60 protein-coding genes and 2 other annotated features (2 of these 62 running past the window's edge) are annotated in these 55,882 nt (G+C 45.2%); of the genes, 34 read left to right on the top strand and 26 right to left on the bottom strand.

Translation table 11 applies throughout. The features are described 5' to 3' along the window. A protein-coding gene (locus T487_RS0105695; protein WP_031575147.1) for an aldo/keto reductase crosses the window boundary here: on the bottom strand, window positions 1–377 show its 5' end (the start). 460 nt of this gene lie to the left of the window's left edge; 377 of the gene's 837 nt are visible here — the first part of the coding sequence; it begins with the start codon at window positions 375–377; the stop codon falls past the left edge of the window. A 180-nt stretch (window positions 378–557) separates the two neighbouring features. Here T487_RS0105695 and mgsA point away from each other — a divergent pair, with 180 nt between their 5' ends. The 3 genes from mgsA to T487_RS0105680 all read left to right on the top strand — a co-directional run bounded on the left by mgsA (window position 558) and on the right by T487_RS0105680 (window position 3,966). Beyond that, on the top strand, window positions 558–947 hold the full coding sequence (mgsA, locus tag T487_RS0105690) for a methylglyoxal synthase (protein WP_031575144.1): 390 nt from the start codon (window positions 558–560) through the stop codon (window positions 945–947). A 272-nt stretch (window positions 948–1,219) separates the two neighbouring features. Then, window positions 1,220–2,326, top strand: a complete 1,107-nt coding sequence (locus tag T487_RS0105685) for an NAD/NADP-dependent octopine/nopaline dehydrogenase family protein (protein WP_031575141.1) — start codon at window positions 1,220–1,222, stop codon at window positions 2,324–2,326. Continuing rightward, on the top strand, window positions 2,323–3,966 hold the full coding sequence (locus T487_RS0105680; RefSeq protein ID WP_207638295.1) for a cobalamin-dependent protein: 1,644 nt from the start codon (window positions 2,323–2,325) through the stop codon (window positions 3,964–3,966). Before T487_RS0105685 ends, T487_RS0105680 begins: the two co-directional genes overlap by 4 nt. 90 nt (window positions 3,967–4,056) lie before the next feature. Here T487_RS0105680 and T487_RS0105675 read toward each other — a convergent pair whose 3' ends face one another. Next, window positions 4,057–4,260, bottom strand: coding sequence for a PspC domain-containing protein (locus T487_RS0105675; protein WP_031575136.1), 204 nt, complete (start codon window positions 4,258–4,260; stop codon window positions 4,057–4,059). Window positions 4,261–4,446: 186 nt separating this feature from the next. On the opposite strand from T487_RS0105675, the gene T487_RS0105670 reads away from it, so the two are divergent. After that, entirely contained in the window at window positions 4,447–6,192 is a 1,746-nt protein-coding gene (locus T487_RS0105670; RefSeq protein ID WP_031575134.1) for a phosphoenolpyruvate carboxykinase (ATP), read from the top strand. Window positions 6,193–6,246: 54 nt separating this feature from the next. Here T487_RS0105670 and T487_RS0105665 read toward each other — a convergent pair whose 3' ends face one another. Next, a complete protein-coding gene (locus T487_RS0105665) occupies window positions 6,247–6,498 on the bottom strand; it encodes a hypothetical protein (protein WP_031575131.1) in 252 nt (83 codons plus the stop codon). A gap of 233 nt (window positions 6,499–6,731) precedes the next feature. Between T487_RS0105665 and T487_RS0105660 the strand changes: the two genes are divergently transcribed. Together T487_RS0105660 and T487_RS0105655 are read left to right on the top strand one after the other, a co-directional pair. After that, window positions 6,732–7,634 carry an aldo/keto reductase gene (locus T487_RS0105660; protein ID WP_031575128.1) on the top strand — a complete coding sequence of 301 codons (903 nt, stop codon included), beginning with the start codon at window positions 6,732–6,734 and terminating at the stop codon, window positions 7,632–7,634. Between the two features lie 18 nt (window positions 7,635–7,652). Continuing rightward, window positions 7,653–8,474, top strand: a complete 822-nt coding sequence (locus T487_RS0105655) for a hypothetical protein (protein WP_031575125.1) — start codon at window positions 7,653–7,655, stop codon at window positions 8,472–8,474. Window positions 8,475–8,534: 60 nt separating this feature from the next. Here T487_RS0105655 and murI read toward each other — a convergent pair whose 3' ends face one another. Together murI and tyrS are read right to left on the bottom strand one after the other, a co-directional pair. Beyond that, a complete protein-coding gene (murI, locus tag T487_RS0105650) occupies window positions 8,535–9,314 on the bottom strand; it encodes a glutamate racemase (protein ID WP_031575122.1) in 780 nt (259 codons plus the stop codon). Window positions 9,315–9,390: 76 nt separating this feature from the next. Next, a complete protein-coding gene (tyrS, locus tag T487_RS0105645) occupies window positions 9,391–10,587 on the bottom strand; it encodes a tyrosine--tRNA ligase (RefSeq protein ID WP_031575120.1) in 1,197 nt (398 codons plus the stop codon). Between the two features lie 167 nt (window positions 10,588–10,754). Next, window positions 10,755–11,005 (bottom strand) — a binding site (T-box leader). Between the two features lie 315 nt (window positions 11,006–11,320). Here tyrS and T487_RS0105635 point away from each other — a divergent pair. The 9 genes from T487_RS0105635 (at window position 11,321) to T487_RS0105595 (ending at window position 18,955) form a co-directional block, all read left to right on the top strand. Further along, the gene (locus T487_RS0105635; protein WP_031575117.1) at window positions 11,321–11,833 is read left to right on the top strand and encodes a peptidylprolyl isomerase; all 513 of its coding nucleotides are present in this window, start codon (window positions 11,321–11,323) and stop codon (window positions 11,831–11,833) included. A gap of 41 nt (window positions 11,834–11,874) precedes the next feature. Continuing rightward, window positions 11,875–12,270, top strand: coding sequence for a DUF3783 domain-containing protein (locus tag T487_RS0105630; RefSeq protein ID WP_031575113.1), 396 nt, complete (start codon window positions 11,875–11,877; stop codon window positions 12,268–12,270). A 7-nt stretch (window positions 12,271–12,277) separates the two neighbouring features. After that, entirely contained in the window at window positions 12,278–12,967 is a 690-nt protein-coding gene (locus T487_RS0105625; RefSeq protein ID WP_031575111.1) for a helix-turn-helix domain-containing protein, read from the top strand. A gap of 26 nt (window positions 12,968–12,993) precedes the next feature. Continuing rightward, window positions 12,994–13,158 carry a hypothetical protein gene (locus tag T487_RS16395; RefSeq protein ID WP_155953244.1) on the top strand — a complete coding sequence of 55 codons (165 nt, stop codon included), beginning with the start codon at window positions 12,994–12,996 and terminating at the stop codon, window positions 13,156–13,158. Window positions 13,159–13,315: 157 nt separating this feature from the next. Next, window positions 13,316–14,263 carry a glycine betaine ABC transporter substrate-binding protein gene (locus T487_RS0105615; protein WP_031575108.1) on the top strand — a complete coding sequence of 316 codons (948 nt, stop codon included), beginning with the start codon at window positions 13,316–13,318 and terminating at the stop codon, window positions 14,261–14,263. Window positions 14,264–14,287: 24 nt separating this feature from the next. After that, the gene (locus T487_RS0105610) at window positions 14,288–15,436 is read left to right on the top strand and encodes an ABC transporter permease (protein ID WP_031575106.1); all 1,149 of its coding nucleotides are present in this window, start codon (window positions 14,288–14,290) and stop codon (window positions 15,434–15,436) included. After that, window positions 15,433–16,362 carry an ABC transporter ATP-binding protein gene (locus T487_RS0105605; protein ID WP_031575103.1) on the top strand — a complete coding sequence of 310 codons (930 nt, stop codon included), beginning with the start codon at window positions 15,433–15,435 and terminating at the stop codon, window positions 16,360–16,362. The genes T487_RS0105610 and T487_RS0105605 overlap by 4 nt, the downstream gene beginning before the upstream one ends. Beyond that, window positions 16,349–17,077: an ABC transporter permease gene (locus T487_RS0105600; RefSeq protein ID WP_031575101.1), complete on the top strand. Its 729-nt coding sequence runs from the start codon at window positions 16,349–16,351 to the stop codon at window positions 17,075–17,077. The genes T487_RS0105605 and T487_RS0105600 overlap by 14 nt, the downstream gene beginning before the upstream one ends. Window positions 17,078–17,185: 108 nt before the next feature. Further along, the gene (locus tag T487_RS0105595) at window positions 17,186–18,955 is read left to right on the top strand and encodes a M3 family oligoendopeptidase (protein ID WP_031575098.1); all 1,770 of its coding nucleotides are present in this window, start codon (window positions 17,186–17,188) and stop codon (window positions 18,953–18,955) included. Between the two features lie 110 nt (window positions 18,956–19,065). On the opposite strand, the gene T487_RS0105590 is transcribed toward T487_RS0105595, so the two are convergent. From T487_RS0105590 to T487_RS0105560, 7 genes are all read right to left on the bottom strand, one after another. Next, window positions 19,066–20,268, bottom strand: coding sequence for a cation:proton antiporter (locus T487_RS0105590; RefSeq protein ID WP_036909231.1), 1,203 nt, complete (start codon window positions 20,266–20,268; stop codon window positions 19,066–19,068). Between the two features lie 2 nt (window positions 20,269–20,270). Then, a complete protein-coding gene (locus tag T487_RS0105585) occupies window positions 20,271–20,609 on the bottom strand; it encodes a hypothetical protein (RefSeq protein ID WP_031575093.1) in 339 nt (112 codons plus the stop codon). A 270-nt stretch (window positions 20,610–20,879) separates the two neighbouring features. Continuing rightward, a complete protein-coding gene (locus T487_RS0105580; RefSeq protein WP_031575091.1) occupies window positions 20,880–21,701 on the bottom strand; it encodes an alpha/beta fold hydrolase in 822 nt (273 codons plus the stop codon). A gap of 95 nt (window positions 21,702–21,796) precedes the next feature. Next, entirely contained in the window at window positions 21,797–22,207 is a 411-nt protein-coding gene (locus tag T487_RS0105575) for a hypothetical protein (RefSeq protein WP_031575088.1), read from the bottom strand. Between the two features lie 13 nt (window positions 22,208–22,220). Then, entirely contained in the window at window positions 22,221–23,081 is an 861-nt protein-coding gene (locus T487_RS0105570; RefSeq protein ID WP_031575085.1) for a Cof-type HAD-IIB family hydrolase, read from the bottom strand. 117 nt (window positions 23,082–23,198) lie between these two features. Then, window positions 23,199–24,350 carry a baeRF3 domain-containing protein gene (locus T487_RS0105565; RefSeq protein ID WP_031575083.1) on the bottom strand — a complete coding sequence of 384 codons (1,152 nt, stop codon included), beginning with the start codon at window positions 24,348–24,350 and terminating at the stop codon, window positions 23,199–23,201. Between the two features lie 190 nt (window positions 24,351–24,540). Further along, complete coding sequence (locus T487_RS0105560) at window positions 24,541–25,161, bottom strand: 50S ribosomal protein L25 (RefSeq protein ID WP_031575082.1); 621 nt, start codon at window positions 25,159–25,161, stop codon at window positions 24,541–24,543. A gap of 270 nt (window positions 25,162–25,431) precedes the next feature. On the opposite strand from T487_RS0105560, the gene T487_RS0105555 reads away from it, so the two are divergent. The 6 genes from T487_RS0105555 (at window position 25,432) to T487_RS16195 (ending at window position 30,767) form a co-directional block, all read left to right on the top strand. After that, on the top strand, window positions 25,432–25,728 hold the full coding sequence (locus T487_RS0105555) for an ATP cone domain-containing protein (RefSeq protein ID WP_051651540.1): 297 nt from the start codon (window positions 25,432–25,434) through the stop codon (window positions 25,726–25,728). Window positions 25,729–25,775: 47 nt separating this feature from the next. Beyond that, window positions 25,776–26,636 carry an RNase adapter RapZ gene (gene rapZ, locus T487_RS0105550; RefSeq protein WP_031575078.1) on the top strand — a complete coding sequence of 287 codons (861 nt, stop codon included), beginning with the start codon at window positions 25,776–25,778 and terminating at the stop codon, window positions 26,634–26,636. Window positions 26,637–26,660: 24 nt separating this feature from the next. After that, entirely contained in the window at window positions 26,661–27,824 is a 1,164-nt protein-coding gene (locus T487_RS15810; protein ID WP_051651539.1) for an N-acetylmuramoyl-L-alanine amidase, read from the top strand. Between the two features lie 132 nt (window positions 27,825–27,956). Beyond that, a complete protein-coding gene (gene mnmL / locus T487_RS0105540; RefSeq protein ID WP_051651538.1) occupies window positions 27,957–28,934 on the top strand; it encodes a tRNA modification radical SAM protein MnmL/YtqA in 978 nt (325 codons plus the stop codon). Beyond that, on the top strand, window positions 28,924–29,643 hold the full coding sequence (locus T487_RS0105535) for a 2-phosphosulfolactate phosphatase (RefSeq protein WP_031575071.1): 720 nt from the start codon (window positions 28,924–28,926) through the stop codon (window positions 29,641–29,643). Before mnmL ends, T487_RS0105535 begins: the two co-directional genes overlap by 11 nt. A 23-nt stretch (window positions 29,644–29,666) precedes the next feature. Beyond that, entirely contained in the window at window positions 29,667–30,767 is a 1,101-nt protein-coding gene (locus T487_RS16195; RefSeq protein WP_081827557.1) for a histidine phosphatase family protein, read from the top strand. Between the two features lie 37 nt (window positions 30,768–30,804). Here T487_RS16195 and T487_RS0105520 read toward each other — a convergent pair whose 3' ends face one another. Continuing rightward, window positions 30,805–31,149: an SH3 domain-containing protein gene (locus T487_RS0105520; protein ID WP_143004611.1), complete on the bottom strand. Its 345-nt coding sequence runs from the start codon at window positions 31,147–31,149 to the stop codon at window positions 30,805–30,807. Between the two features lie 15 nt (window positions 31,150–31,164). Continuing rightward, window positions 31,165–31,641, bottom strand: a complete 477-nt coding sequence (locus T487_RS0105515; protein ID WP_031575064.1) for a hypothetical protein — start codon at window positions 31,639–31,641, stop codon at window positions 31,165–31,167. Between the two features lie 162 nt (window positions 31,642–31,803). Between T487_RS0105515 and T487_RS0105510 the strand changes: the two genes are divergently transcribed. The 8 genes from T487_RS0105510 to T487_RS0105475 all read left to right on the top strand — a co-directional run bounded on the left by T487_RS0105510 (window position 31,804) and on the right by T487_RS0105475 (window position 41,036). After that, window positions 31,804–32,028 carry a (2Fe-2S)-binding protein gene (locus T487_RS0105510; protein WP_031575059.1) on the top strand — a complete coding sequence of 75 codons (225 nt, stop codon included), beginning with the start codon at window positions 31,804–31,806 and terminating at the stop codon, window positions 32,026–32,028. Continuing rightward, window positions 32,028–32,588 carry a ribonuclease domain-containing protein gene (locus T487_RS15375; RefSeq protein ID WP_036909229.1) on the top strand — a complete coding sequence of 187 codons (561 nt, stop codon included), beginning with the start codon at window positions 32,028–32,030 and terminating at the stop codon, window positions 32,586–32,588. The genes T487_RS0105510 and T487_RS15375 overlap by 1 nt, the downstream gene beginning before the upstream one ends. Beyond that, window positions 32,585–32,854, top strand: a complete 270-nt coding sequence (locus T487_RS0105500) for a barstar family protein (protein ID WP_031575054.1) — start codon at window positions 32,585–32,587, stop codon at window positions 32,852–32,854. The genes T487_RS15375 and T487_RS0105500 overlap by 4 nt, the downstream gene beginning before the upstream one ends. Window positions 32,855–33,009: 155 nt before the next feature. Then, complete coding sequence (locus tag T487_RS0105495; protein WP_031575052.1) at window positions 33,010–34,104, top strand: hypothetical protein; 1,095 nt, start codon at window positions 33,010–33,012, stop codon at window positions 34,102–34,104. Window positions 34,105–34,179: 75 nt separating this feature from the next. Then, window positions 34,180–34,412: a binding site (T-box leader), on the top strand. 47 nt (window positions 34,413–34,459) lie between these two features. Further along, the gene (gene ileS, locus T487_RS0105490) at window positions 34,460–37,573 is read left to right on the top strand and encodes an isoleucine--tRNA ligase (protein ID WP_031575049.1); all 3,114 of its coding nucleotides are present in this window, start codon (window positions 34,460–34,462) and stop codon (window positions 37,571–37,573) included. Between the two features lie 300 nt (window positions 37,574–37,873). Beyond that, window positions 37,874–38,872 (top strand): LacI family DNA-binding transcriptional regulator, encoded by a 999-nt coding sequence (locus T487_RS0105485; protein ID WP_031575047.1) that lies wholly within the window; start codon window positions 37,874–37,876, stop codon window positions 38,870–38,872. Between the two features lie 13 nt (window positions 38,873–38,885). Further along, window positions 38,886–39,383 (top strand): phosphatidylglycerophosphatase A family protein, encoded by a 498-nt coding sequence (locus T487_RS0105480; RefSeq protein WP_036909228.1) that lies wholly within the window; start codon window positions 38,886–38,888, stop codon window positions 39,381–39,383. Between the two features lie 234 nt (window positions 39,384–39,617). Then, entirely contained in the window at window positions 39,618–41,036 is a 1,419-nt protein-coding gene (locus T487_RS0105475; protein WP_031575043.1) for an MATE family efflux transporter, read from the top strand. An 80-nt stretch (window positions 41,037–41,116) separates the two neighbouring features. Here T487_RS0105475 and T487_RS0105470 read toward each other — a convergent pair whose 3' ends face one another. The 5 genes from T487_RS0105470 to T487_RS0105450 all read right to left on the bottom strand — a co-directional run bounded on the left by T487_RS0105470 (window position 41,117) and on the right by T487_RS0105450 (window position 47,615). Continuing rightward, window positions 41,117–41,563 carry a DUF3021 family protein gene (locus T487_RS0105470; RefSeq protein WP_031575041.1) on the bottom strand — a complete coding sequence of 149 codons (447 nt, stop codon included), beginning with the start codon at window positions 41,561–41,563 and terminating at the stop codon, window positions 41,117–41,119. Beyond that, window positions 41,563–42,009: a LytTR family DNA-binding domain-containing protein gene (locus tag T487_RS0105465; protein WP_031575039.1), complete on the bottom strand. Its 447-nt coding sequence runs from the start codon at window positions 42,007–42,009 to the stop codon at window positions 41,563–41,565. Before T487_RS0105465 ends, T487_RS0105470 begins: the two co-directional genes overlap by 1 nt. After that, window positions 41,984–43,309: an alpha/beta hydrolase family protein gene (locus T487_RS0105460; RefSeq protein ID WP_051651537.1), complete on the bottom strand. Its 1,326-nt coding sequence runs from the start codon at window positions 43,307–43,309 to the stop codon at window positions 41,984–41,986. The genes T487_RS0105465 and T487_RS0105460 overlap by 26 nt, the downstream gene beginning before the upstream one ends. Window positions 43,310–43,557: 248 nt before the next feature. Then, entirely contained in the window at window positions 43,558–45,411 is a 1,854-nt protein-coding gene (locus T487_RS0105455) for an ABC transporter ATP-binding protein (protein ID WP_031575033.1), read from the bottom strand. After that, window positions 45,411–47,615, bottom strand: a complete 2,205-nt coding sequence (locus T487_RS0105450; RefSeq protein ID WP_031575030.1) for an ABC transporter ATP-binding protein — start codon at window positions 47,613–47,615, stop codon at window positions 45,411–45,413. The genes T487_RS0105455 and T487_RS0105450 overlap by 1 nt, the downstream gene beginning before the upstream one ends. 168 nt (window positions 47,616–47,783) lie before the next feature. Between T487_RS0105450 and T487_RS0105445 the strand changes: the two genes are divergently transcribed. Then, a complete protein-coding gene (locus T487_RS0105445) occupies window positions 47,784–48,227 on the top strand; it encodes a MarR family winged helix-turn-helix transcriptional regulator (RefSeq protein WP_031575027.1) in 444 nt (147 codons plus the stop codon). A gap of 61 nt (window positions 48,228–48,288) precedes the next feature. Here T487_RS0105445 and T487_RS16390 read toward each other — a convergent pair whose 3' ends face one another. Beyond that, window positions 48,289–48,462, bottom strand: a complete 174-nt coding sequence (locus tag T487_RS16390) for a hypothetical protein (protein WP_155953243.1) — start codon at window positions 48,460–48,462, stop codon at window positions 48,289–48,291. 119 nt (window positions 48,463–48,581) lie between these two features. On the opposite strand from T487_RS16390, the gene T487_RS0105435 reads away from it, so the two are divergent. After that, complete coding sequence (locus T487_RS0105435; protein ID WP_031575024.1) at window positions 48,582–49,280, top strand: response regulator transcription factor; 699 nt, start codon at window positions 48,582–48,584, stop codon at window positions 49,278–49,280. Then, window positions 49,261–50,520 (top strand): sensor histidine kinase, encoded by a 1,260-nt coding sequence (locus T487_RS0105430; RefSeq protein ID WP_051651536.1) that lies wholly within the window; start codon window positions 49,261–49,263, stop codon window positions 50,518–50,520. The genes T487_RS0105435 and T487_RS0105430 overlap by 20 nt, the downstream gene beginning before the upstream one ends. Before the next feature lie 89 nt (window positions 50,521–50,609). On the opposite strand, the gene T487_RS0105425 is transcribed toward T487_RS0105430, so the two are convergent. Together T487_RS0105425 and T487_RS0105420 are read right to left on the bottom strand one after the other, a co-directional pair. After that, window positions 50,610–51,179, bottom strand: coding sequence for a chromate transporter (locus tag T487_RS0105425; protein ID WP_341349276.1), 570 nt, complete (start codon window positions 51,177–51,179; stop codon window positions 50,610–50,612). After that, window positions 51,163–51,744, bottom strand: coding sequence for a chromate transporter (locus tag T487_RS0105420; RefSeq protein WP_036909225.1), 582 nt, complete (start codon window positions 51,742–51,744; stop codon window positions 51,163–51,165). The genes T487_RS0105425 and T487_RS0105420 overlap by 17 nt, the downstream gene beginning before the upstream one ends. Before the next feature lie 108 nt (window positions 51,745–51,852). On the opposite strand from T487_RS0105420, the gene T487_RS0105415 reads away from it, so the two are divergent. After that, window positions 51,853–52,740 carry a LysR family transcriptional regulator gene (locus T487_RS0105415; RefSeq protein WP_031575012.1) on the top strand — a complete coding sequence of 296 codons (888 nt, stop codon included), beginning with the start codon at window positions 51,853–51,855 and terminating at the stop codon, window positions 52,738–52,740. A gap of 139 nt (window positions 52,741–52,879) precedes the next feature. After that, complete coding sequence (gene rimO / locus T487_RS0105410; RefSeq protein ID WP_031575008.1) at window positions 52,880–54,205, top strand: 30S ribosomal protein S12 methylthiotransferase RimO; 1,326 nt, start codon at window positions 52,880–52,882, stop codon at window positions 54,203–54,205. A 99-nt stretch (window positions 54,206–54,304) separates the two neighbouring features. Here the strand turns inward: rimO and T487_RS0105405 are convergent, their stop codons facing one another. The 4 genes from T487_RS0105405 to T487_RS0105390 form a co-directional block, all read right to left on the bottom strand. Then, window positions 54,305–54,505, bottom strand: a complete 201-nt coding sequence (locus T487_RS0105405) for a DUF6199 family natural product biosynthesis protein (RefSeq protein WP_031575005.1) — start codon at window positions 54,503–54,505, stop codon at window positions 54,305–54,307. Window positions 54,506–54,711: 206 nt separating this feature from the next. After that, window positions 54,712–55,431, bottom strand: a complete 720-nt coding sequence (locus tag T487_RS0105400; RefSeq protein ID WP_051651535.1) for a Crp/Fnr family transcriptional regulator — start codon at window positions 55,429–55,431, stop codon at window positions 54,712–54,714. A 77-nt stretch (window positions 55,432–55,508) separates the two neighbouring features. Next, on the bottom strand, window positions 55,509–55,694 hold the full coding sequence (locus tag T487_RS0105395; protein WP_031574999.1) for a hypothetical protein: 186 nt from the start codon (window positions 55,692–55,694) through the stop codon (window positions 55,509–55,511). A 9-nt stretch (window positions 55,695–55,703) separates the two neighbouring features. Beyond that, window positions 55,704–55,882: the 3' portion of a hypothetical protein gene (locus tag T487_RS0105390; RefSeq protein ID WP_031574995.1), read on the bottom strand. The gene runs 61 nt beyond the window's last position; 179 of the gene's 240 nt are visible here — the last part of the coding sequence; the start codon falls outside the window, past its right edge — the gene reads right to left on this strand; the stop codon is at window positions 55,704–55,706.

Below are 55,882 nucleotides of genomic sequence, written 5' to 3'. Positions count from 1 at the left end.
TTCTCCAGGGCTCTATAGGACTCCACATATTTATCTTTTCCTGGCCAGTGCACAAGATAAAGATCCACATAGTCTGTGCCGAGCTTCTCCAGGCTCAGTTCAAATGCTTTGAATGCATTTTCATACCCCTGGTCGGAGTTCCAGAGCTTTGTGGTGAGAAAAATTTCTTCTCTTGGAATGCCGCTGTCTTTTAATGCTCTACCAACACCTTCTTCATTGCCGTAGATGGCAGCGGTGTCGATGAGACGGTAACCTGCTTTTAATGCTTCGAGTACAGAAGTGTAAACTTCGTCCCCTTCTTTTACTTTAAAAACACCATAGCCGACACTTGGGATCTCAATTCCGTTATTCAGTTTCCATAGTGGAATATTTGACATAAAATAGCCTCCTTACCTTTGTTTGTTCGATACTTCTATTATACCCAAATAGAAAAGAGATAGATGAAAATATTGTAAATCTTCCGAGGGACCAGAACAGTTTTTCCCTGAAAAGAACGGACTTCTCTGTGTTATAATCAGATTGATGAAGACATTTACAGTTTAAAGGAGAGAAATGAAATGAATGGAGCCCTCATAGCCCATGACAACATGAAAGACGATATGGTGCTTTTTGCCCAGAAGCACCGGGAGATTCTAAGCCAGTTTACGTTGTACGCCACAGGAACCACTGGGAAAAGACTCATCGATGAAACAGGTCTTCCGGTACACAGGCTGCAGTCCGGTCCCATTGGCGGAGACCAGCAGATTGGAGCGCTCATTGCAGCGGGACAGATTCATTTTGTCATCTTCCTGAGAGACCCACTGACCGCACAGCCTCATGAACCGGATGTACAGGCTTTGCTCCGACTTTGTGATGTGCACAAAATCCCCTTTGCTACCAATATCACTACAGCAGAAATCATGATTTCCTACCTGAACCGGCTCGTTGGAGACCATAATCTGAAATAAGAAGTCTTCTTATAAAAGGACAACCTCCCCCCTCTTTTTAGTGAGTCTGGCTCATGAAAAGAGGGGGTCTTTGTTTGTGAAAAAAACAAAACAAAAGCTAAAATTATGTAAACTCATGAAAATTTAAGGTTCAGTGAAGTGTTCCTAAAGTATAATGAATTACAAACATATTTAAAGTGAAAACCATTAAATATAGACAAATTAATAATAAAATATGAACAAAAGATCAAAAATGACAAATTCAGGAGGTTGACATAAAGGAGGGAAAAACAATGAAGGTAGCAATCATCGGATCAGGAAACTCTGGACTTGCCATGGCAGCCCATATGAGTTTTACGGGGAATAAGGTGTATCTATGGAACCGGAGTGGAGAGAATCTGGAGGAGCTTATACAGGAAAAAACAGTGGAAGCGGTTGGAGCTCTGGTGGGTACGTTTCCTCTTGAAATGGTCACCACGGACATGGGCGAAGTCATCCGGGAAGCCAAAGCTGTTTTTGTCACAACGCCCGCCACGTCACACCATGATCTGGCGAGGCTCATGGCGCCTCATCTTCGGGACGGTCATATTGTGGTGCTGAATCCCGGAAGAACCTTTGGTGCAGTGGATTTTAAAGATGAGCTTCTAAAGCACGGGAATTTCCACAAAGTGGATATTCTGGAGACCCAGACCATTATCTATACCTGCAGAAAACTCTCGCTAAGAAAAGTCAATATCATCGCTCTGAAGAGGGATGTGCTTATATCCACCTTTGCGGGGATTGACCTATCGGAGATCCTCAGAAGACTTCCGGATGAGCTGAATAAATTCTATGTTCCAGCAGAAAGTATGGTGGAGACTTCTATCGGCAATGTGGGGATGATTTTTCACTGCGCGCCCATGCTTCTTAATACGGGCTGGGTGGAGTCTGGCCATAAGTTCCGATATTACCGGGAAGGGATTTCTAGAACTGTGGCAGATTTTATTGAAAACATTGACAAGGAACGTCTGGAAGTGGCAAAGCTTCTGCAGCATCCTGTGATTTCTGCCAAAGAATGGCTGGCTCATTCTTATGGTCTGGAGTGCGGCAGTCTTTATGAGTGTATTCAGAACAACCCTTCCTATGGCGAGATTTTTGCTCCTGCAAATCTAACCTACCGCTACATTTATGAGGATATTCCCTTTGGGCTGGTGCCTCTGGAGAGTATGGGAAAAGATTTGGGACTTTCTATGCGCTATACTAGCCTTGTCATTGATTTGGCTAATGCGCTTTTGGGAGAGAATTTCAGAGAAACCGGCAGAACTGCAGAAAAACTTCATTTTGACTATAAGGACCTTATGAGAGGCGTCAGAGTGGAGGACATCGAAGAAGAGAACAAAAAAGGAGAGGATGATATTTGAAGAACAAGATGATTGTGGCCTCCATCGGCAATTGTGTCCATGCGGCAGGCATCTATAATTTCAGTGTATTGGCAAGAAAAGAAGGCTATCAGGTGGAATATATGGGTTCAGCAGTGCCCATCAAGGAGCTGGTGGGTGGCATCATCGAGTTCAAACCCCACGTGGTGGCTTTAAGCTACCGTCTGTCTGAAGAGGGCGCTTTTTATCTTCTGAAGGAGCTGGAAGGGATCATCAGTGAGCAGGGCTTTGAAGATATGATCTTCATCTTCGGAGGTACTGTGGAGACGGCCAAGGCGGCAAGAAAATTTCCCTACATCCGAAAGGTCTTTGACGGCAGTGAGGATATCTCAGAAAGTGTCATCTATCTTCGGAATATGGAGAAGGAGCATGCAGAGGAAGAGATTCCGCCCCAGACCCTGGGAGAGCGTATAGCCTGGAAGAAACCTTTCCCCATCATCCGGCATCACATCGGTCTGGAAACCTTGGAGGATACTTATGAGCATATTAAGATCCTTGCCGAAAGCAAGCTTCTGGATGTGATTTCGCTGGCACCGGACCAGAATGCCCAGGAGCATTATTTCCAGCAGGACCAGATGCCAAAAGGAGAAGATGGTGCAGGAGGTGTGCCCATCAGAAATGAGGAGCACTTAAGATGGATGTATGAAGCCACGAGGCGTGGTAACTTTCCGATGATGCGCTGCTACTCTGGCACAAGGGATCTCTATCCTTTCTCGAAGATACTGAAGGATACTGTAAACAATGCCTGGGCGGCCATTCCGCTCACCTGGTACAGTCAGCTGGACAGGCGCTCTGACAGGGAGCTTCTTCGGGCCATCCGTGAAAATATGGAAGCCATTGCCTACAATGCAGAGCTGGGCGTCCCTGTGGAAATGAATGAATCCCATCAGTGGGCATTAAGATACTGCTCTGATGTCATTGAAGTGGCCATCAGCGTCATCACCGCCAAGGTGGCGAAGCACCTGGGGGTGAAGGAGATGGTGATGCAGTACATGCTGGCGAATCCTCCTTCTATTTCTCCCCTCATGGACCTGGCGAAGATGCAGGCAAAGATTGATCTCATGGCAGAGGAAGAGGACGAGAACTTCAAAATCTACCGCATGGTAAGAACTGGACTTCTTGCCTATCCTGCGGATATGGACCAGGCCAAGGGCCTTATATCCTCCACCATGTTCTATGGCACCTTCCTAAAACCAGATATTGTCCATGTGGTGTCTTACTCCGAAGCGGTGAAAAGAGCCACCAGTGTGGAAATCCTGGAGAGTATACGTATGGTGAAAAAATCCATGGAAATCGCGGACAAAGGTCTTCTGGAGAACATCCATGAAGACAAAAGGTTTAAAAACCGTCTGGAGTTTTTGAAAAAAGAAGTACGGTATCTTCTTGGAGAAATCAGCAAGCTGAAGGATGTGGAAGATCCCCTTGTGGATCCTGAAGTGATATATCTGGCCATCAGAGAAGGACTTCTCGATGCCCCTGGTCTCAAAGGGTTCAGTGTGGCCAAAGGAAATTTCAGGACCGAAATCCATGAAGGATATCATGTGACGGTGGATGATGACGGGAAAATCCTGGAGGAGGAAGAGAGGATCCGAAGGGTCCGGGAGATGAACGGGAAAGTGTAATGTTCGTGAAGTGAAGAAACAAAAAAACCTTCCTCCCCTGGTGGGAAGAAGGTTTTTTAACAGGGTGAAGGAATAAAATTCCTTGAAATATCAGGCATATGGAGTTTCATCCTTTGGCATGATGATGGCGCAGATGATATAGATTATAATTGATGGCCCAGGGAGAAGGGAAAACAGGAGAAATCCGACTCTCAGCAGGGTGGCATCAATGCTGAAGTACTCGGCAAAACCACCAAGAACTCCGAAGAGCCAACGGTTCTGGGAGGATTTGGTCAGGGGTTTTTTCTGGTTCATATAAGATCACCTCTCTTTGCTGTTGCACTCATCATACGAAAAATAAATTAAAACCAGATAAAAATGAACGTGAAATTTTTCATAAATACATTTGTTTATAAGGTAAAATCAAAAAATCTGTTGTATACTATGTAACATAGGATATTTTACCATATCCGACGATAGAGAAGAAAAGGAGTATCTCCCATGAAAAAAGAATTTTCACTCAGCAGCGGCAAAGCTATGATCAACTTTTCAGCCAAGTACTGTGATACCATTGAAAAGATCCTGGAATCTGATTCCTTCCGAAGGGTATCTGAAACATACCTGGAGTCTATTGCCAGAAGAAATACGAAAAATTACAAGCAGCTCGTCTCTCTTTATAAAGAAGCAACCATAAGGGATCTGACGGATAAGTTTGTGGAAGTGATGAAGCTTCTTACTATTTTCAAATCAGAGGAAATCATGAAGCTTAGGGGAGATTATACACCGCTTCTTCAGGACGGGGACTGGTTTGTATCCCTCATAGAAGATTTTTATGCCTACTGGAGAAGAATGGAGCGCTACTCCGTCATCCAGAACAGAAGAAATACAGAAGGTCTCGCTCAAACCAGCTTCATAGAAGCCAATAATAAATTCACCAATCTTATATTAGAACTTTACAGAAAAGTGGAGAAGAATGTTCTTGGCATTGAACCGAATGTGTACCGCCAGGTGCCAGCAGGTGTTAATGCCGGTGTGATATTGCAAGAAACACTCTGGCCTATCCCAAAGGGATATGAGATCCTCAGTGATATTCCGTTTATCAGCGCCATTGTCATGGATTCTCCCTTTATCTCCTATCCGAAGAAGAATACGAGAAGCGGCTACTTCAAGGAATCTTTTGTGAATCCTATAGAGGACTGCTACCTCAATAAGGACCATTTCTTCTGCTATCCAGCTAAAATCGGCAAACTGGTGGCCTTCCTCTATTTCCACAGAGATCTCATGGCCCATGGCATCTCCTTGTCCAATCTCTTTGAGATGGCAAGAGAAGAGGAGTATATGGGCAGAAAGCCTGATATTGTCTATGTTTTTGGTGGAAGAAACACCGATGAATCCATGGGAAATGTCTTCTATGATGACCATAAAAATGGCATCATGACAGGATTTGTTCCTTACAGTGATGAAATAGACTACTTTGGCTATATGAAGAAAATGAGTCTTACCCTGCATAACCTTCTTATGATCAAGCGAGGCAATCTGCCCATCCATGGGGCCATGGTGAACATCAACATGAAAAATGGAAAGTCTGCCAACGTGGTGATCCTCGGCGATTCCGGCGCAGGAAAATCAGAATCCTTAGAAGCGCTCCGAAGCCTTTCAGAGGACCACATCAGCGACATGACCATTGTCTTTGATGATATGGGTATTTTTGCCCATGAAGATGGCACCATCATGGGGTATGGCACTGAAATCGGCGCCTTCGTGAGATTGGATGATTTGGATCAGGGCTACGCCTTCAAGGAAATCGACCGATCCATCTTCATGAATCCGGATAAAACCAATGCAAGACTTGTGATGCCTGTAGCCACCTACAAGGAAATCATCAAAGGATATAATGTGGATCTTTTCCTGTATGCCAACAACTATAAAGTGCTGGAAGAAGGAGAGCCGGGCATTGTATTTTTTAAAGACCAGGAGGAGGCCAAAGAGGTCTTCCGCTCCGGAAAGAGAATGGCCAAGGGCACCACACAGGAAAACGGCCTTGTGGAATCCTACTTCGCCAATCCTTTTGGCCCTTACCAGAAGCAGGAAGAAACAGACAAGCTTCTTGATTTCTACTTTGACAAGCTCTTCGCCTACAACATCAAAGTGGGAGAAATCTATACACAGCTGGGGGTGCCCGGCAAAGAAAAGAGCGGCCCCAGAGATGCGGCCATGGAGCTCTTTAAAGAGATCACCAGTTTATAACCATCTGACCATAAAAAGAACCGGAGACCCATTTGAGGTCTCCGGTTTCGCTTTTTAATTTTCAGTTTCTTTTTTCAGCAGTTCATCCGGGTTGTGCTTTTTGACTTCTTCTTCATCGTACCCTGGAAGATCTTTGGCATTTTTCACTTCTTCTGTGATAGGGTCCACATACTCTTTTTCGAATTCACTGATGACCAGGTTCTTTTCTTTCAGCTCCAGCTCATCATACTTATTGAGATTTTCTGCTTCAAAATGAGAAGAGGCTTCCTCATATTTCAGCTCATCGTGTTTCTTCTTTTCATCCATGGTCAGCACTTCCTTTCTCTGTGTAATCTATTGTAGTTCCATCATACTATGACATCCGTTCTTTTTCTATATAAGAAGGAAAGGTTCAGGAAATGTTTTCTATTTGTTTAGCGTTCCTGTGAAAATAGCGCGGAGGAAAAGATAAGATCCGGAAGAAGTTTTCAAAATCTTTGTAACAAGAGGAAAAAACAGGATATAATGAAGAAAAGACTGAAAAATCAGGAGGAGATCTTATGGATTCAGTAAGAATTTCAGATACCATGAATATGGACCGGATCATTCACGGCCACTGGCGGCTGATGGACTGGAAAATGACGCCGGAGGAGCTGCTTTCCTTTACGAAAGAAGTGCTGGAGCTTGGTGTGAGCACCATTGACACTGCAGATATCTATGGAGGATTTTCCTGCGAGGAAGCCTTTGGAGATGCATTGAAGCTGGATCGGAGTCTTCGGGAAAAGCTGACCCTTGTGACCAAATGCGGCATTGTGTTTCCTTGTGAGAACCGTCCGCAGTATAAGAGTCATCACTATGACCAGTCCAGAAAACATATCATCCAGTCTGCGGAAAGATCCCTGAAGAATATGGGAACAGACCATCTGGATCTTCTTCTCATCCACAGGCCTTCACCGTTTATGGATCCTGCTGAGGTGGCAGAAGCTTTCAGAGAGCTCTATGAGTCCGGGAAAGTGAGAAACTTTGGCGTATCCAATTTTAAACCTTCTCAGTTTGAACTTCTGAGCTCTTATGTGCCATTTCCTCTGGTGACCAATCAGGTGGAAATCTCGCCACTTCATCTGCAGGTTTTTGAAGATGGCACCATGGACAGCCTCATGACAAGAGGGCTTTATCCTATGGCCTGGTCCCCTCTTGCAGGGGGAGATCTTTTCACAGGGGATTCTGAGAGAATCAGAAATGTGAAAAACACGCTGCTCTCCATTGGTGAGAAATACGGGGAAGAGAGGCTGGACACTTTGGCCTATGCCTTCCTTCTAAGCCATCCGGCGAAGATCCTTCCCATCGTGGGTTCAGGTAAACTGGACCGCATCAAAAATGCTGTGGATGCACTGAAGATAAAGTTCACCGCAGAAGACTGGCTCTCTGTATACAAAGCATCCATCGGCAAGAATTTGCCATAATAGAGCGGGAGGTGTCCTATGACGAACGGAAAAAACAAAGATGATAAAGAAAAAGTAACCTTAGGTCAGGAGAAATTTGAAGCGCCTCTTCCCTTGAGTAAAGAGGAAGACCAGGTGGATCTGAAACTGGCCAAGGATCTTCAAGAAGAGAAGAAAAAGAATGTGGTGGAGCCGGATCAGGTTCTGGTGAAGAAAGAGGAAAAATCCATGGCTTTCAAGAAACCGAAAAAGAGCCAGATGTATGCTCTTCTGGCCGCTTTGGTGCTGATTCTTGTGCTGCTCTCTGAAACCATCAGAAGATCCATGTTCCGCGCAGAGGATTCCCTGATTTTCGTGCCCAAAGGGGGCGTACTCATCCCCCCTGTAGGGACAGCCATGATTGCGGCAGCACTGATACTCTTTTCCATTGCCAGCATATCTCTATTCAATAAGCGTGGAAGGCTCACACGGCAGCAGAAGGGGATTGCCCTTCTTGTCAGCATCCTCATCGCCTTCATCGGCTTTACCAGCTATTTCCGCTATGTGGATTTCACAGAGACGAAGCTCATCGACAGAAGCATATTTGCCAACAGAGAGTCCACATACCTCGATGTGACTGAAGTTCATGCCTCCACCAAGCAGGACGGCGAAAATAATGTTCTGTACTATCATTACAAGCTTCTCAGCGGACGGGACTATGAGCTGAAGGTGACAGGAAAGAACAAAGATGAGGTGAAGCTCATCGATACAAAGATCAAGAACACAGCCAAGCGTTCCATCGACAATTATGCCATTCAGGAAATGGAAAGACTGGAGATGTATTCAAAGGATGAAGCCCTGAAACTCTTTATCCTGGAATAAAGAAAACGAAAAGCCTAAGCATCAAAAAATAGTGATGCTTAGGCTTTTATTTTCGTGCTGCTACTGGTCGCTGTTCTCTTCAAGTAGTCTTAGAGAGAGCTCCTGGAACTTTTCATCAGGACTGGAGTTGAGAACCAGAAGAGCTCCCTTCTCTTTTTTGTTTGTGAGAAGGTTCTTCTTTGCGAGCACCTCTTTCAGATGCCTTGCGGTGCCTTCACTGCCATCCACAATGAGCACATCCTCTCCATAGATCCTTCTTAACGAAGGCTTGATGAAGGGATAGTGGGTGCAGCCAAGGACCACAGCGCTCATTTCCTTCTCCACGCTTTTCAGCGCTTCTTTGAGGTAAAGGTAGCTTTTTTCCTGATAGTCCCCACCTTCTTCGATGATTTCCACAAGGCCCGGCAGGGGAAGGGTTTCCACGCTGCGGCTTTCTTTATATCGGTCCAAAAGGTTTTTAAATTTCTTTTCCTCCAGAGTTCTTTTCGTGGCAAGGACCAGAATATTCCCTTTTTCTGTATGGTCCACCGCAACCTTCAGGGCTGGTTCAATGCCGATGACAGGAAGATCTGGATAGATAGATCTAAGATCCTCGATGGCTGCGCTGGTTGCAGTATTGCAGGCCACGACTAGGGCTTTGATGGAATAGTCCATGAGTTTTTCCACCACTTGAAAAGAGAGTCTTTTGATGGTATCCAGATCTTTATCCCCGTAAGGAGCGTGGATGGAGTCTCCAAAATAGACAAAATCTTCCTGTGGTAATAGGGCCATGGCTTTTTTCAGAACACTGATGCCGCCGACGCCAGAATCAAAAAAACCAATGGGTGCTGTACTTGCCATAAAAGCGCCTCCTGCGTAGTATGTATTCGTTACGAGTACTAGATTCATTCTAGCAAAAGAGAGGCTCTTTTACAATTTATGGGCAAATGATTTTCACATGGGTCCGCTTTCCGATGGAAAGGGTGAAGCTTCCTTCCAGGGGAAAATCCTCTTCTTTCGATATTTTTTCTCCGTTGACCGCAAGTCCTTTTTGCGTCAGCAGTCTTTTGAAGGCATTCTGGCTTTCCACATAGCCGCTTTCTCTCAGTAGAACTGCCAAAGGAATACTGGTAGATTTCCAGTGAAGCTCCGGCAGATTCTCCGGAATCTCTTCCTTGGTGAACACCGTGGTGAAATAAGCTTCCGCCTCCTTGGCGGCTTCTTCCCCATGGTAGAGTCCTGTGAGGAGTCTTGCAAGCTGAAGCTTCACATTTTTGGGGTTCTCCTCTTTCAGGGTGTTCTCTTTGTTTAGGATCTCCTCGGGTGTCAGATCTGTCACTAAGGTGAAGTATTTCAGGATGAGGCTGTCTGGAAGCGTCATGATTTTCTGAAACATCACCTGAGGTTCCTCGTCAATGCCCACATAGTTTCCAAGGCTTTTACTCATCTTCTCCACACCATCAAGTCCCTCCAAGAGAGGCATCATCAGCACCGTCTGAGGTGACTGTCCTCTGGACTTCTGAAGGGTACGTCCCATGAGAAGATTGAAGGTCTGGTCGGTGCCCCCAAGCTCCACATCCGCTTCGATCATGAGGGAGTCGTATCCTTGAAGAAGGGGATAGACAAATTCATTGAGGCCAATGGGAAAACCCGATTCAAATCTTTTTTTGAAATCCTCCCGCTCCATCATTCTCGCCACGGTGGTGGTTTTCATGAGAAGAAGGGTTTCTTGAAGATCCATCTTCTCCAGCCAGGTGCTGTTGAAGTGGACCACAGTTTTTTCTGGATCGAGGATTTTAAAAATCTGATCCGTGTAGGTTTTGGCGTTTTCCAGAACCTTTTCTTTGGAGAGCTCCACCCGGGACTTTGATTTTCCCGTGGGATCACCGATTCTTCCTGTAAAATCTCCAATGATGATATGCACCTCATGACCCAGATCCTGAAATGCTTTCAGTTTACGGAGAACCACCGTATGTCCCAGATGAATGTCCGGTGCGCTGGGGTCCAGCCCCAGTTTCACCTTCAGTTTCCTGCCATGCTTCAGTTTTTCCTTCAGTTCTTCCATGCCGATGACTTCCTCTGCCCCTTTTTCAATGAGTGCAAGAATCGAGTCCAGTTGTTCCAAGTTTTTCATACGATTATTCTCCTAACTTCTTTTCTCCGTGCTCCGTAACCTTCTGTTCTTTTCCATACTTCCATACTGCCTGTGCTTCTGTGCTGCTTTTTGCCTCCATACTTCTATGCTGCTGGCTTTTTTATTTCGGCCAAAAATAAAAAATCTCCATCCCTTCAGATTCTCTCTGAAAGGATGAAGACGCAAGCTCCATGGTACCACCTTAATTTATCTCTCATGTCGCCATGAGAAAACTTATCGGGTACATTCATACCCTAGCACGTTAACGGGTGCAGTCTTCCGAGGCAGCCTACTCTTTAAGTATTTCGGTGCCTGGCTCAGGGACGTATTCATAGAAGCTGACCTATTTCCTCACACCACACCGGAAACTCTCTTTAAGTGCCATACTTTTACTACTCTTTCCCATCAAAGCCTTTGCTGTTTGATTTATGTTTGATTCTAATTCTTTTAGATCCCGATGTCAAGGCACAATTTTTTATTTTCCTCAAAAAAAAACCCCCTAATGGGGTTATAAGATGATAAAAAGGGAAAAGAACGATTGACATTCTCTTCAGCTGGGCAGTCCCATGGGAAGATGTTTCTGCCGGATAGTGATGATGACACTACGAACCTTTGTTCTGTTTAAAGTATAATACAAACAGGTGTTCACGTCAAGAGGGAAGAATATTTTTCTTTTCTTTGGAACTCTTGGTATAATAGAGGGGCAATGTAATTAAAAAGGAGTGTTTTACACATGAATCCAATCGTAACCATTAAACTTGCAACAGGAAAAGAAATTAAGATAGAGCTGTACAAAGATCTGGCACCCAACACCGTAAAGAACTTTGTGTCTCTTGTGAACAAAGGGTTTTATGACGGACTGAAGTTCCACAGAGTTATCCCAGGGTTTATGATCCAGGGTGGATGCCCAGAAGGCATCGGCATTGGCGGACCAGGACACAGAATCAAAGGGGAGTTCCGGGCCAATGGTTTCCAGAACGATCTGAAGCATACAAAAGGCGTCATTTCCATGGCAAGAAGCCAGCACAATGATTCCGCAGGAAGCCAGTTCTTCCTCATGGTGGCAGATGCCCCACATCTGGACGGACAGTATGCAGGATTTGGCGCGGTCATTGAAGGCCTGGAGAATGCCCTGGAAATTGCCAGAGTGGACAGAGACTACAGAGATATGCCAAGAGTGGACCAGATCATGGAAAAAGTCACAGTAGAACATGCAGAAGACCTGGGAGCACCAGAGGTTCTGTAGTATCTTTCAAGTGTGTGTTAAATAACTTGTAGGAGAGAACTATGTCAGAAAACAAAAAAATACTGGTTTATGGACTGAGTGAAACGGAGATGGCCCATCTTCGAGGAGAAGGACTTCATCTTCATGAAATCCATCAGGGAAATGCTGGAGGCACACTGGGAGAACTCATTGAGAACAAAGAAGTTCCTCATGTGGGAGCGCCTTTGGGCGTTGTGAAAATCATGATCTTCTGCGGCTTCGAAGCAGACGATCATTTAAAAGAACTGATTACAAAAATCAGAAAAGAGTATGTGTTCGGGTCTATCATGGCCCTCATCACAAAAACCAACATCAGCTGGCGTTTTGACTATATGATCGAGCATCTTCTGGAAGAGCGGGAAGAGAACCGTCAGATCGAAAAAGAACGCAGAGCGCAGCATCAGGAAAAACTGGGGTGAAAGTAAGATGGCAAGAGTAGGCGAAGAGCTGAAGAAAAACAGGCTGGATGCCAATATGACTTTGAAACAGGTGGCAAAAAAGCTGGGGGTTTCTGAAAGCTTTGTGAATGAAGTGGAGCAGGGAAGAAAGGTCGTCAATGAGGATCTTCTGAAGCGCTTCAGCAAGGTGTTCGATAAGAACATCAGCACCATGGGGCTGGGTTCCCTGGAGGAAGCGGCTCAGACAGAGTCTGTGGCAAGAACAAAGGAAGTCATCAAGAAAGAAGTCTATGTGGCACCGAAAACACCGGTGAATGAGCTTTGGAACCAGGCCTTTGGCGAAAATATCAAAAATGTGCCTGTCTTTGAAGAAACCATGAAAAGTCCTATTTCCCATAAAGGATATGTGGTGGAAGGCAAGAAGATTGAAGGATTTCCCATGGATAAAGTGCTTCTTGTGAAATCGGGAAGTGAGGATCTGAAAGGCTATGGCATCATGAAGGGCGATCTTCTGTTTGGGGTGGAAGCGAAGGATATTCAAGGAACAAGCTTCATGCTGGTATCTGTACAGGGGAAGAATCTTTTGAGGAGAGTAAAAAACCTCAACAATGGTTCCGTAGAACTTCTGAGCTACAGAGAAAAAGAAGAAGTCAGAAAGGTGCCCATCAAAGATGTGCTTCCTTTGGTAAAATTTCATAAATTAGAAAGAGCATTATAATTATCAACAAACTAGGAGCAGGACCTGTGGAAAACCATGGGAGACCTGCTCTTTTTCTTTCCCCTCATTTGGAATGCAAAAGGATATTGTCAGAAGATTTGGTCACGGCTTATCCACAGATTGTGGATAAAAAACCTTTTTCTATGGATAACTATTCTTTTTTAGAAGGTTATGCACAAGATGAGCAATGATAATTATAGGCATTGAAATTTAGGGTAAAAAGTTCATGCATTGTTCCTTTATTCTTCACGGAATATTACATTTGGTCGTAATAGAGAAGATATAATAGTAAGTACAAAGAAGTATGATAAGATTACGCTACACTGAAAAAATGAAAGGAAGATAGATATGAGAAAGAAAATTGGACTGCTTTTGTCATTGACCCTGGCTCTTGGTATACTTTCTGCCTGTGGATCTAAAGAATCCGGGGAAGAAGTGAAGAATCCGGAAGATGCCATCACCTTAGGCTCCTTTGTGGATACAGAAGGCGGAATCCTTGGCAATATGCTGCTGCTGGCCCTTGAAAATAATGGATATCTCATCGAGGACAAGGTGCAGTTTGGAACCCCGGATGTGCACAGAAATGCGCTGTTGCAGGGGGAACTGGATCTTGGTATCGACTATACAGGAAACGGACAGTTCTACTCAGAGGGCATTGACCCCTCGGTCTGGGTAGATGCAGTGAAAGGCTATGAAGCCATAAAGGCCTATGATGAAGAAGAGAACAGTCTCATCTGGATGACACCTGCCAAGGCAAACAATACGGAAGCTCTGGCCGTGAAAGAAGATTTTGCGGAAGAGAATGGTATTGCCACCATGGAAGACTTTGCAAGATATGTCAATGAAGGTGGAGAAGTGAAGCTCATCACCTCTCAGCTTTTTGCTGAAAAAGAGCAGGGCCTTCTGGGACTGGAAAAAGCCTATGGATTCAAGCTTCAGCCAAATCAGCTGATTCTTCTGCCCCATGGAAACACCGCAGAGACTTTGAAAGCTCTGGCCAGTGGAACCGATGGTGTCAATGTGGCCCTTGCCTATGCCACGGATGGATCTCTGGTGGATCTGGCGCTTAAGATCATTGAGGATCCGAAGTCTATTCCACCTGTCTATGAACCTTCAGCCATCATCCGGAAAGAAGTCCTTGACAAGTATCCGGAAGTGAAGGAAATTGTGGAGGAAGTGTTTGCACTCCTTACAAAAGAAAATCTGCAGGAAATGAACAAAGCCGTCATCGTGGATGGAAAATCCCCCAAGGATGTGGCGAAGGAATTCCTCACTGAAAATAAACTGCTGCCATAACAGACGAGATGGAAGGTGCTGCTTTTGAAGAAGAAACTGGATTATCCCAACTTGGTGTACAGCTTTTTAGCGCTGATGTCACTGCTTTTACTGAATATTTCCGAAGTGAAGCCCAACCGCATTGCACCGGGAGAAAAATTCAGGCTCTTTGAGCTTACTGGGTTGCCCATGATGGTTTTTGTCATGGGCTTTCTTGTGGTGATGCTGCTCTCTTATGATTTTTCAGAGAAGAAGGCAGCGATTTCCGGGATCCTTTCTCCGATTCTCTTTACGGGGATCCTTTTTGTGCTGGGCAGAGTCTCTCTGGAGATGGCGAAAGAGGCGCCCACCATGAGGCTCACCTTTTCCGCCGGATTCTACGGGATGCTTCTCATGGTGTATCTTCTTGTAGGACATGGACTGTCGAAGAAACCCAGAAGGCAGTATCTCATCTACATGGGTCTAGTTCTCTGCGGTGCAGTGGTGGTCTTTCTTCTTACTTCCGGACAGTTTCAGGTGTTTTCCATCATGAAAGAGTTTGAGAATAAGAAAGCCCAGTTTTTCACCAGCTTCACGGAGCATCTGTTCCTTTCCATGGGCTCAGTGCTGGCAGGGATGCTCCTTGCTGTTCCTCTGGGATATCTGGCATACCGCAGAAAAAAGCTGGAGTCTTTTGTCATGGTGCCTCTCTCCATCCTGGAAACCATTCCCAGCTTGTCTCTTTTTGGTGTGCTTTTGGTTCCTTTGGCGGCCCTGGGAAGACTTCCTTTTTTTAAAGCCCTTGGCGTCAGCGGGATTGGATGGGCACCTGCTTTTGTTGCCCTGACTTTATACACACTCCTTCCCATCGGCAGAAATACCTTGGTGGGGTTTTCCACAGTAGACCAGAATGTCATCGAAGCGGCCAGAGGCATGGGGATGAACAGGTCTGAAATATTCCGCAGGATTCTTTTCCCTCTGGCGCTGCCCATCATTCTGACGGGTCTTCGCATAGCCATGGTTCAGACCCTAGGAGGCGCAGTATTGGCTGGCCTTGTGGGGGGCGGAGGACTAGGAAGCTTTGTGTTCCTGGGTCTTGCAGAAGGATCTCCGGATCTGGTGCTACTTGGCGTCATTCCCATTGTGGTGATGACCCTGATCCTAGACAGCCTATTGAAAGCGCTGGTGAAGAGATTGAGGAGGGATGAAGTATGATAAAACTGCAAAATGTTGTGAAAAATTATGAGGGCTATGAGGCGGTGAAGGGCATCTCTCTGGAGGTAAAAGAAGGCGAGCTTTACGTGCTTCTGGGACCTTCAGGCTGTGGGAAATCCACGACCCTTCGACTCATCAACAAGATGATTGACCGCACCTCGGGAGAGATCTTTGTGGAGGGGGAACCTGTGGATGCCTTCAAAGTGGAGTCCCTACGGAAGAAAATGGGCTATGTCATCCAAAGTACAGGTCTTTTTCCCCATATGTCTGTGAAGGAGAACATCGCAACGGTGCCCCGCCTTCTCAAATGGAAGGAAGAGGACATCCGAAAAAGAGGAGAAGAGATGCTGAGGCTGGTGGGTCTTTCGCCAGAGCTTTATGGAAAAAAACTGCCAAAGGAGCTTTCAGGGGGAGAAGCCCAGAGAGTGGGCGTAGCCAGAGCCCTGGCGGCAGATCCTCAAATTCTTCTCATGGATGAGCCTTTTGGCGCTGTGGATCCCATCAGCAGGGTAAGGCTTCAGAAAGAATTCCGGGAGATTCAGAAAAAACTTGGGAAAACCGTTATTTTTGTGACCCATGACGTGGAAGAAGCTCTGCTTCTTGCGGACCGGATCTGCCTCATGAAAGAGGGGAACATTGTTCAGGAGGGAACACCGGAAGAAGTGATTCTAAGGCCTAAGGATCCTTTTGTGGAGGATTTCTTCGGGAAAGAAGGAACCTTGAGCCTTCTCACCAGATTCAAAGCCATGGACTTTAGGGAAGAGAAGCCCCTTCCCGGAGAGCCGCTTCCAGAGGAAACCACTCTGAAAGAAGCCCTCTCCACCATGATGCTTCTTGGTGTAGGAAGACTTCCCATTGGCGGAGGCAGCATCACGCTGGCAGCCATCATGGAGGTCATCAGGAGGTGGAGCCATGAAGAACAGTAGGCTGTATGCTGCACTTCTTCTCAGTGTCCTTCTGGCGCTTCTTCTTATTTTCCCCAAGGAGTTTGAAGGGTTTCTCGGCAGATATTTCCTCTCCAAGTTTCCAGAAGGATCCAGAACGCCTTTGTCCCAGCTTTTTACCGAACATATGGAGATGGTTGTGATTTCCAGTGCTCTGGCTATATCCTCAGGAATCTTCCTGGGCATCTTTCTCACCACGAAAGTAGGTGCACCTTTCAAGGATTCTCTTCTGAAACTGGTGAGCCTTGGACAGACCTTTCCTTCGGCAGCACTTCTGGCTCTGGTGGTGCCCGTGGTGGGCTATGGTCTTAAGGGGGCACTGATCGCCCTGTACCTTTATGCCCTGATGCCCATTGTCTATAATGTGGTGGTGGGGATTGAGGAAGTGCCGGAAAGTGTTGTGGAGGCTGCAAAGGGCATGGGGATGAGTGAAGTGGAAATCTACAGAAAAGTGAAGATTCCTTTGGCCATGAATGCCATTTTAGGGGGCATCCGTACTTCCACGGTGATCAACATCAGCGCGGCGACTTTAGCGGCGGCAGCAGGTGCAGGTGGCCTTGGGGTCCTTGTGGTCAACGGAGTCAGGACCTTTGATATGATCCTCATCCTTATGGGGTCCATTCCAGTAACCCTTCTGGCGGTGATTGTGGAGCTTTCCTTGGAAGAGCTTCAGAAAAGGACCATCTATATTCAATAACACAGAATCTTGGAGAGCCGTACAGAAAAGACGGCTCTCTTTTCAGTTTCCCTGAAGCGGATGTTATAATCGGAATAACAAAATGGAACAAAGAAAGGTGGAACTAGAATGAAATGGAGTCTGAAAGAACTGTATGAGAGCTTTGAATCCCCTGAATTTTTGAGGGATTCAAAAAGGATCCTCACCCTCATCGAAGAAATCAATGCCTATGCGGAGAAAGAGTTTCAGGAGGTGGAAAAGGCAAAGGAGAAGCTTGAGACCTACCTTCACTATGAGATGGAGATGTCAAATCTCGTATCAAGGGTCATGGGGTTTGCGAACCTCACCATGTCCACAGATGCGAGAAATGAAGCAGCCAGAGAGCATTTTTCAAGAATAGCCATGAAGCTTTCTGCCATTACAAAGGCTGAAGTTCTCTTTAAGAGGTTTGTGCAAAAGCTTGTGGATCTGGAAGAAATTGTCAGCGGAAGCGCCTTCTTAACGGAGCACAGATTTCTTTTGGAGGAAACGAAAAAAGAAGGACAGTATCTGTTAAGTGATGCGGAAGAAATGCTCATTGCAAAGATGTCCAATACAGGCTCCAAAGCCTGGACCAATCTACAGAACATCCTTACTTCCACCCTTCTGGTGGAGATGGAGAAAGAAGGAGAGAAAGTGTCTCTTCCACTTCCTGCGGTGAGAAACCTTGCCTATGACAAGGATCCATCCGTGAGAAAAGCGGCTTATGAGGCAGAGCTTGCTGCCTACAAAAAAGTAGAGGAGTCTTCTGCTGCTGCACTGAACGGTATCAAAGGAGAAGTACTGACGGTATCGGAGCTTCGAGGCTTTGAGACGCCCCTACATGAAACGCTCTTCCAGTCCCGTATGGAGAAGGAAACGCTGGATGCTATGTTTAACGCCATAAGAGAAGCTCTGCCAAGCTTCAGAAAGTACTTAAAGAGAAAAGCAGCGCTTCTTGGACATCAGAAGGGACTGCCTTTCTATGACCTTTTTGCCCCCATGGGCGAAAGTGAGATGCAGTTCACTTATGAGGAAGCCATGGACTATATCGTGAAGAATTTCAGCACCTTCAGCCCGAAACTTGGTCAGTATGCCAAGGAAGCCTATGAGAAGAACTGGCTGGATGTGGAGCCACGGGAAGGTAAAAGAGGTGGCGCGTTCTGCTCTAATCTTCATGTCATCGGAGAATCAAGAATTCTCTCAAACTTTGACGGAAGCTTCAGCAACATGACGACCCTTGCTCATGAACTGGGCCATGGCTATCATGGGTTCAACCTGAAAGAGGAAACCATTTTAAACAGCAGCTATCCCATGCCCATTGCCGAGACGGCATCTATTTTCTGTGAAACCATCGTGGTTCAGGCGGCGCTGAAGGAAATGAGTGATGCGGAAGCGGTGACCATTCTCGAGCAGAGCATCTCCGATGCCACTCAAGTCATCGTGGACATCTATTCCAGATACCTCTTTGAAACCAAGCTTTTTGAAACAAGAAAGGATCATCCCCTTTCTGTGAAAGAGCTTTGTGCATTTATGCTGGAAGCCCAGAAAGAAGCTTACGGAGACGGACTGGATGAGGAAGTGCTGCATCCGTACATGTGGCTCAATAAGACCCACTACTACTCTGCAGGCAGAAACTTCTACAACTTCCCTTATGCCTTCGGACTTCTATTCTCCAAGGGTCTGTATGCCATCTACCTGAAGCGCGGAGAGTCCTTTGTGCCAGAGTATGATGCGCTGCTTTCTGTCACTGGAAAGAAGAGCATCAAAGAAGTGGCAGAGCTCATGGACATTGATGTGACAAAACCAGACTTCTTCAGAGACTCTTTGAAGATTGTGGAAAGAGATATTGAGAAGTTCCTGGAGCTTACTAAAAAGTAAGATCAAAGAAGATGAAGGGTATGTGCTTCTAGAGTTTTAGACCCTATCACAAAATTAAATACAGAGAAAATAAGAAGACCTGACGATAAGTTTGTCAGGTCTTCTCTTTGTTATAGAGCTGGATTCAGTTTCTTTTTCATTGCAGGTTCAATATCGCCGGCTTTGGTCAGAGCAATCTTCGTGGCCACAGGACCTACCAGCTCATAGATGACAGTACCAGCAAGGATGATGACCTTGATGGCTTGTCCGAACTCAGGCACCACGCTAAGAGAAAGGGTTGCAAGACCGATAGCAACACCAGCCTGAGGAATCAAGGTGAATCCGAGATACTTCTTCACAGGTTCCGGAGAGTTGCATACGGAAGCGCCCAGGGTTGCGCCCAGGACTTTCCCAAGCACTCGGACCACTACATAGATGAGACCCGTCATGCCTACGGATGGAAGAATTCCGATGTTGAGGTCCGCTCCAGAGAAGAAGAAAAACAGCATGAAGATGGGCGGTGTGAATCCGTCCACCATACTAAAGATGGCTTCAGAGTCTTTGGAGAGGTTCACAAATAATGCACTCATGGACATAACAGAAAGAAGCTCGGAGAGTCCGAAGGTCTTGGAAAGTCCAACAGTGATGGCGATCATGGCTATTGAAATAGCAAGTCTGTTTCCTTTATTGGAGAACCATTTTACAAGAAGCATCAGAAGAACACCCATGACAGCCCCGAGTAAAAGAGCCAGAATAATTTCAAGAACCGGTGTCACAAGGGTCAGCCAAAGCGGACTGGTGCCTGTGGCTCCAAGAGCTTTTACTGCAGCCAGGGAGATGCCGAAAAGCATCAGAGCAATGGCGTCATCAATGGCAACCACAGGCATGAGAGTTTCTGTTACGGGTCCCTTTGCCTTGTACTGCCTTACAACCATGAGCGTAGCGGCTGGAGCAGTAGCTGCGGCAATGGCACCCAGCATCAGAGAAAACTGAAGGTTATGACCGGTGGCAATGAGGGCAATGTCCACAAACACGACTGCCAAAAGTGCTTCCAGAATGGCGATGATGATGGGGGCTTTACCCGCTTTCTTCAGATAACTGAGTTTAAATTCTGCACCAATGGAAAAGGCGATGAAGCCTAGTGCAAACTCAGAGATTGAATGAAAACTTGCCACAGATTCCTCTGTCAGGATGCCCAGCACATAAGGACCGGCAAGGATCCCCATGAGAAGATACCCTGTGACATTAGGCAGATGGAGTTTCTTTACCAGTTTGCTGGAAAAAAGTGCCAGCAGCAGAGCAATGCCCAAATGTATAAATAAACTGTTTTCCATGGTTATTCACCCAGTCCTTCCACAGAAGTGATGGGAATGGAGAACATGATTCCTGCGCCAGGTTTGTTGAGATCTCCAGTGATGCGCTTGATGGTGGATTTCGTTGGAAGCACTTGTTCTTCCTGAAGGACGAAAAGAAGCACATGGCTCTTTTCTTCGATGGTGTCGTTCATGAGGTGTCTCAGCATACCGAAAATCGGCACTTCTTCCTGCTTCATGAGGATGTTGGCCATGCCTTTTCCTTCCAGAAGGGTTCCACCTTTCACTCCGGCTTCTGCCAGTGAAGTGATGAGGGTAGTGATACAGTCCAGATCTTTCAAAATAAGAATTAATAATTGCATAAAGTCTCCTTTCTTTCCTAAAACGACGTTTTATATGTTACGCCTCTGACTTTTCTTTGTCAAAAAGAAGAACCTTTGACGGACAAAGAAAGAATGGAGAATCCCTCAATAATTGAGGTAAATTGACTGACAAATTGAAACAATTTAAGTTTGAAATAGTTTTCTCTTTGAATCTGTGAAATTTACGTAGATTTTATTTCCACGGGAAAAAGCATCCATACCTAAAGAAAAATCTCTAGAATGGATGCTTTATATGGATGTGGCTGTATTTTACTTCGCTTTGTTTTTTAGAATGAACCCTAGAAGAAGTGTTGTCACTTCATTGGGCTTCTCGAAGATGGATACATGACCGCACTCCGGAAGGGTCACATACTCAGATCCGGAAATATGATGGTGGATCCGAAGGGACTCCTCCGGTGTTTTCAGGATATCCTGTTCTCCGCAGACAATGAGAGAAGGGGCTTTGATGGACTGAAGCTCTTCTTTTGTCATTTGAACATCCTGAAGAAAACTGTCATAAAGGGTCACCTGACCGGAAAGATAGTCCTGTCCAATGCCTTTAGTGGCTTTTGCCCTCTGAGCCAGAAACTCTTTGTTCTCTTTGATGAATTTTTCACCATAAATGGAGGGCATCAGCGTATTGAAAAAGGACTCGCCATCGCCAGCAAGGGCTGGTGATTTCCAGGAGGAGACAAAGGAGCTGCCCACGGCGGTTTTCTCGCTGGTGGAGTCGATGACCACCATACTTTGAACTCGCTCAGGGTAATGCATGGCAAGCCTCATGGCTACTTCTCCCCCATAAGAAGTACCCACCAGGTGTGCCTTTTGGATGCCCAGATGATCCATGAGTTTCACTGCTTCATCCGCATGCTCGTTAAAAGTGTATGGTCCCTGTGGTTTGTCAGATTTCAGCTGACCCTTGAAGTCGTGAAGAAGCACCTGGTACCCCGTCTCCTCAAAAGGTTTCGACAGCACGTACCAGCTGTTTGTGGATGCCATGACACCATTGAGAAACAAAATGGTCTCCTCTCCCTCTGGATTTCCCCGCAGCTCATAGAAAAGCTTCATTCCATCTAGTTCGAAAAATGACATAAAAATAGCCCCCTTTGGATTATAATTGAGCCCATTATAATCCAAAGGGGAACCTGATACAATCATCATATTTGATTTTTTAGTGCGGCATGCAGCTAACCCATCTGAATGAGATGCGTGGCGATGGCAAGGACCATCAGTACTGCAATGATTTTATGAACGAGAAGCAGCGTTTTCTTGGTTTCTTTTTTGGCCTTGGAAACCAGATACCCCAGAGATCCCTGAAGAAGCATCAGTACTGCCGGAACGACACCACTGAGAACAAATCCCCAGCGGCTGTACTGGACAAGGAAGTGCCCTACAGCACCCAGAGCTGCCATGAGGCCAAAGAGTCTATGGTTTTTTACAATGATCTTCATGAACATCTGCCAAGGTTTCTTGAGAGCTTCTTTTTTAAGGAGAGTCTTACCTAAGGTTTTCTGCACATACTTCACAACGGGATTGAGAAAGGACAGGGAGAAAAAAACCACGGTAAACCAACCTAAGAATTCGCCTAATTCACGCATAAACATCAACTCCTTATTCTTTTTCGATTAAGTGCTGCAAAAATTTCACTGCTCCATCTTCATTATTGGTAGGCGCCAAGTAGTCCGCCATGGCTTTGATGTGCTCCACACCGTTTTCCATGGCGCCTTTGATACCGGCCACCTTGATCATAGAGAGGTCATTATAGTTGTCCCCAATGGCTGCCACATCCTGAAGATCTATCTGAAGGCTCTGGCACAGGTGTGTCAGAGCGATGCCTTTACTGGTTTTGCTGCTGGTCATCTCAAAATTATATTTCCAGGAGCTGAAGGTCCGGATTCTCTTATCCATGGTGAAATACTCCATGGCCTTATGGATTTTATTTAAATAGGCACTGATGGAGGACACGCTGTTTCCGCTGTCAATGGAGTTTAATAAAGTCTCCATATCCTCCACCACTTTTAGGTTTCCTTGAGATAGGACAAGACCCAGAATATCCTGCTCCAGTTCTTTCTTTTTGGCAGAATCCAATGCTCCAACATCCTCCAGTTCTTTATGGAGAATCGCAAGACTCTCCTTTGTGATATAGGTATATTCATCATCCGCCACCTCGTACTCGAGGTTTTGCCCCTGAAGATACTGGATGATGTCTTTCACCTGATCCTTTGGAATGGAGATGGAGTAGATTTTCTTCCCGTTATTGTCGTAGATACTGGCTCCATTGCTGGAAATGATATAAGGTCTGATTTTGAAATCTTTGATGATCTCCAGAATGTCAGAATAGGATCTTCCAGTGGCAATGCACACAGGGAGACCATTCTCCATGGCGCTGTTCAGGGATGCAAGGCTGTAAGGGGAAAGGGTATGATCGGAACCCAGAAGAGTGCCATCCAAATCTGTCACAAATAACTTCATAAAATATACCTCCAAATATGAAACTGCTTTCTTCAAGGTCAGTATATCATAAGGCATCGTTTTCAAGAGTAAAAAAACTCGGCAGCAGGAAATTTTCATTCACCGCTGCCGAAAAGACTATGCTCTGTTGGGTTCCGGATAACGGAAGATGGATTTGACCCCTGTCTCTAAGGGGAGTTCATCATCAGAAACCACGATGACTTTTGCTTTCTGTTCCAGCGCAAGAAGAGCCAAGTCGTTGAGAAGATCTGTGCCAGCATCCTCTAAGCTGAGGTGGCCAAGATCTTTGGAGATGCTGCCAGGAATCATGGCATTAAGATTTACAATGAGTGTATCCACTCGGGCGGCAGCTGCGGCTCTTGCAATTTCACTAAGATCTTCGGAAGCCAGTTCCCTGGATTTGTTGAACTCATATTTATCGTGGAGCTTTCTGATGTTCTCGGTATATTTTGGCAAAAGCAGATTCCAGGCAAAAGTAATGAATTCTTCAGAGGTGACGGTCTGCGGATCTTTCCTGATGCCGTCTTTCAGAAGATACTGGTTGTGGCTGAGCTTCTGGAACTCTGCATGGTGCTCTGGAAGTGCAGCAAGGATCAGTGGAAGATCGGTGCGCTTGGAGTGGTTCTCATGAATATAACGGTCCACCCATCGGAAATATTTCTCCTGGTCCACAGCTTCCTCATCCCGGTTGTCACCGCCGCCGCCATACATGGTTTTACCACTGGCACCCATGGATACGCCATGGGTTCTGTTTTCCTCATAAAAACTGCCCACAACATCTTTCAGAGACTTTTTCTCCTCTTTAGGAAGTTCCACTTCTCTGATGCCGTAACGGTTTCCTTCAAAGAGAGCGAAATTTGTTTTGTAGAGGGCCAGAATCTGGTAGCTGTCATCAGTCTGATAGGCGTTCAATAGTGGTTTCACATAAAAGTTTTTCGAGACTTCCACATATTCTTTCACGTCACGCTGAAGCTTGTACACAACCATTTCATCCCTCTTGGCCAGGATGCCAAGACCGTCCAGCTGATAGCTCCAGAATGGTTTATCCTCCAGAAGGGTCTTTAAATCACTTAATATCTCCTCTCCCGCTCTTCCGGGATAATTTTTTGCGAGCATTTCTTCTGCTTTTTTCAGCAGATTCTTAAATCGGATTTCATTATCCTTTGTTTCAGTGGTCAGTCTGCTTGTAGGCATGTAGATGGAAACAAAAGGGGGTTCTCCGTTTTCAATGATAGGATGCGGGAATCTTTCTGCAACGATGTACGCCATAGTATACCTCCTAAATTAATCGTAATATTCTGACATTTTAGGATAAGGAAAGACCTCTCCTGTGAGTGTACTAATTATACAATAAATTATTGAACAGAATTTGAAAGAAACATGAACGAAAGGTATGTAAAGTATGCTTTTAGCAGAAAAAGACTGTTCCGTGGGGGAACAGTCTCAATAAGCTATATTGTTATTCTTCTTCGCCGATGACCTTGGGTTCAGCGCTGCCTTCTGCAGGCTCTTCTGCATCTTCATCCACTTCTGCCATCTGTGCGGAGAGAACGACGCCAAGCAGCACATCTTCTTCGGCTTCCACTTCAATTCCATCAGGAATCGTGAGAGCGCTCAGGTGCACTTTATCTTCAAAGTTCAGCTCTGAAACGTCAATTTCCAGCTTTTCAGGCAAATCTTCTGCAGGTCCCTTTAGAATCAGCTCCTGCACATTAGGCTGGAACAGCAGTCTTCTATGGGTCAGGCTTTCCTCACCCAGTATATGGAGAGGAACGGTCACTGAAATGATCTCTCTTAAAGAGATGGCTTGGAAATCAATGTGTTCCGGCAGGTAGGTGGCACCATTTCTTTGCACTTCTTTCACAATGGCTGTGACAGTTTTCTCCAGACCTTCCAGTTTTACAATGGATGACTTTGTATTTTCCTTCAATAGCTTGTTGGCTTCTGAAAGAGTCATCTCCAAAGGGATGGAGTCCTTGAACTCTCTACCATAGAGAACACCAGGAATAATCCCGTCTCTTCTGAGTTTTTTGGCTTTTACACCGCTTCGACTTGATACTTGATATACTGTATTACTCATAATAAATCACTCCTCATACAAACGTATATCCGACATCCGACAAGTATTATTATACATCACTCTGCGGTGAAAAAGGAGGAATAGTCAGATTATTTAAAGTATATTATCTAAGGGTTTATAGTTTGCTTAGAATGTTTAAAACAGGTTCATAAATTCGCGGACAACAGAGGGGTTCTTCTGGTTTTTCCAGGTAAAAATCCTGTAGAACCTTATAATTTTCAAGGATTATAGTATAATAAAGGCAAGAATATAAAAAAAGGTGGGAGTATCATGCTGAAAGTGGTAAAAAGAGACGGCAGAATTATTGATTTTGATCTGGAACGCATCAAAGTATCTGTGGCCAACAGCGCCAGAGATTCGGAAATCCAGGTGACAGAGAAGGAACTGGATCTCATCTCCCATCAAGTGGAGAAAACCATCCGTAAAGTCCGGGGGGAGGAAGGCATCACTTCCACCTATGAAATCCGAGGTGTGGTGGTCCGTGTTCTGAAGGAAATGGGCTACAGGAATATTGCCAAGGACTTCTACGAAGGAGAAAAAATCAGAAAGAAAGAAGACTCAAAATAACAAGAGTCAGTGACAGCGATAAGTAAAACAGAAACAGGAGGTGCGTCATGGAGCTTGTCATCGTTACAGGAATGTCCGGCGCTGGAAAATCAGTTGCGGTGAATGCTATGGAGGATCTGGGGTTTTTCTGTGTGGATAATCTTCCACCACAGTTCCTTTTGCAGTTTGCGCAGCTCAGTATCGGCACAAAAGGGAAAAATGACAGGATTGCCCTGGTGGTGGATGCCAGAAGCAAAAATGTCTTCACCAGTCTCAACGAGGAGATCAATCTTCTTGATGAAAATAAAATCCGGTATAAGCTCTTATTTTTGGACGCATCCGATGAGGTGCTCCTGAACCGGTACAAGGAAACCCGAAGGAAGCATCCACTGATGGACAGTGAGCTGACCTCGCTGGAAAAAGCCATAGATCTGGAGAGAACTTCCTTTGAAACCATCCGGAGCCGTGCAGACTATATTTTGGATACCACCTTCCTTTCCAGTCAGAAACTGAAGAAGGAAGTGAATAATCTCTTTTCTGTGGAAGGAAACCACAGGATGCAGATCAAGACGGTGTCCTTCGGATACAAATACGGAATTCCCAATGATGCGGATCTTGTATTTGATCTCCGGTACCTGCCAAATCCCTACTATGTTCCGGAGCTTCGGGAGAAGACTGGACTACAGGATGAGGTGTTTCATTATGTCATGCAAACAGAACAGGCAGAGAGTCTGTTTTTGAAACTCATTGATCTCATCGAGTACCTGATCCCTCTCTACACAGAAGAAGGGAAGAGCCAACTGGTCATTGCTTATGGATGCACCGGCGGCAAGCACCGCTCGGTATCCTTTGCCAGAAGGACTGCGGAGTATCTCAAAGAAAAAGCATTCCCGGCAGTGACCCAGCATCGTGATATTGAAAGGGTCTAAAAAGGGTTGAAAGGAAACATTGGCATGAAAAGAAAACAAAAGATTTTCCTCATGGTCTTTATCCTGTCCCTCGCTGTGCTCTTTACTGGATGTAAATCCAGCAGCAGAGAAGCATTCAACACGAAGATGAAAGAAGGGGAAGTGCTCCTTCAGGCGGAGAAGTATGAGGAAGCGGTAGCATATTTTGAGGCGCTTTATAACGAAAACAGTGACAGCATCACCCTTATGGAAAAGCTTGAGTATGCCATCGTTCTGGAGGCTTCCAGAACTGCGCTGAAAAAAGCGGAAGCTTATCTTGAGAAGGAAAACTATGCGGAAGTGCTGAAATCCCTGGAAGGGGTCCATCAGGAAGATGAAAAAGGTGTGCTCTTGAAAGAAGCCCTTCTGGAGGATATGAAAAAAGAGTTTCTCACCAAAGGGAAGACACTTCTGGAAAAAGAGGCCTTTGATGAGGCCTTGGCTCTTCTGAAAGAATATGAAAGGCTGAGAGGAGAAGATTCTGACATCATGGTCCTTCATGAAACCATTCTGGAAGAAAAGAACAAACCGGAAGAACCCAAGAAGCTGATTGTCCTCAACGCGGGGCACCAGAAGGTGCAGGATAAGAATCAGGAGCCTTTGGGTCCTGGCAGCAGTGAGACCAAGAACCGGGTAACCTCTGGAACCAGAGGGGTGGCCACAGGTATTTATGAGTATGAACTCAATCTCCTCATGGCAGAGAAATTAGAGAAAAGACTGCTGGAGGAGGGATTCCAGGTGAAAATGGTCCGGACATCCCATGAGGTTTATTTAAGCAATAAGGAACGGGCGGAAATGGCCAATGCCTGGGGAGCAGATCTCTATATCTCCATCCATGCCAATGGAAGTGAGAACAGCAAGAAAAGAGGAATTCTCACCATTTATCCATCCAAGGACAATCCTTATGTTTCTCATCTTAGTGACGAAAGCAGAAGGATTTCGGAGCTTCTCCATGATGCCATGGTGGAAAAGACAGGAGCGAGTCCTGTGGGAGCAGTACCCATGGACCATATGGTCAGTCTCAACTGGTCTGAAGTGCCTGCCACCATCATTGAAATGGGGTATATGTCCAACCGTGAAGAGGATGTGCTTCTTTCTGAGGAAGCGTATCAGGCAAAACTTGTGGAAGGTATGGTAGAAGGGATCAAAGCATATTTTTCCTTGGAATAGTCATTGTTAGGATTGTGAACAGTACCGGGCCTTATGCCGGAGGGTACTGTTTTTCTTTTTTTTGGGCCAAAAGGATGTATAATTTTAGGTGGATGTTTGTTTCAGATAATAAGTAGAAAGACTTGGTGAAGAATGAAAACTTGGGAAAACAAAAGATATCATAGCCTGAACGCTTTTTTAAGAGAGAAGTTTCAGGATAAAGTATATAAAATCAGCTTGGATGCAGGATTCTCCTGCCCAAACCGGGATGGAACCATCCACGGCACAGGATGCATTTTCTGCAGTGAACGTGGTTCCGGTGATTTTGCTGGAGACAGAAATTTCAGCATCACAAGGCAGTTTGAGGATATACGCTGTATGATGGAGAAAAAATGGCACAGTGGAAAGTATATCGCCTATTTTCAAGCCTATACCAATACTTACGCAGAGCCTGAAGTGCTTCGGGAGAAGTACCGGGAAGCCATCAGCAAGGAAGGTGTGGTGGCTCTTTCCATCGCCACAAGACCGGACTGTCTGGGGGCAGAAGTGCTGGATGTGCTGGAAGAGTTTCGGGATGAAGTCTATACCTTTGTGGAGCTGGGGCTTCAGACTGTATCCGATGAGACGGGCAGAAAGATCAACCGAGGATATGATCTGCCTGTGTTTGAGGAGGCACTGGAAAAGCTGAGAAGTATTGGCATAGATGTGGTGGTCCACGTGATTTTCGGCCTTCCTGGTGAGAGTCTGGAAGATATGAAAGAAACGGTGCGCTACCTGGCAGGAAAAGATATCCAAGGGGTGAAGTTCCATCTTCTTCATCTCATGAAGGACACCCCCATGGTGCACCTTTATGAACGGGGTAAGCTTACGTTTCTCACCATGGAAGAGTATGTATCCCTGGTGGCGGAGTCCATTGCCATGCTTCCGGAGTCTGTGGTGATCCACAGGACCACGGGAGATGCGCCCAGAGATCTTCTCATTGGACCTCTGTGGTCTCTGAAGAAATGGGAAGTGCTCAATGCCATTGACCAGTACTTTGTGGACCATGATCTCTATCAGGGGAAAAACTATAGCAGAAAAGAAACTAAAGAAGCAGAAATGCTTGGAACAGGAGAAAAAAATGAAAATTGATGTAATTCTGACGGGAAAAGAAGTCAGCCAAGAACAGGTGAAGGGAACTGCTGTGGTGGTGGTGGATGTGTTAAGAGCCACCTCAGTAATCATCACGGCTTTAAAAAATGGAGCAAAAAGTGTAGTCCCTGTCCTGTCTGTGGAGGAGGCTCTTCTGACTAAGAAAAAACTGGAACAGGTGGTTCTGGGCGGGGAAAGAAAGGCTCAGAAGATTGAAGGGTTTGATCTGTCTAACTCCCCTCTGGAATATACGCATACAGCCATCCACGATAAGAATGTGATTCTGACCACCACCAATGGGACCTTGGCCATCACCAGAAGCAGTGCGGCCAAAAGAGTGCTCATCGGAGCTCTTCTGAATGCGACAGCTGTGGCGAAGGAGGCTGTGGGGGAGGACACGGACATCATTGTGGTGAACTCCGGAACCAACGGACAGTTCAGTATGGACGATTTCATCACCACAGGAGCGCTGATCCATGAGATGCTGAAGGAAAAATCCTATGAACTGACAGATATTGCCAGGACCTCTCTTTTCATCTATGAAAGCCATCCAGACCTGATCAGTTATGTGAAAGAGGCAAAGCATTATAAAGTGCTTCAGGAGCTTCACCTGGAAGAGGACCTTGCGTACTGCTTCCAGAAGGACCTTCTGAAAGTGGTGCCTGAATATAAAAATGGCGTCATCCGTCTCAGCGAGAATGTTGTATAGTTCGGAATTGTTTGGAGGATTTTATGCTTTTTCAACGTTTCTATGAACCTCAAAACCTGCCGCTTACGAGCGGAAAATCCTATAGAAAAGCAGTACGTGCGGTGATTATGAAAAATGGCCAGATTCTCATGCTGAGAACCATAAATGGAGACTATAAGTTTCCAGGGGGCGGAGTAAAAAAAGACGAAGAAGATACAGAAGCGCTTAGAAGAGAAGTGATGGAAGAGACTGGATTCAGCCTCTCTCAAGTAGGAGCCTGTCTGGGGAGAGTTCTAGAGCGGAAGAAAGATGACTTTTTGGAAGATACAATCTTTGAGATGGAGTCTTTATATTTCCTCTGTAGTGTTTCTGGAGAGCAGGGCGACCAGGCGCTGGAAGGGTATGAACTCGATCTTCAGTTCACTCCCGTTTGGATATCCCTGGAGGAGGCCATTTCGGACAACGAAAAAGTACTTCAGAAAGGCGAAGACCGGCACTTCCGATGGATTGAGAGAGAGACAGATATTTTGAAGGAGCTGAGAAGTTTGAAAAACCCAGAAGATGTGGTCACAACGGTATATTTTGTCAGACATGCAGAGCCTGTGCATGGTCATAAAGAAGACCGGACAAGACCCCTGACCGTAGAAGGGCAGGAAGATTCTAAGAAAGTCACAGAATTTTTCAAAGAAAAAGACGTACACGCCTACTATTCCAGTCCGTATCTCCGGAGTAAAGATACCATCCGAGGCAGCGCAGAGGAAAAGGGAATGGATATAGAGGAGCACTTCGGACTGAGAGAGCGGGAAAACGGGAAAATTGAGAATACCAAAGAGATGATCAGGAAGCGTTGGGAGGATTTCCATTTTCATGAAGATGAGGGAGAGTCCCTTGCTATGGTTCAGAAAAGAAACCTTGAAGCTTTCACTGAAATTCTGGAAAAAGAATCGGGGAGAACCGTGGTTGTAGGCACCCATGGCACGGCGTTAAGTATGATTCTCCATCACTACAATCCAGGCTTCCAGGTGGAGGATTTCTTCAGAATCATTGATTTTATGCCTTATATTGTGAAGCTTACTTTTCAGGGAGACAAACTTATGGATCTCAGTGAAGAGTTTTACCTTCAAAAAATATATAAACGGTTCTAAAAAAAGGATACCTGATTTTTTCAGGTATCCTACATTTTTACATAAAAATCGGTTCAAGACTCTCCAGGGGCAGCCAGCCTGTATTGCCGCTTCTTTCATGAATGCAGTAAGCCCAGCTGTTGACGAACTTCACAAGCTCCACCACATCCCCAACGGTGACGGCAAGCTCCTTGGAACAGTAATCTTCCAGCAGTATGGACTCATCTCCAATGTCTTTCAGATACGCTCTTGGAATCCATCCTTCAGCGAGTGTATCATGGGAAAGGCAGTAGACCCAGTTTTTCCAAACAGGATTTCCGATGTATTCTTCCAGGCGGAGTACCCGGTCATCTTTCTTTAGTTCAATCAGGTTGGCTTCATTGACAATATGATTTTTGACCACAAGGTGTCTCATGAATCAGATCCCAAGAGAGAGGACAATGTCTGAGATGACAAGTTCCATCTCTTCCTGTGAGATTTTATCGCTGATCTCAAAATATGGAGTCAGCATGCAGTTTCTGTCAAAAAGCCGGAAAAGCTCAATCATCACGGGGGAAGTCTCCGGCTCCACCCGCTGGGTATCATCTCCTTGATAGGAAAGCACACCAAGAAAGATGCTTCCATTTTTTACTCTCTCCATAACCTCATTGACAAGCGGTGTAAGACTTCGCTTGATGTATTTCCCGTAGTCTTCTTCCACACCTGTATTCCGCTGAATCTGATCCTTCTGGAACAGCGCATACTGCTTTTCCACATTGGGCACAGCCACAAGATTCACCGATAAATCCATCAGATCTTTTACCACAGGCAAGGGGCCCATACCAAATCTTTTTTCGGCAGGGAGCATGCCCTGGTCCAGAATACTGTGTGTAATGACGAGAATTTTATCTTCCATTAGAAACACCTCCACAGTTTGGAAAACTTAAATTAATTATGACACTATTCTGAAAAAAACTCAATGAAGCCTCTGAAACAATCCTATGAATTCTTTGCACAGGTAGTCGTAAGGAGCAGAAAAAGATATAATGAAGAAAAACAGGAAATCAGGTGAAAATAGATGGATGATCAGAAACAGGAACAAATCATGGACAACATCACCAAGGTCTGCATCTGCAGAGCCATTCCCAGAAGAAAAATCAAAGATGCCATAAGGCAAGGGGCAGATACGGTGATGAAAGTCAGTGAAGCCACAGGAGCTATGACGGGAGAATGCAGAGGAAGACGATGCGGCCTGAAAATCAAAGGGCTCATTGATGGATATAAGGAAGGAGACTGGGAGTAATGAAGAGAATCCGCAGAAAAAGTCTTTCCTTCTTGCTGGTACTTCTGCTGGCAGCCCTTTTTGCAGGATGCAGCATCCTCGATGCTGTGGTGGAGGAAGCGGTAAACACACCGGGGGTATCTGAAGAAAACCCGGGTGAATCCCCTGGGGTGGAGTCTCCGGAAAAAGAAGAGGACCCAGAAACAGGTGTGCCGGAGATTACAGAAGAGGGGCATTATACCAGCAAAGAAGAGGTGGCCCTATACCTTCATACCTTCGGGAAGCTTCCAGGAAATTACCTGACAAAAAGGGAAGCGGAAGATCTTGGCTGGGCAGCCAGCGAAGGGAATCTCTGGGAAGTGACAGAAAAAATGAGCATCGGTGGAGACCGGTTCGGGAACCGGGAAGGGCTTCTCCCCAGTGCCAGCGGCAGAAAGTGGTATGAGTGTGACATCGACTATGCTGGCGGATACCGGAATGAGAAGAGGATTGTTTATTCCAGCGATGGACTCATTTATTATACGGGAGACCACTATGAGTCCTTTACACAGCTCTATGATAAGGAAGGGGCAGTGCCATGAAAAAAGTGCATTTGAATGGAAAACGGATGATCACAAAGGAAGTAACCCATGCGTATCTCAAACGGAAGTTTGACTTTCCAGACTACTATGGGAAGAATCTCGATGCGCTGTGGGATCTTCTGACTACCCTTGGAAAGGACACAGAGATCATCATCCTCCACAAAGACTGTATTCTCGAAAGTCTGGGATCTTACGGAGAAGCGCTTCTGGCTCTTTTTCTGGAGCTTCCCGAAGAGACAGATCGGATCAAGGTAGAAATCAGATAGGTAAGGCACCGCCGGAGAGAAAATCCTCCCTGGCGGTTTTCTTTTTGCTTTTTCACAAGAATCTTCTCTCCCTTTTCACAACTATCCGTTATAATGAATAGAAGAAGACAGATTCCTCATAATGAAGGAATCATGATAAGTCAAAGGAGAAACACATGAATTTTAGATATAAGACCATCAAAGAACTTTTGGACACTTGCGAGGTGGAAGATCTCAGCATTGCACTGGACCATTTTGATGAGGACTTCAGTGAGGAAGATCCTATAGAGGTCCTTGTGGAGAAGCTTGAGAACGCTCAGAAATCCTACCCGGCAGAAGCATTCTACATGCTCTCCCAGGAAGACCTTGCCCTTTTAAACACAATAAAGAAAGCAAACGGCATGATCACCGTGGATATGAATGAAGAGAACCATGAACTCTTGGATGCAGTGGACAGACTCCTGGATCTTTGCATCGTGACTTCACAATTTGATGTGGAAAGCGAACTTGCGGACGTGTTTGTCAGTGAAGAGTTCCTTTCCGTATTCGAATCTCATCTGGAACCGGAAAGAAGAAGTTTTGCAGGATATCTGGATGAAGCGGCCCGTATGGTGGAAGGTGCACTGTATTATTATGGTGCTTTGCCTCTGGAGAAGCTTTTTGAGCTTGTTCATACCAATCATGGCAATATGGATTTCACGTTCTTCAATCGGGTACTGTCCTATAAGCTGACCCTGGATGGGCTGTACGAGTCTGTGGACATCGGTGAGACAGAATACATCCTGGCTGCGGATTATCAGGATTATTATGATCTAACTGAGATTTCAATGAAAGAGAAGCTTTTTGGTTATCGTCCTCTTACAAGAGAAGAACTCCTTCAGGCGGGACATCCGGACTTCATTGAAAACGAGGATGAGTATATGGATCTTTATCTGTCCATGGAGGAGGCCAAAGTGTCAGAAGAGCTCACAGAGGATCTGTTCTACCAAGTGCCGAAAGAAGTGGTTCTTCTGATGTTCCTGAACTTCACCATGGACCTTGCAAGAAAGCATCCTCATCCGGAGGTGATTGTGGAGGAGTTCTTCCAAGGCATCACTCTGACACAGAAAGAAAGCATCAAAGACATCCGAAAGAAATTCATGGATTATATGAATAAAGTAGCCCGATGGAGCTATTTAGGCTATTCCTACGATCATCATCCAAAGAAAAAGCTGGAGAACAAGAATGTGGTTTCCATGAAAGCTTATCTCGGACGCAAAAATCCATCCTAAGTCCAGGGGGATTGTGGGCTAAATAGTCAAATAAGTTGTTTGACAAGGTATAAGGCATATACTATAATTATGTGGTCAAACGCTGTGATCAGGAAGAGTATCTTCTTTATTACCGCTTGCAGAGAGAGGTTGGCTGGTGCAAAACCTTAAGCGGAGAGATGAGAAAATCACCTGGGAGCGGATCTTCTGAACCTTAAAGTAAGAAGATACGTGATTTCACGTTACGGAAATAGGATATATAAGAAGACGTGTTTCTTCCTGTATCTGAAAATTATATTTAGGTGGTATAGCGAGACCTCGCCCTATTTGGGCGGGTCTTTTTTATTTATTAGGGAGAAGAGGAGTTGTTGAGAGCATGTACAAAAAAGTAGAAGCGGGAAAATCTTTTGTTTCCATGGAAGATGAAATCCGTGAACTGTGGCATGAGAAAGACATCGTAGAAAAAAACTACAAACTGAATCAGGATGGGGAAGTATTCACATTCTTTGATGGCCCGCCAACGGCCAATGGCAAACCGCACGTAGGACACGTACTGACAAGAGTCATCAAGGATCTTATTCCAAGATACAAAGTGATGAAAGGGTATAAAGTTCTAAGAAAAGCCGGTTGGGACACCCATGGTCTTCCAGTGGAGCTGGAGATCGAAAAGAAACTGGGCATCAACGGAAAAGAAGGCATTGAAGAGTATGGGGTAGAAAACTTCATCAATGAATGTAAGGAAAGTGTATTCAAGTACACCAGCATGTGGAAAGAAATGTCTGAGAAGATCGGTTTCTGGGTAGACATGGAAGACCCTTACATCACCTATAAAAATGACTATATTGAATCTGAATGGTGGGCGCTGAAGACCATGTGGGAAAAGGATCTTCTCTATAAGGGCTTCAAGGTTATGCCCTACTGTCCAAGATGCGGAACAGGTCTTTCTTCCCATGAAGTTGCGCAGGGGTATAAGGATGTCAAAGACTCCACCGCCATTGCCAAGTTCAAGGTGAAGGGCACAGAGAATAAGTACATTCTCGCCTGGACCACAACCCCATGGACACTGCCATCCAATGCAGCACTGGCTGTAAATAAGAGCTTTACCTATGTGGAAGCGAAAGTGGGAGAGGAGATTCTCATCCTTGCCAAGGAGCTTTGCGGAAAGGTTCTGGACGGAAGAGAGTATGAAATCGTTCGTGAGTTCCTGGGCGAAGAGCTTGTAGGCACAGACTACGAGCAGCTGATGCCATTCCATACCCCTGAAAAGAGAGCGTTCTTCGTGATCCATGGAGACTTTGTTACTCTGTCTGACGGTACCGGTGTAGTGCATACTGCACCAGCTTATGGTGAAGATGACTATATGGTGGGTATGAAGAACAACATCCCATTCATCCATCTGGTCAATGAAGAAGGAAAGTTTGTGGATGAAGTGGAGCCTTTCAAGGGCATGGATGTCCGAAAGGCAGACAAGGCCATCCTGGACTGGCTGGAAAAAGAAAATAAACTGTTCCATACAGAGAAGTACACACACTCCTATCCACACTGCTGGAGATGTGACACACCACTTCTTTACTATCCAAAGGACAGCTGGTTTGTGAGAATGAGCTCCTTAAGAGACAAGCTTCTGGAAAACTCCAACAGCGTCAACTGGTATCCAGACAATGTCAGAACCGGAAGAATGGGTAAGTTCCTGGAAAACGTGATTGACTGGGGTATCTCCAGAGACAGATACTGGGGAACACCACTGCCCATCTGGGAGTGTGAATGCGGTCATAAAGAATGTATCGGTTCCATTGAAGAGCTGAAGAAAAAGGGCAAACATGTGCCTGAAAACATTGAGCTTCATAAGCCATACATCGATGAAGTGCACCTGACCTGCGAAAAGTGCGGCGGGGATATGAAGAGAACCCATGAGGTCATTGATGCCTGGTTTGACTCAGGCTCCATGCCTTTTGCCCAGTGGCACTATCCCTTTGAAAACAAAGAAATGTTTGACGAGAACTTCCCTGCGCAGTTCATCTCTGAAGCAGTGGATCAGACAAGAGGCTGGTTCTATACCCTTCTTGCAATCTCCACAGCCATCTTTGACAGAAGTCCTTTTGAAAATGTCATTGTTATGGGCCACGTTCTGGACAAGAAGGGCATCAAGATGTCCAAGCATAAGGGCAATGTTGTAGATCCGATGAAGGTCATCAACGAGCAGGGTGCAGATGCCACCAGATGGCATTTCTACACAGCATCCATGCCATGGCTGCCCACAAGATTCTCTGAAGATGATGTGGCGGAAAGCCAGAGAAAGTTCCTTCTGACCCTTTATAATGTTTATTCCTTCTATGTGCTGTATGCGGATCTTGATCAGTTCAACCCGCTGGAGCATAAGAACCATGTGTCAGACAATGTCATGGACAAATGGATTCTCTCCAAGCTGAACTCTCTCGTGAAGAAAGTGACTGAAGACCTGGATGGCTACAGGATCACCCAGGCGGCGCTGTCCATTGAAGAGTTCACAGACAGTCTGTCCAACTGGTACGTCAGAAGAAACAGAGCAAGATTCTGGTCTGATGAACTGTCAGAAGACAAGATCAGTGCATACACCACCCTGTACCATGTGCTGGTGACTCTAGTGAAGACGGCAGCGCCATTCATCCCATACCTAGCAGAAACCATGTACCAGAACCTGGTTGTGAATCTGGACCCAACGGCAGAAGAGTCCATCCACTTCAGCAGATTCCCTGAAGCAGACGAAAGTCTCATCAATGAGAATCTTGAGAAGGAAATGGGGCTTGCCTACAGTCTGGTGGCTTTAGGAAGAAGTGCAAGAAACACCTCCAACATGAAGAACCGTCAGCCTCTGTCCCAGATGCTGATTTCTGAAAAGGAGCTTCCAGAGTATTATGGAGACATCATCAAGGAAGAGCTGAACATCAAGGAAGTTGTACTAGGTGCAGATTTGTCCCAGTACGTGAATTTCGAGATCAAGCCAAACCTTCCTGTTTTAGGAAAGTCCTACGGCAAGATGATTCCAAAAATCAGAGCGGCCATCGGAGCGATGAACCAGATGGATCTGGCATCCAAGATCAATGGAGGTCAGGAAGTGCCAGTGGACATCGATGGGGAAGAAATCATCCTCAATGCAGAAAATCTTCTGGTGACCATGCAGGGTCTGCCTGGTTATGCCTTCGCAGGACAGGGAGAACTGGGTGTCATCTTAGACACCAATGTGACCCCAGAGCTGAAGGAAGAAGGAGATGTCCGGGAAATCATCTCGAAAGTGCAGAATCTCCGTAAGGAAACGGGCTTTGAAGTGGCTGATAAAATCAGACTTTATGTTTCCGGAAATGAAAGACTGGAAAGCATCATGAAGAAGTTTGAAGACCACTTGAAGAAGGAAACTCTGACAGAAGAGCTCCACTATGGTGAGGAACATGCTTATGAGGAGTTCAACATCAATGGAGAAGCACTTCAGATCGCAGTAGAAGTCGTGAAGTAACTTAGGGATTTTCATGAAAACCAGCTGTTTACAGGCAGCTGGTTTTTTGTACAGTGAAAATACAGTTTATTATGTAAATTATTTTCATGAAACCTTTACATAGTAGAGTGGAAGATGATATGATAGTATCATCAAATGTAAAACTGGTATCGGTTTACATTTTCATGAAAAATTCAAAATTATTTCATGAAATCTATATTACAATAGAATTGGAAAGGTTTACGAAACCGGTAAATTCGCAAAGTGAATCTGAAAGTGAAATGTAAATCAATGAAAATGAATAGATGAGGAGTGGGTAAAATGGCAGCTTCAATTAAGGATGTTGCAAGAGAAGCGGGCGTCTCCATCGCCACCGTATCTCGAGTGTTAAACAATGTGGATGTAGTCAATGAGGATACAAAGAAAAAGGTGCAGGACGCCATTAAAAAGCTGAGCTACAGACCGAATATCGTGGCAAGAAGCTTAAAGACACAAAAGACAAAGACCATCGGAATTCTCGTTCCGGATGTATCTAACCAGTTCTATCCGGAAGTCGTAAGAGGCGCAGAAGACGTTGCGAATATTTATGATTACAACATCATTCTTTGCAACTCGGATTCTGATCTTGAAAAAGAAAAAGAGTACATCCGTGTGCTGAAGGAAAAAATGGTAGACGGGATGCTTTATATGAGTTCTTCCCTGGAAGGGGAGATTCTGGATCTTATCGATGAACTGGAGCTGAAGACCGTTCTTGTGGAAACCAAGATTTCAGGTGGAAAGCTGCCAAGCGTCACCATCGACAACAAGAAGGCGGCCTATGATGCTACCAAGTATCTCATCGATAAAGGCAATAAGAAAGTTGCTTATATCGGACTCAAGAAAGACAGAAACAACGCAGTATCCAAGCGTTATAACGGATATGAGAAAGCGCTCAAGGACAGCGGCATGGAAGTGGACCCAGGCCTTGTGTACTTTGGGGATCTGAAACCTGCAGATGGATACAACGGAATCAATGTGATTTTGGAAAACCATGAAATTGATGCGGTGTTCTGCGCTTCTGACGAAGCGGCCATGGGAGCCATCAACGCATTAAGAGACAAGGGTTTAAGTTGTCCTGAAGATGTGGATGTCATGGGATTCAATGACGTAAACATGGCGGCTGTATTCTATCCAAAGCTTACCACCATTGCACAGCCAATGTATGATATGGGTTCTGTAGGTATGAGAATGCTCATCAAAGCTGTAAACAATAAGCCTCTGGAAGACAACCAGTATGTACTTCAGTACTACTTAGTGGAAAGAGACTCTGTAAAGAAGTAAGAAGGAGAGTGCCATGGCTTATAAATACAACATGGAGGAGCTCCATGCAATGACCATTGAGACTCTGGAGAGACGTGGTGTCACATTGGAGGATATCGCGGATATCGTCATGATTCTTCAGGAGAAATACTATGAAGGTCTCACCAAAGAAATGTGTGTGGAGAATCTCAAAGCGGTTCTTAGAAAACGTGAAATCATCCATGCAGTACTGACAGGCATCGCCATTGATGAGATTGCAGAGAAAAAGCTTCTGCCAGAACCTCTGCAGGAAATCGTGGAAAGTGACGAAGGCCTTTATGGTATAGATGAAATCTTGCCTCTTTCCATCGTCAATGTTTATGGAAGCATCGGACTGACGAACTTTGGCTATTTGGATAAAGAAAAAATCGGGATCATCAAAAAACTGGATGAGGAAAAACATGGTATCCATGTGAACACCTTCCTGGATGATATTGTTGCAGCTTTAGCTGCGGCAGCTGCCAGTAGACTCGCTCATTCAGACAGATCATAGAAGAAAAGGCTTAAGATGCACAGTGAGGACTGTGTGTCTTTTCCTTTTGTTTGGAAGCAGTACAGATTTTTCAAATCTGTATCTCTTTCTATAAAAAAATGACTGTACAGAACCGGATAAAAGTAATATCATAATGGTTATGCCTAATAAGGTACAATGATTTAATAAAAAAATAAAACTGTGAGACATATTTTAGCGTTGCAGTTTGCCGTAAGGCCGAGGAGGATTCAAATTATGGGAGATCGTGCAAAGCTGATGAGAGAGGAGAAAATCTTCAAGCTGTTCTTGAGGTTTTCAATTCCAGCTATTTTAGGGATGATTGTCCAGTCCCTGTACAACATTGTGGACAGAATTTTTATTGGTAATATTCCTTTGGTTGGTGGACTTGCCATCAGCGGTATTGGGGTAGTACTGCCCATCACCTTTATCATCATGGGATTTGGTATGCTCTTTGGAATAGGTTCCGGAGCGAATATTTCTATTAAGCTGGGACAGAACAAGAAAGACGACGCAGAGAGAATTTTCGGAGCAGGATTTTTTATGCTGGCGGCGGCTGGCGTTGCCATTACAGTTTTTGGCCTGATCTTTTTGGAGCAGATTGTCAATCTTTATGGTGCAGATGATACCATACGAGTATACGCCAAGGATTATCTAAGGATCATCTTATACGGAAACATCTTCAATACCATCGCCTTTGGACTCAACAACATCATCCGTGCAGAAGGAAATGCAAAGATTGCCATGTATACTATGCTGGTGGGTGCCATCACGAATACGGTACTGGACCCAATTCTCATTTACGGATTCAACATGGGTGTATCAGGTGCTGCTTGGGCCACCATCATTGCCCAGTTTGCGAGCTTTGTCTGGACCATGTCCTATTTTGTCACTGGGAAGAGCATGCTGAAACTGAAGAAAGAGTATATCCGCTATTCAAATTCGCTGGTACTGAAGATCATGTCCATCGGAGCTTCACCTTTTGCCATGCAGGTGGCAGGAAGCGTTGTGGGAATTCTCATGAATCAGAGTCTTTCCACTTATGGTGGTTCTCTGGCCATTGGTGCCTACGCAGCCATCAACTCTGTGGTGACCCTTTTCTTTATGCCAATCTTTGGTATGAATCAGGGTCTTCAGCCCATCATTGGTTTCAATTACGGGGCAAAGAATTTCAGAAGAGTCCGGGAAGCCCTGAATGTGGGACTGATTTCTGCAACAGCAGTTTGTGTCGTTGGATTTTTGTTTGTACAGATTATGCCTGAGGTATTCATCAACTTCATCTCCAAGGATCCTGAAATCAGGACCATGGGTGTGGAAGGCATTAAAAGATTCATGCTCATGATGCCAGTAATTGGAACACAGATCATCAGTGCGAACTTCTTCCAGGCCATTGGAAAGGCTCAGAAGTCCTTCATCCTGTCCATGTTAAGACAGGTGATTCTGCTCATTCCACTGATTCTCATTCTGCCGAATTTCTTTGGACTCATGGGGATTTGGACTGCAGTGCCTATTGCGGACTTCATTGCCACCGCAGTGACCGCAGTGGTTCTCATCGCCGAAATGAAGAATCTCCATCGGGATGAATTGCAGTACCGTGAGGAGAGAAAAGATCAGATTGAAGAAAATGTGGAGAAAAAGCTTGGAGCGAGCCTTTAAGAATCTCTCAAGAATAATTGCATAGAACATAAAAGGAACAGCATCGGATGAAGCTGTTCCTTTTTTCTATTTTAAGCCATCTAAGGTTCTGTATCCTGTATCTTTTCCTGAAGAAGCCTAAGAGCGCTGTTGAATTCCTCAGCAACTCGTCTGTCATGAACATAGGACACCAGATGTACTGCCAGATTGATGATAAAAATGGTGAGTGCAAGAGATAAAGCCATGGATGGAGATGTGAGGATTCCCAAAATATACAGGTTTGAGAGGATGAGGAACTCCAGGAGTAAAAAATGTATAAGCGACCTCAGAAGGATTTCTTTCATGCTCTGCTCCTTATTACTGTAGAAGACCAGCATGGGAAAGGAAGCAATAGCCCCGAAAATGAGAGGCGAAAGAAATGCTTCATACCCGAAGGTCATTTGGGGCTCGAAAATCAGTCCGACGATGGCCATGGCGAAGGTTATGAGAGTCACGGAGATGAAAAAACTCATCATGACCCGTTTTATGAGAAATGTTTTAAAATCCATTAGAATGCACCTCCAAGTACGGCCTTTTTTAGAGAGGGCACATATTGCCTGGAAACCATGATCTTTTCCCCGTTTTTCATATGCGCCGTGAAGCGGCCATTGAGGGCAGGACTGATGCTTTGAAGCTTCAGGAGATTGATGACAAAGGACTTTCCACACCGGATGAAATGGTGTTCTTTGTAGAGGTCTTCTACCTGATAGAGCCGCATCTTCATCTCATAGCTGTGGTTTTTGGTATAGGCGAAAATCCGTTCATCTACAGCTTCAAAATAATAGACAGCAGAGAGAGGAAAGGTGAATATCCTTTCCTCAAGAATCCCTGTGAGTGTGGTGCCCTTTGAGAGGGCAAAGGATTTGATCTCTTCCACCTCTTTTGTGACTTCCACACATTCAATGATAAGCTGTTCCTGATCTTTCTCGTTAATTTTCCGCACTTGTACTTTCATCTAAATATTCCTTTTCAATCTGAGGCGTACCCTCATTTTTCAGATAGCTGTTGAAAAATCCCAGCACAATTTCATTCATGGTGACGATGGCAGACCTTGCATCTGCGGGGCCAATCCCCAGTTTTGCAGCAAGAATGGGGGAGAATAAGGGGAGGTCTGTGAAGTTCAGATGTCCTGTTCCTTTGAAGACCGTCTCCCGAGCATCCAAGGCATGGGCAGAAGCATAAAAGTTATCATATTCATCTCCTTGGGTTTCCATGGCACCTTCGTAGTGATCTTCTGCGTATATATTCAGAAGGGGTACTGGATAGGGGGTATCATTAAGAACCACATGTCCATCTATAAAGTCCACTTCTTCGCCCAGCATGGTGCCGTCCAGAACAATCACCGCATCCACATCATTTCGTTCTCTTGCTGTCTCTGCGGAGGATGCTCCTCCCAGGGAATGACCAAAGAGCCCGATGGCATTACCATCTAGAAGTGAGAAGGGAATAGATGGAGAGCTGCTTCTGGATTCACTGAGGATGGTATCCAGAAGAAAATGGGTATCTTCTGTTCGGAGTTTCATCCATTCCTTAGTGATGTGGAAGACTTCCTCTTCCCGGCTTGTGTCTTTCAGTCCGTTGATCTCCACGGCTTTTTGGAGGAAATCCTGATCAGCCAGTGTGAGGGTTCTTTTTGTATCCATTGTGAAGAAGGCGTGGGAAGTGTGGCTGATGCTTCCAACGATATATCCGTGGGAAGCCAGTTCCTGGAAGGTGAAGAAGTTGCTGCTGCTGAATCCGAAAGCACCATGAGAAAACAGAATGAGAGGGAACTTCCCGTTCTCCGTTTTAGGGTAGTAAAAATCCACGGTGACCTTTCGGGGAGCGTTCTCATCACTGAAAGGATCCATACGGCTCTGATCTGTATACGTTAATTTTTTAGTCTCTACTTGGTAGGATCCGCTTGCCTGGATGGGTTCAAAAGGCGGGAACAGAAGAAGCGGAACCAGTGAAAGGAGAAGTGTGAGGACCGCAGTGGTGTAGCGAATTCCAGCTTTTACTTTCTTAAAGGGGCGTTTCTTCTTTTTCAGCAGAAGGACTCCATTTGCGAGGAGTCTTCCTGTGAGCCACAGCATCAGCGGGATAAACCGGAAGCTGTAAGGGAGAATCTTTGCTCCAAAAAGAAGGACCAGAATCAATGTGAAAGCAGAGTAGGCAATACACTTTTCCTGAAGCAGTCTGTCCTGCTGTTTCAGGCTGAAATAAAAGAGTGCAGTTTCCAAAAGAAGCAACAGAATCAATACCACATAAAACATAATCGATACCTCCAAGTTTTTCTATGTGCTCAGTATATTCCTGAAAGAGATTGAGCTTCAAGGAAACTTGGATGAGTTACCATATGTGGGGATAAGTTGCAGGCTGTGTTAAATAATAACAAAGTTATATCCCGTTCTATCTTTATACTGACCAGTTGCATGGGATTTGTCAACAAAAAAAGTCATCCTCTCCACTAATGGGAAGAAAGGATGACTTTCATGATGGTCTTAATTTCTAGAAGAGCCTATCAGCCTTCAAACTGTGAATTATAGAGCTTCTCATAGAAGCCTTTCTTCGCAAGAAGCTCTTCATGGGTTCCGGTTTCCACGATATCCCCTTCGTTCATGACGAGGATCACATCTGCGTTTCGGATGGTGGATAGTCTGTGGGCGATGATGAAGCTGGTTCTGCCCTTCATGAGCTTTTCCATGCTTTCCTGAATGAGTACTTCTGTTCTGGTATCCACAGAGCTTGTGGCTTCATCGAGAATCAGAATGGCAGGGTCTTTCAGGAAGACTCTGGCAATGGTCAGAAGCTGTTTCTGGCCTTGGCTGATGTTGGTGGCTTCTTCATTGATTTCCATATCATAGCCCTTAGGCAGTGTTTTTACAAAGTGATGTACATAGGAAGCTTTAGAGGCTTTCACCACTTCTTCGTCCGATGCATCCAGTTTTCCGTAGCGGAGATTTTCCATGATGCTGCCGGAGAAAAGCCAAGTATCCTGAAGCACCATACCGATGGAGTCTCTGAGATCCCTTCTTTTTAGGTTTTTGATGTCTGTGCCGTCCACTTCGATGGAACCGCTGTTCAGTTCATAGTATCTCATGAGAAGCTTCACGAGGGTTGTCTTACCTGCACCCGTTGGGCCGACGATGGCGACTCTTTGGCCAGGCTCCACATGAAGACTGAAGTTCTTGATGATGAGTTCATTCTCTTTATAGCCGAATTGCACATTGTGGAAGTTGACTTCACCTCTAACATCCTCCTGACGGAGTGATAAAGTGCCGTCTTCTGTAATTTCCTCTTCTTCCAGGAAGGCGAAGATTCTTTCTGATGCTGCCACAGTGGACTGCAGAACGTTTGAAATCTGAGCCACTTGAGCTATGGGCTGAGTGAAACGTCGGATGTACTGGATAAAGGCTAAGATGTCTCCGACGGAAATGGCTTTGATGATGGCCAGGTACCCACCTAAGATGGAAACAAACACATATCCGAGGTTACCTACAAACATCATGACCGGCTGAGTGAGTCCAGAGAAGAACTGGGATTTCCAGGCGGAATCCTTCAGGTCCTCGTTGATTTCCGTAAACTCTGATACCGCTTTTTCTTCCCGGTTGAAGGCTTTCAGGATGATGTGTCCGCCAAAGGCTTCCTCCACATATCCGTTGGCTTTACCAAGAAGCTCCTGCTGCTGTTTGAAAAAGCGCTGGCTTCTCTTGATGATGGTGACCATGAGTCCCATGCTGATGGGGAGAATGAGCAGTGCGATGAGGGTCATTGGTACTGAGATGGAAATCATCATGACCAGAATACCCAAGATGGTGGTGACGGAGGTGATGATCTGGGACAGAGACTGATTCAGGCTCTGAGACACCGTATCCACATCGTTGGTCATGCGGGAGAGGACATCTCCATGGCTGTTCTTGTCAAAATAACTAAGAGGCAGCCGGTTGATTTTTTCTTCGATGGATTTTCTTAAGTTATAGGAGACCTTCTGCGCAACGCCAGCCACAATATAGCTCTGGATAAAGCCCAGTATGCTGGATATGACATAGACGCCCAAAAGCAGCAGCAGTGTTCTTTGGATGCCTTCAAAATCAATACCGGGACCTCCGGTGATCTTGCTTAAAAGCCCTTCAAAGATCTTAGTGGTGACATTTCCAAGAATTTTAGGTCCGGTGATGCCAAAAATGGTGCTGCCGATGGCAAACCATACCACTAAAACAAGAGGCAGGAAGTAGGGCTTTAGAAAGTCTTTCAGTTTTCCGAAGGTCTTCTTGAAGTCCTTTGGTTTGTCTCCCATAGCCATACCATGGCCCATGCCAGGACCACCAGGTCCCCGGGGAGCTTTCATTTGTGTATTTCTTTTTTCATCTTGCATTATGCCAGCTCCTCCTTTGTCATCTGTGAGGAAGCAATTTCCTGATAGACACTGCAGCTTCTCATGAGCTCCTCATGAGTGCCTTGTCCGGCAATTTTTCCTTCGTTCAGTACAATGATTTTTTCTGCGGTTTTGATGGTGCTGATTCTCTGAGCAACGATGAGCACCGTATTGTTCACTTCTTTTTTCAGCTGAGCTCTTAGGGCTGAATCGGTTTTGTAGTCCAGTGCGGAGAAACTGTCATCAAAGATGATGGCTTCTGCATCCGTTGCCAGAGCTCGAGCAATGGAAAGTCTTTGTCTTTGTCCACCGGAGACATTAGCGCCTCCTTGGGCGATACCAAACTGATAGCCGTCTTCTTTGTCCAGGATGAAGTCTTCCGCCTGGGCAATTCTTGCCGCCTTTTTCATGGCTTCATCAGAGAGAGTGGCATCACTGTATTTGATATTGGATTCCGCAGTACCTGAGAAGAGAATTCCCTTTTGTGGCACATAGGCGATCCTTGCTCTCAAATCCTTCAGCATCAGATTCTTGATATTGACACCATTTAAGAGGATTTCTCCTTCTGTGGTATCGTAGAATCTTGGAATGAGGTTCACGAGAGTGGATTTTCCTGAACCGGTGGAACCGATAAAGGCGGTGGTCTCACCTGGTTTCGCAGTGAATGTGATATTTTCCAGCACATAATCTTCTGCTCCTGGATACTTGAAGGAGACATTTTTGAATTCGATCTCTCCCTTCATGCCTTTCTCCATGGCGATGGGCTGGATTGGGTCTGTGATGCTGAGATCCTTATCAAGAACCTCCCCAATTCTGTTCATAGAAACGGAAGCTCTAGGCAGGATGATGGAGACCATGGACAGCATAAGGAAGGACATCATAATCTGCATGGTGTACTGAATGTACGCCATCATATCCCCTACCTGCATATTTCCCATGTCCACTTCGTAAGAGCCTACCCAGACAATGAGGATACCCAGTGCATTCATGATGAGCATCATGAGCGGCTGCATCAGGGACATCATTCTGGAGATGAAGAGATTTGTTTTTGTGAGGTTCTGATTGGCATCCTCAAATTTTTTCTCTTCATGACGTTCTGTGTTAAAAGCACGGATGACCATGAGGCCTACCAGTGAATCTCTGACCACCATGTTCACTTTATCCACCAGTTTCTGGAGAGATTTGAACTTTGGCAGGGCCACGGTAAACATGGTGACCACTAAGATCAGGATGCCAAGAACGCCAACAGCGATGACCCAGGCCATGGACTGATTTGTTCTCAGAGCTTTGATGATACCGCCGATACCAAGGATCGGAGCAAAGAACACCATTCTCAAAAGCATTACGGTGAATATCTGAACCTGCTGGATATCGTTGGTGCTTCTTGTGATGAGAGAGGCTGTGGAAAATTCGTTATACTCCTCATTGCTGAAGGAAGCTACTTTCTTAAAAAGAGACAGTCTCAGATCTCTGCTGAGATATGCAGATACCTTACTGGAAATATAAGCCACCAGAACAGCGACCACCATGGCCAGAAGGGCAAGGCCCACCATCTGGAGTCCAGCGGTGACTACATAGTTTGTCTGGATTTTACCAATATCTCTCCCTAGGGTTTCATATTCTCCTTTGACAAACTGTGTTGCAGTCTGGTCCTGGATGCTTTTTGGCAGAGCATCCAGGGTTTTTGTGACGCTTTCGAGGATCTTAGCCCTTTGGGCTTCTGGCATCCCCTTTAACGCTTCCAGTGGTGTCATGCCTTCTGGCAGGTTTGCAAAGGCATCTCCGGCAATAGGATTGCTTTCGCCCGATTCTCCCTGAAGGCCCGAGGCCATGACCAGGTAAGGGGTCAGGTAGGACATGTCTTCTTCAGAGCGTTCTCCTTCTACAAGGACGTAGTCAGAGCCGGCGCTGAGCTTTGGATAAAGCGTCTCTAAAGAAGCATCTTCACCATTATAGACAGTATAGTCTTCCTCGAAAGAGGCCAGATCTTCAGGAGACATGAGCAGCGTAAGAATCTCTCTTTGCTCTCCGGATAAGACTTCAGGATATGTTTTTTCAATCCCTCCCTGCTGGATTCCCACGTTGACGATTCTGGACATATAGTCTGGAAGCGAGAGCTCTAGGGAAGCCTGAGCAAAGAGGAGTGCGATGATAATCAGTATGTGCACGCTGTATTTTTTTAAGAACTGCATGAGTTTCAGCATGAATCGGGTCACTCCTTTGGCTTTCGTTTTTTACTTCATTTTGTATCTTACTCATTATATTTTAGAGAAAGTTATAAGTCAATAATAATTATGAATTCATAAATAAACCTTGAAGTCTCGAAATTTTTCTTTATAATAGAGTATAGAAGAAAAAAAGGAGATGGGCAGTTGGATAGGCAAGAGATCATCTGTGAAACAGGAGAATATATATTTCATGTGAATATGCTGATGCACAGCAAGCTCATGAACTTTCAGAACATGGCCAAGATCTCGGAGCTTCCACCGAGCCACATCAAAGTGCTGTTTTTCTTGAAAAAGATGGGTGAAAAAACCATGAGTGAGCTGGCGAAGATCATGGAAGTGTCAAAACCGAACCTTACGCCCATTGTGGATAGGCTGCTGGAAGAAAAGCTCATTGCAAGGAAAGAAGCGCAGAAGGACAGAAGAAAACTGGTGGTGGAAATCACCAGGGACGGCGAAACGTTCATCCATATGCTCCATGAAAAAGCAAAAGAAAAGCTTGGAGAGAGACTTTCTGAAATGTCAGAGGAAGATCTCCTGAAGCTTCATGAGGCGACAAAAACCTTACAGGATGTACTGAAAAAATTATAGGGATGAAAAAAGAGGAGAGAAAGCGTAAAAGCGTTCTGTCCTCTTTTTGAGTCTCATTTTTTTAGATACCCAGCGCATCCAGGATCGGGCCCAGATCGATGAATCCTTGCATATCCATATAGTACAGTGCAAGAAGAACAATAATGGCGGTGAGTACAAATTTGAATGCTGATTTTACAATCTTAAGCACGGCCACCACGGCGATGATGGCCAGCACGATGATGAGATAATCCATGGCTTGAGCCCCCTTTAAGAGAAGTTTAATTATGAAAGGATATAATCCATTATAACATGAGGTTTCTGAAAGTCTTTACATTTTGATGGAGACAGGAAGGAGATAGAGGTGAAAGTAAAATGAAAATGCTCATCATTGAAGATGATAAGCTCTTGGCAGAATCCATTAAAGACTATCTTAAAGACAGTTTCTCTGTGGACCTGGCCAAGGATGGCGAAGAAGGCCTCTATGAGGCAGAAAAAGATATTTACGATCTGATTCTTCTGGACATCATGATGCCGGAAATGAATGGCTATGAGGTGCTGGAAGCTTTAAGAAAGCAAGGAATCTCCACGCCGGTGATCATGATTACGGCCAAGGATGGATTAGAAGACAAGATTAAAGGGCTGAAACTGGGTGCTGATGACTACATCGTCAAACCATTTTTCAGAGAAGAGCTTCTGGCAAGAGTAGAAGCGGTCCTAAGAAGAAGCGGAAGGCTTCTGGATATCGCCACCATCAAGTACCGGGACCTCACTTTAGAGAGGAAAACCAAAAGAGTGTTTTTAAGAGAGAAGGAGATTTTCCTTCAGGGAAAACAGTACGATCTTCTGGAATATCTCATCTCCAATAAGGACACCATCCTGACCAAAGAGCAGATTTTTGACAGAATCTGGGGCTTTGATTCGGACACCATGGTCAGTGTGGTGGAAGTGTATGTGTCGAATCTGCGTAAAGCACTGAAAAACTATGGGTATTCTTTACCAATTAAGACAGTGCGGGGCTTAGGATACATGTTTTCTGTGGAGGAAGAACCTGATGAAGAAGACAAAGCTTAGGATTCTTCTGACGTATGCTTCCATATTCTTTGTCATCATCTGCCTTTTTTCCATGAGTATCTTTATGTTTGTGTCTCACAATCAGATGAAGAAGGTGGATACAGACCTGCAGCTTTTTAAAAATGCCATTTTAAGAGTCTATGACAATGACCTTCATGTGGCACTGCCGCTGAATCCTAAGACCATCACCATTGTCCGAGAAGAAGATGGAAAGCTTGATATGAGATTTCCTGTATCGGAGTTTTATGAAGAGTCTTTAAAAATGTTTGAGCCATTTCCACTGGATGAAGTGAAAACCGTTGCCTATAAAGGTGGCCACTATAGGACCACCAGGTTTCAGCTGATGCTGGGAGAAGAGCTCCGGGATGTGCAGGTGCTTTATAACATCGATTCGGATATTAGGGTTCTGAACAGCTTAAAGAGTATCCTTGTGAATGGAAGTATTCTCATTATTTTTGCGTCCATTATGATCAGCTATGTGCTGGCCAACAGGACCATCAAGCCCATGAAAGAGTCCATTGAGAAGGAGAGAGCTTTTCTTCAGGATGCTTCCCATGAGCTGAGAACCCCCATTGCGGTGATTCAAAGTAGACTCGAGGGACTTCTTCGGAATCCAGAAGAGAAGATCATTGACCGGTATGAGTATATCGAGCCTGCTCTTCGGGAGAGCAGAAGAATCTCCAGAATGGTTTCGAACCTTATGATCCTTACCCGTGCGGATGCCGGAGCGACTTTGGATAAAATGGAAAGGTTTGACCTTCGGAAGCTGGGGGATGACATCGCCATTATTTATGGAGAATTTGCAGCCATCCAGAACAAAAAGTTTGTCTATACACCCAAAGAAGAAGTGATCATTGAAGGGAACTATGAGAATCTTCATCAGCTTCTGATCATTCTCATGGACAATGCTTTAAAATACACTAAGGATGAAGGGGTCATTGAGCTTTCCATCACCTCCACGAAGGACAAAGGCATCATTCGAGTGCTGGACAATGGCGTGGGCATCAAGGAAGAGAACCTGGATAAAGTGTTTACCCGGTTCTTCCGGGAGGATAAAGCGAGAAACAGAAACAATGGCGGTACAGGCCTCGGTCTTTCCATCGCCAAGTGGATTACCGACTGTCATGGCGGCACCATAAGGGCAGAACGGAGAAAAGAAGGCGGCACCATGATTGAGGTGCAGCTCCCAAAAGAAAACAAACTGAAAATAGGAAAAAACAGTTCCGAAAAGGAATCATAAGAAGAAAAAAAGCACTCTATAGAATGGGCGACCATCCGTAGAGTGCTTTTTGCGGCATCTGCTCATATAGATAGGATCCTTTCATTGCGTCAGGAAAAGAGAACGTAGGAGAGGCCGCCAATGAGCCCTGTGAGCCCAATGATGAACAAGGGATTCTTTTTATAACGGACCAGCAGGAAAAAGGAAGCGATGAGAAGAAGCAGAGAGAACCCACTGAAGTTCTGAAGGCTGAGAGCTTCCTGAGGTGTCTTTTTCAAAGCGACCTTTACAATGGCAAAGCCTGCTGCACCGATGAGTGCTGCAGAAGCTGGACGGAGCCCCCGAAGCACTTTTGCTAGTACAGGCAGATCTCTATACTTGTGATACAGTGACGCAAGGACAAGGACTAAGACAACGGAGGGGAAGATGACACCAAGGGTTGCAGAGATGGCACCTAGCGGTCCCGCCACCTTGGTGCCTACAAAGGTGGCAGAATTTACAGAAATGGGACCAGGAGTCATTTCTGCAATGGTGATGAGATCCACAAATTCAGAAAGCGTCAGCCATCCCTTCACCTGAACCGCCTGGTTTTCAATGAGGGGAAGGGCGGCCATACCTCCACCAAAACTGAAGAGGCCTATTTGGGCAAAACTGAGGAACAGTTCAAGATACAGCATCATGGGATTCACCTTCCTTTTTCATGGAGAGATCTGGCAGAAAGCCAGCCAGTGCAGAGAGAATGAGTACAGGTAGAATGGGCACTTGAAACAGAATCACCAGGACTAAGCTTGTGAAAAGAATCAAGGCAGATGTCAGGTTTTTCGATGTCAGGATGCTTCTAGTCATGGTATACACCACATGAAGGATGATGGCGGCAACCCCAGCCTGCATGGTGGAAAGAACTGCGGCAACCAGAGCATTGTCCCGGAAGGAAGCATAAAATAGAGAAATCAGAGAGAGCAGAAGAAGTGGGGGAAGAATGGTGCCAAGTACAGTAACAAGAGCTCCTTTGATGCCTTTCAGCTTGTACCCCAGAATCACAGAGGTGTTTACGGCAAGAGCACCGGGAGAAGACTGGGCAATGGAGATCATGTTGAGCATTTCCACATCGTCGATCCACTTCAGTTCCTCTACAAATTTCTTTCTCATGAGGGGCACGATGACATAACCTCCGCCAAAGGTAAAAGCGCTGAGCATAAAGGTTGAGGTGAACAGGGTTCTATATAAATTTTGGGGTTCTTTCATGAGAATCCCTCCTCTTTTTTGTTTCTTTCATGATACTCCTTGTAGATGTATAAGTGAAATAGTATAATTTATAAATAATCATAACGAAATTGTTATAGAGGTGAGAAGATGAAAGTACGGGATATGGAAATATTTCTTGCTGTGGCGGAGTCGGGCAGCTTCACCAAAGCTTCAGAAAAACTGTATCTGGCGCAGCCCAGTGTTTCAAGGACCATAAAGCAGCTGGAGGACCATTATGGGGTTCAGCTCTTTGAGCGTTTCGGGAAAAAAACACTGCTTACAGAAGCAGGAGAAACTTTTCTTTATCATGCGCGTCGCATGATCCATGAAAAAGAATCTTTGGAAGAGGCCATGAAAGACCATGAAAAAACCCTCCATCTGAGGATTGGATCCAGTCTGACCATTGGTACGTATATTCTTCCTCAGGTGGTGAGGCTGCTTCAAGAGAAGAGCAGCAGCATCAAGTTCTCGGTGCAGGTGGAGAACTCCCAAAGCATCATAAGGAAAATCAAGGAGAATCTTCTGGATGTGGGCATCATTGAAATTCCTTCATTAGACTCGTCCATAGACAGTAAAGTGATTCTAAGAGACCGGTTGGTGCCAGTCTGTTCTCCCAAGTATCATCTGGATTCCCATAGGATTTTTTCATGGCAGGAGCTTACAGAAGAACCGCTGCTGTTAAGAGAGAAAGGAAGCGCTGGAAGAGATCTTCTGGATGAGCGGTTCAGGAATATGAGTGGAGAGCCCACAGTGCTCATGGAGAGCAGCACCAATGAATCCTTGGTTTCTGCTGTAAGAGAGAATCTAGGGGTCGCCGTGCTGTCTCATTTCATCGTGGAGCCTTCCATCAAGCTGGGGCTGCTCCGGGAAATAGAGATGGAAGGAGAACCTTTCCTAAGAACCTTCCACCTGATCTGGCATAAAGATAAGTATATGAAGGAAGAAATGAAAGAAGCTTTGTCTTTCATTGAAAAAGAGATGGGGAAATGGATGTGACTCTTCCAAAGAGAATGGATAAATCCTAGGTGGGCTAAGTTTTTTCATTCGTTGTGATGCTCTTGGCACGGTTTCCAATTAAAGATATAATAGTAACGTTGTAAAAAAGTGGAAACTTAAGGGATAAAGGGAGAATTTTATGGAGAAATATAAATTAGGGCTTGTGAGCCTCGGCTGCGACAAGAACCGGGTGGATTCAGAAATCATGCTGGGCATGCTGAAAAACACCTATGAGATCACCGAAGAGCCTAAGGAAGCAGATATTATCATCGTGAACACCTGCGGCTTTATTGAAAGCAGCAAGCAGGAGTCCATCGACACCATCCTGGAGATGGCAGAATATAAGAAAGACTATAACTGTAAGCTTCTCATGGCTACTGGGTGCCTCACCCAGCGCTATGGGGAAGAGCTGTTAAAGCTCATGCCGGAGCTGGATATCATTCTTGGGGTGAACAACTATGGCTTCCTGGACCAGTATGTGGAAAAATTCATCAAGACCCGTGAACGGATCATGGCAGTGGATTATCTCGATTCTGGGATCAATGAAGGAGAAAGAATCCTCACCACTGGATTTGGTCAGACGGCTTACTTAAGAATTTCGGAAGGCTGCAGCAATCACTGCACCTACTGCATCATTCCGAAAATCCGAGGAACCTATAGAAGCAGACCCATGGAGAAAATCCTGGAAGAAGCAAAAACTCTTGCCGATGGGGGTGTTCAGGAAGTCATCGTGGTGGCACAGGATACCACAAGATATGGAACAGATCTTTATGGAAAGAAGACTCTGCCAGAGCTTTTGAGAAAGCTGAAGGAAATTGAAGGTATCAAGTGGATCCGTGTGCTTTATTTGTATCCGGAAGAGTTCACCGAAGAGCTCATTGAAGAGCTGAAGACCAATGAAAAGGTTGTGAAGTATCTGGATCTTCCCATTCAGCACATCAGTGATGGTGTTCTGAAGAGAATGGCCAGAAGAACCAAGAAAGAGGATCTTCTATCTCTCTTAAGAACCCTGAGAAATGAAATTCCGGATCTGGTATTGAGAACTTCACTGATTGTGGGATTCCCGGGAGAGACTGAAGAGGAGTTCAAAGAGCTCTATGATTTCGTGGACGAGATTGAATTTGACAAGCTGGGCGTATTCACCTATTCGAAGGAAGAAGGAACTGCAGCTGCACTCATGAAGGAGCAGATCCGTAAAGATGTAAAGGAACGCAGAAGAAATCTCATCATGGAAAGGCAGCAGGAAGTCAGCAGAAGAATTCTGGAACGTAAAGTAGGCAAGACCTATGAAGTCCTTGTGGAAGGAATGGGAGAAGACGGATATTATGGCCGCAGCTTTGAAATGGCGCCAGAAGTGGATGGCATGATTTTCATTAAGACAGAAAGAGAGCTTATGGTAGGTTCTTTTGTCAATGTGAACATCATAGAGGCGCTGGAGTATGACCTCGTGGGCGCCCTGGTATAGCTGCCTTTTTCAAGAAACAAATCATCAGCAGTATAAAATGAAAGCATAACAAAAGGGATTTGCAGCAAATCCCTTTTGTGTTATCCAGTATTATTTCTATTAAAAAAACAGCTCCGTGACAACGCCTGCCAAACCGACGAGGAAGCACATGATCCCGCCAAATTTGATATTGATGTCATAGAGCTCTGATGGACCAGAGACTTTCTCTGATTTCCAGGACTCGGTGAGTCTCCAAAACCAATCCGTCTTGAAAAACATTATTAATCCAAGTGACATGAGCATGACCGCTAAAACTATCATGGTGATCCCCCTTTGTTTTTACCAGTTTCTTGAAGAATGGATATTTTTATGTTTGTTTCAAAGTTCATCATAAGGATACTTGAGTTTGTATCTGTATATGTATAGTATACTGGATTTTGATGGATTATTCTTTATGAAAATTGAGTTCCAGTCATATAATAAAAGACCATGCATTTTTTGCATGGTCTTAGGTGATTTGAGGAGAGTTATTCCCGGTCCAGTATGGCTTTCAACCGTTCTTGGTCCAAAATGGTGATGTTTCTCTGCCCTTGAAGAGACAGAATTCCTTCATCCTGAAGAGCAGACAGCTTACGGCTCAGAGTTTCCTGGGAGGTGCCAATGATACTGGCGAGTGTTCCTTTACTGAAAGGCAGTTTAAAAGCTTTCAAGGAGAACTCTGTGGAAAGATCCAGGAGATACTTGGCGATGCGCTGCTCCACATCATAGAGTCCGATGGATTCCACGATATCAAGGATCTGCACATTTTTCTTGGCGTACTGCTCCAGGATTTTCAGTCCCATTTCCGGATGGGAAAGGATGAGCTCTTTGATGTCTTTTCCTTTTAAAATGCAGAGATTGGTTCGCTTCATGGCTTCTGCGGTGTTCAGGATGGGCTGACTGTCAAAAAGAGCATGTTCGCCCAAAAAGCTGCCGGGACCAAGAACGTGGAGAATCTGCTGTCTGCCTTGACTGGACAGCTTATAGATCTTCACTTCTCCCATATTGATGATATAGAGATTATCCCCAGGGTCACCAGGAGAGAAGATGAGTTCTCCTTTATCAAAGGTTTTATGGACGGATTTACTTAAAATCAGTCTCTTCTGTTCAAAAGTGAGGGAGTCAAATAAAGTGATCTGGTCAACACATGAGACTCCGTTTCTCTTGCAGCTGTCACAGCTGCATTTGCATCCAGTTTCAAGCAGCATGGCTTCACCTGTCCTTTTATGTCAATGATGAACTTGTCACCTATAAAAAACAGGATACCATAAGCATCCTGTTTTTACTATTCCAGAATCCCTTCTTTTTTCAGGAGAGACTCCAGATTGGATACTTTGTGAGACAGCATCCTGAATTTTTCTTTGATTTTTTCTTCTGCACTATCTTCTGTCAAAATAGCTTCCATTTCGGTTACGTCGGTTAATGCAGCTTCGATGTCTTCGTTGATTGCATCCAGTATTTCTTTTTTCATTCTACACCTCTAGTTTAATTCTTCTTGCTGTTCTCCAGTGACGGGATGTATAAAAGGGGCTCTGAAAGAGAATTCTCTTTCATGTCCACAGTCTTCACAGATACATAGGGTGATATTTTCAGGCTTTCCGCTGTCAAAGCGAAGACCTACCGATTCAGTGAGAAAGTTACCGCCGCAGAGTTCGCAGG

This window comes from Proteiniclasticum ruminis DSM 24773 (assembly GCF_000701905.1).
GTDB lineage: Bacteria > Bacillota > Clostridia > Clostridiales > Clostridiaceae > Proteiniclasticum > Proteiniclasticum ruminis.
Note: the sequence above shows the minus strand (reverse complement) of the source record. Positions and strands in the feature narration are given on the sequence as shown.

Bases quoted from the DNA above. Each gene is read 5' to 3' on its own strand.
- mgsA (WP_031575144.1), top strand. From the start codon at position 558: ATGAATGGAGCCCTCATAGCCCATGACAACATGAAAGACGATATGGTG.
- T487_RS0105685 (WP_031575141.1), top strand. From the start codon at position 1,220: ATGAAGGTAGCAATCATCGGATCAGGAAACTCTGGACTTGCCATGGCA.
- T487_RS0105675 (WP_031575136.1), bottom strand. From the start codon at position 4,260: ATGAACCAGAAAAAACCCCTGACCAAATCCTCCCAGAACCGTTGGCTC.
- T487_RS0105670 (WP_031575134.1), top strand. From the start codon at position 4,447: ATGAAAAAAGAATTTTCACTCAGCAGCGGCAAAGCTATGATCAACTTT.
- T487_RS0105665 (WP_031575131.1), bottom strand. From the start codon at position 6,498: ATGGATGAAAAGAAGAAACACGATGAGCTGAAATATGAGGAAGCCTCT.
- T487_RS0105660 (WP_031575128.1), top strand. From the start codon at position 6,732: ATGGATTCAGTAAGAATTTCAGATACCATGAATATGGACCGGATCATT.
- T487_RS0105655 (WP_031575125.1), top strand. From the start codon at position 7,653: ATGACGAACGGAAAAAACAAAGATGATAAAGAAAAAGTAACCTTAGGT.
- murI (WP_031575122.1), bottom strand. From the start codon at position 9,314: ATGGCAAGTACAGCACCCATTGGTTTTTTTGATTCTGGCGTCGGCGGC.
- tyrS (WP_031575120.1), bottom strand. From the start codon at position 10,587: ATGAAAAACTTGGAACAACTGGACTCGATTCTTGCACTCATTGAAAAA.
- T487_RS0105635 (WP_031575117.1), top strand. From the start codon at position 11,321: ATGAATCCAATCGTAACCATTAAACTTGCAACAGGAAAAGAAATTAAG.
- T487_RS0105630 (WP_031575113.1), top strand. From the start codon at position 11,875: ATGTCAGAAAACAAAAAAATACTGGTTTATGGACTGAGTGAAACGGAG.
- T487_RS0105625 (WP_031575111.1), top strand. From the start codon at position 12,278: ATGGCAAGAGTAGGCGAAGAGCTGAAGAAAAACAGGCTGGATGCCAAT.
- T487_RS0105615 (WP_031575108.1), top strand. From the start codon at position 13,316: ATGAGAAAGAAAATTGGACTGCTTTTGTCATTGACCCTGGCTCTTGGT.
- T487_RS0105605 (WP_031575103.1), top strand. From the start codon at position 15,433: ATGATAAAACTGCAAAATGTTGTGAAAAATTATGAGGGCTATGAGGCG.
- T487_RS0105600 (WP_031575101.1), top strand. From the start codon at position 16,349: ATGAAGAACAGTAGGCTGTATGCTGCACTTCTTCTCAGTGTCCTTCTG.
- T487_RS0105595 (WP_031575098.1), top strand. From the start codon at position 17,186: ATGAAATGGAGTCTGAAAGAACTGTATGAGAGCTTTGAATCCCCTGAA.
- T487_RS0105590 (WP_036909231.1), bottom strand. From the start codon at position 20,268: ATGGAAAACAGTTTATTTATACATTTGGGCATTGCTCTGCTGCTGGCA.
- T487_RS0105585 (WP_031575093.1), bottom strand. From the start codon at position 20,609: ATGCAATTATTAATTCTTATTTTGAAAGATCTGGACTGTATCACTACC.
- T487_RS0105580 (WP_031575091.1), bottom strand. From the start codon at position 21,701: ATGTCATTTTTCGAACTAGATGGAATGAAGCTTTTCTATGAGCTGCGG.
- T487_RS0105575 (WP_031575088.1), bottom strand. From the start codon at position 22,207: ATGCGTGAATTAGGCGAATTCTTAGGTTGGTTTACCGTGGTTTTTTTC.
- T487_RS0105570 (WP_031575085.1), bottom strand. From the start codon at position 23,081: ATGAAGTTATTTGTGACAGATTTGGATGGCACTCTTCTGGGTTCCGAT.
- T487_RS0105565 (WP_031575083.1), bottom strand. From the start codon at position 24,350: ATGGCGTACATCGTTGCAGAAAGATTCCCGCATCCTATCATTGAAAAC.
- T487_RS0105560 (WP_031575082.1), bottom strand. From the start codon at position 25,161: ATGAGTAATACAGTATATCAAGTATCAAGTCGAAGCGGTGTAAAAGCC.
- T487_RS0105555 (WP_051651540.1), top strand. From the start codon at position 25,432: ATGCTGAAAGTGGTAAAAAGAGACGGCAGAATTATTGATTTTGATCTG.
- rapZ (WP_031575078.1), top strand. From the start codon at position 25,776: ATGGAGCTTGTCATCGTTACAGGAATGTCCGGCGCTGGAAAATCAGTT.
- T487_RS15810 (WP_051651539.1), top strand. From the start codon at position 26,661: ATGAAAAGAAAACAAAAGATTTTCCTCATGGTCTTTATCCTGTCCCTC.
- mnmL (WP_051651538.1), top strand. From the start codon at position 27,957: ATGAAAACTTGGGAAAACAAAAGATATCATAGCCTGAACGCTTTTTTA.
- T487_RS0105535 (WP_031575071.1), top strand. From the start codon at position 28,924: ATGAAAATTGATGTAATTCTGACGGGAAAAGAAGTCAGCCAAGAACAG.
- T487_RS16195 (WP_081827557.1), top strand. From the start codon at position 29,667: ATGCTTTTTCAACGTTTCTATGAACCTCAAAACCTGCCGCTTACGAGC.
- T487_RS0105515 (WP_031575064.1), bottom strand. From the start codon at position 31,641: ATGGAAGATAAAATTCTCGTCATTACACACAGTATTCTGGACCAGGGC.
- T487_RS0105510 (WP_031575059.1), top strand. From the start codon at position 31,804: ATGGATGATCAGAAACAGGAACAAATCATGGACAACATCACCAAGGTC.
- T487_RS15375 (WP_036909229.1), top strand. From the start codon at position 32,028: ATGAAGAGAATCCGCAGAAAAAGTCTTTCCTTCTTGCTGGTACTTCTG.
- T487_RS0105500 (WP_031575054.1), top strand. From the start codon at position 32,585: ATGAAAAAAGTGCATTTGAATGGAAAACGGATGATCACAAAGGAAGTA.
- T487_RS0105495 (WP_031575052.1), top strand. From the start codon at position 33,010: ATGAATTTTAGATATAAGACCATCAAAGAACTTTTGGACACTTGCGAG.
- ileS (WP_031575049.1), top strand. From the start codon at position 34,460: ATGTACAAAAAAGTAGAAGCGGGAAAATCTTTTGTTTCCATGGAAGAT.
- T487_RS0105485 (WP_031575047.1), top strand. From the start codon at position 37,874: ATGGCAGCTTCAATTAAGGATGTTGCAAGAGAAGCGGGCGTCTCCATC.
- T487_RS0105480 (WP_036909228.1), top strand. From the start codon at position 38,886: ATGGCTTATAAATACAACATGGAGGAGCTCCATGCAATGACCATTGAG.
- T487_RS0105475 (WP_031575043.1), top strand. From the start codon at position 39,618: ATGGGAGATCGTGCAAAGCTGATGAGAGAGGAGAAAATCTTCAAGCTG.
- T487_RS0105470 (WP_031575041.1), bottom strand. From the start codon at position 41,563: ATGGATTTTAAAACATTTCTCATAAAACGGGTCATGATGAGTTTTTTC.
- T487_RS0105465 (WP_031575039.1), bottom strand. From the start codon at position 42,009: ATGAAAGTACAAGTGCGGAAAATTAACGAGAAAGATCAGGAACAGCTT.
- T487_RS0105460 (WP_051651537.1), bottom strand. From the start codon at position 43,309: ATGTTTTATGTGGTATTGATTCTGTTGCTTCTTTTGGAAACTGCACTC.
- T487_RS0105455 (WP_031575033.1), bottom strand. From the start codon at position 45,411: ATGCAAGATGAAAAAAGAAATACACAAATGAAAGCTCCCCGGGGACCT.
- T487_RS0105450 (WP_031575030.1), bottom strand. From the start codon at position 47,615: ATGCTGAAACTCATGCAGTTCTTAAAAAAATACAGCGTGCACATACTG.
- T487_RS16390 (WP_155953243.1), bottom strand. From the start codon at position 48,462: ATGGATTATCTCATCATCGTGCTGGCCATCATCGCCGTGGTGGCCGTG.
- T487_RS0105435 (WP_031575024.1), top strand. From the start codon at position 48,582: ATGAAAATGCTCATCATTGAAGATGATAAGCTCTTGGCAGAATCCATT.
- T487_RS0105430 (WP_051651536.1), top strand. From the start codon at position 49,261: ATGAAGAAGACAAAGCTTAGGATTCTTCTGACGTATGCTTCCATATTC.
- T487_RS0105425 (WP_341349276.1), bottom strand. From the start codon at position 51,179: ATGATGCTGTATCTTGAACTGTTCCTCAGTTTTGCCCAAATAGGCCTC.
- T487_RS0105420 (WP_036909225.1), bottom strand. From the start codon at position 51,744: ATGAAAGAACCCCAAAATTTATATAGAACCCTGTTCACCTCAACCTTT.
- T487_RS0105415 (WP_031575012.1), top strand. From the start codon at position 51,853: ATGAAAGTACGGGATATGGAAATATTTCTTGCTGTGGCGGAGTCGGGC.
- rimO (WP_031575008.1), top strand. From the start codon at position 52,880: ATGGAGAAATATAAATTAGGGCTTGTGAGCCTCGGCTGCGACAAGAAC.
- T487_RS0105405 (WP_031575005.1), bottom strand. From the start codon at position 54,505: ATGATAGTTTTAGCGGTCATGCTCATGTCACTTGGATTAATAATGTTT.
- T487_RS0105400 (WP_051651535.1), bottom strand. From the start codon at position 55,431: ATGCTGCTTGAAACTGGATGCAAATGCAGCTGTGACAGCTGCAAGAGA.
- T487_RS0105395 (WP_031574999.1), bottom strand. From the start codon at position 55,694: ATGAAAAAAGAAATACTGGATGCAATCAACGAAGACATCGAAGCTGCA.